Below are 57,671 nucleotides of genomic sequence, written 5' to 3' on the forward strand. Positions count from 1 at the left end.
TATATATTTTAAGATGGAAGAGCAAGAAAATTTCTCAACTTTTCTCCTTATTCGATCTCTTAAATAAATTTCTAATAAGAAATAGGAATAATGTTATAAAGAATAAAATTCCTAATATTGACGCTAGTTGGAAAATGAAATCTCCCATTTTATCACCTCCTTTTGTTACAATGAGAAGTTATATACAAGTAAATTATAGTATATATTCAAAAAAAAATCAATTTTTATAATTATCGGGTTAATCACCACAACATGTACTTGACGAGTGATACTATTTCCTGAACAAGAATATGAAAAAATCATTAATTTGCTGATTCTTCCTTACAAGCATCAGTAGAGCATGTTACAACTTACATTTCGCACCCTGAATAAAAAGTCAAAAACACAAGTGCTGATTATCCACTATTTTTAAAAAACACAGAATAATATGGCAGAAAAGCTAGGAATAGAGCAATATCAACGGGTTTTTAATTGTTAATCAACACGCCTAATGAGCCATAAATGACATCTGATTGTGCCCAGAGTATGCTATGCTTAACCGTTCTCTTATTAAAAAATGTCAACAATCAACCGGACGAAACAATGCTTTCTATTTGTTGTGATTGTTAGGAAAGCGTTTTACAATTTAAAGTGAAAGGCGCATATTATGTTTAATTTTGTCAACAAATCGTTGCTAAGGGAGGTGAACGGTGTGTATATATCGGCAAGGGAACGGAAAATATTAGACGTTTTATTGTCGCACGAGAAAGGAATTACGGTCGGGGAAATTGCCGCTATGCTCGATGTGAGCGAACGGACGATTCACCGTGATTTAAAAGGACTCGAGCGCCTTTTAGAAGACTATGAACTAGCGCTAGTGAAAAAAGCAGGAGTCGGCATTCAAATTAGCGGAGAAGAAGAGAAAAAACGCGAGCTGCAAATTCGCCTTTTTCACTTATCGCACCCGGAGTATACACCAGAAGAGCGCCAAACGATGATTTTAATTGCATTACTAGAAGCGGTAGAGCCAGTCAAATTGCTATCGCTAGCCAATGATTTAAACGTAACAGTCGCCACCATCAGCAACGATTTGGACAAAATTCAAGAAGAACTGGCAAAACAAGGCCTTTCGCTCATTCGCAAACGAGGCTATGGCGTAGAAATTGCCGGTTCAGAAGCAGCGAAGCGGAAAATGATGAGCGAATTGTTGTTCCGCCATTTTGACGAATCGCAATTTCTTTCGTTCATGAAAGAATCAATTCAAAAAAAATCGGCTGATACAATTAACACGGTGACAGAAAAACTGCTTGGGCTTGTCGATAAGAAAAAGCTATTTGTTATTGAAGCGCAAATGGAACAAATGAAGGCAGAACTTCCGTTTACGATTGCGGACAGCTCTTATATTGCGCTCGTCATTCATCTTGCGCTTGCAATTGAGCGCATTATGCAAGGAGAGCCGATCAACTTCGAGGCACAATATTTAGAAACGATTCAAACGACAAAAGAATACAAAACAGCAGAAAAAATTGCCCGGTCGTTAGAAGCAGCGTTTTCAGTTTCGATTCCAAAAGAAGAAATCGGCTATATTACGATGCATTTAATGGGCGCAAAACTGCGCGACCGACAAGGATATATGCTAGAGGAAGCAAGTCTAGAAATCGGCATGAAAACGCAAGAATTAATCCGATGTGTGAGCGACAAGCTGCATGTCGATTTGACCGATGATTATCCGCTGTATGAAGATTTAGTCGTCCATTTAAAACCAGCCCTTTATCGTATTCAACATAATATGGGCATTTCTAATCCGCTGCTTGACAAAATTAGAAAAGACTATTTCGAGCTATTTCACATCGTCGAACAAGCGATGACCTACGTTTTTTCGGAAGTTGTCATTCCGAAAGAGGAAATCGGGTATGTCGTTCTTCATTTTGCCTCGGCGTTATTGCGTGGGAAAAAAGGGCTGCATGCGCTTGTTATTTGTTCGAGCGGGTTAGGAACAGCAAAAATCTTAGCAACACGGCTGAAAAAAGAAATACCAGATATTTCCCAAATTGAGCAAAAATCGTTTTTTGACTTGCGGTACATTGAGCCTAGCCACTATGATTTAATCGTATCGACTGTGCCGATTCCGTTAGAAGAGCCGTATTTTCTCGTCAGCCCGATGCTGCAAGATGACGAAGTAGTGGCAATTCGCCGATTTATTAAAGGCAAAAAAGCGAAAGCGCGACCAGTAGAGCCAAGCGCTGCGGGAAATACGATTCAAAAAATGAATGCCATTCAAGTCGTGAGCGAAACGATTGTACAACTATTAAAGGAATTAACCGTTCAACCGCTAACTACCGATTCTGTCCACGACGCGCTTGTCGAGGCGTGCCGACAGCTACAGAAGAAAGGAACGATTCGAGACGCCAAATCGGTCGTGAATGAATTGTTACGAAGAGAACAAGCGGGAGGATTAGGGATTCCAGAAACAGCGTTAGCGTTGTACCATGCGCGAAGCCCGGATGTGTTGCGTCCTACGTTTACGGTCTATCCGCTTTCTCACCCGCAGACCGTCATGGGCATGGATCAACAGCCGATGAAGATGGAGCGCATGTTGTTGTTATTGGCGCCGAGTGAAGCGCCAGAAGCGATGCTTTCCGTGCTCAGCCATTTAAGCTCGCTCATTATTAAAGATGACGAAAGCATTTCATTGTTTACAAACGGGACAGAAGCACAGCTTCATGCTTTCTTAAGCCGGCAATTTGAAGCATTTTTTTACCATTTTATTCAACTAGGGAGTGAATAACTGTGTCAGTGTTAACAAAAGAAAACATCGTACTAGGTGCTGAAGTAGGGAACAAAGAAGAAGCGATTCGTTTAGCGGGAAAAGTATTAGTCGAACAGGGCTATGTGGATGACGTGTATATCGACAAAATGTTTGAACGAGAAGCGTTAACATCGACATACATGGGAAATTTTATCGCGATTCCGCACGGAACAGAAGAAGCGAAGGCGCTTGTGAAAAAAGCAGGGCTTTCGTTTATCCAAGTGCCAAACGGGGTTGATTTTGGCGCAGGGAATATCGTGAAAATATTGATTGGCATTGCCGGGAAAGACAACGAGCATTTAGAAATTTTATCAAAAATCGCGCTCGTTTGTTCCGAAGCAGAAAATGTGGAAAAAATGATTCAAGCGACAACGAAAGAAGAAATTCTCGAGCTTTTAAACGAGGTGAACTAATATGTTAGCCGTTCATTTTGGTGCAGGGAATATCGGCAGAGGATTTATTGGGAGCTTGCTTTCACAATCAGGCTATGAAGTCGTGTTTGTCGATGTGAATGACGAATTAGTGCAACGTCTCCAAGAACGACAAGAATACCGTGTCGTTATTGCCGGTGAATCGCGGGAAGAACAGCTCATTTGCGGCGTTTCCGCCCTTCATAGCCAAAAGCAGTACGAAGAAGTCGTTTCCCGTATTGCCGAAGCGGATTTAGTCACTACCGCCGTTGGTCCGAACGTATTGCCGCACATTGCGAAAGTAATCGCCGATGGGTTGCGGAAGCGATTGGCTACGCCAGAAAAACGAGTGAATGTCATTGCGTGTGAAAATATGATTGGCGGAAGCAGCTTTTTAAAGAAACATGTGATGGACTATTTGTCCGCAGAAGAACAAGGAGCGCTTGCGACGTTTTGCGGCTTCCCAAATAGCGCCGTTGACCGCATCGTGCCAAATCAAAAAAATGACGATCCATTAATGGTTATCGTCGAACCGTTTTTTGAATGGGTCATCGAAACGAAAGAAATGGTGGGGGCTATTCCAGCAATTGTCGGTGCGCATTTTGTCGAAGAGTTGCAACCTTACATTGAGCGGAAATTGTTTACGGTCAATACAGGCCATGCGCTTGCGGCGTATTTAGGGTATGCGAAAAAATACGCAACGATTAATGAAGCGATGGAAGACGATTCCGTACGTGCAGACGTGACGAAAGCGCTTCATGAATCAGGGCGTGTGCTTATCGAAAAATATGGGTGGAGCGCCGAAGAACACGGCGCATATATCAAAAAGATTGTTCGAAGATTCACAAATCCAGCCATTACAGATGAAGTGACACGGGTGGCGCGTTCGCCAATTCGCAAACTTGGCGCGAACGATCGGCTAGTTGGCCCAGCAACCCAATACTACAATTTGTTTGGCGAAATCCCATCCGGGCTTGTGAAAGGAATTGCCGCGCTTTTACTGTTTGACTACGAAGAAGACGCAGAAGCAGTCGAGTTGCAGAAAACAATCTACGAACGCGGAATTGAAGGAGCGTTGTCGCAATACGCACAATTGTCGGCTGATCATCCGCTTACGTTGGCAATCAAGGAACAAGTAGATGTTCTTAAGAAGTGAAGAAACCCCGCTTCCATTTAGGAGGCGGGGTTTCCATGGTGAGAAACGTGAGCTGACGAGGTTATTGTTGCTGGGATAATTTGCGGATTTTTTGTTCGTGCTGAAGCGTTTTGTGTGAAAAGAAGTCGACTGTTTCTTGCGTTTCGATCAATTCCACTCGCCAACCGTCCAATTTCGCTTCTATTCGGCTAAATTTTGTTTTCATTTCGTCTTCGAGCCGATCGATTCGTTTTTCGAATCGGTCGTTCATTTCTTGCATGCGCTCATTTACTTGTTCGAATTTTGCCTCGAATCGGTCATTCATTTCTTGCATGCGCTCGTTCATTTGTTCGAATTTTGCTTCGAATCGGTCGTTCATTTCTTGCATGCGCTCATTTACTTGTTCGAATTTTGCTTCGAATCGGTCGTTCATTTCTTGCATTTGTTCTCTCATCTCTTGCATTTGCTCGCTTAACGTTTGCACTTTTTTGTCTAACGCTGTGATCTGAGAACGAACGTCTGATGCAAACAAATCCAGTGCTTTTAAAATTTCCTTCAGCATCGTTTTCTCTTCCACGTCACTCACCTCCTCTTTCCATAGTATAACGGAATCGTGTGGACAAGAAAAGACAAAGGATGAGAAAAATGTCTACAACGCTCGATCTCGATTCGAGTTGGTATTTTTGGTAAAATAAACAACAAAAAGGTTCATCACCACAAAATGTACTTGACAAGCAATACGTTCTCCTGAACAAGGATGTGCAAAAATCATTGATTTACTGATTTTTCCTCACAAGCGTAAGTGGGGCATGTTATAAAAAAATCAAGCACAACTTTTGGTGAAGAGCCAACAAAAAGGTCTTTACTGAATTTAAGAGAAGGAGAAAGAAAAATGGATTGGATCAAGCAGTTGCGAACGAAAGGGGTCATCGTTACGGAACTTGGCAGGAAAGGCGGACGGTTGCGAAAGCAGTGGGAGCAGGCATTTGCTGATCGAATTTCATCACAAGAGAAAACATCTATTTACTTTGATCAGTTTCTCTGGCATGTGTTTAGCTATCAAAAGCTGTCCTGTTTAAAAGAAACAGAGGCGATGGAAGCATTTAATAACGAGCAGAAAGACGAGTGTCTAATTTTTTATCAAAATGACGATCGGGCATATCGACTTATCGATGCAAAATGCTTGCGAGCAGATGATTTGCAGCACGAGCATGATCTATACGTTGTCAATTCGTCATTTACATGGACGTATGTGCAGACGCACGAATGGTTTTGCGGGCCGTATTTTTATCGAAAAGGGTAGAGGCGATAGGAGGGAGGAGCCTTCATTGAACATGTTCATCCACATCGTCATCGAAGTCATTTTGCCTTTGTTTTTTTTGATCGGGACAGGTGCTTTTTTGCATCGATTGTTTCATTTTGATATGAACACGCTGTCGAAAGTGACGACGTATTTTTTGCTTCCGGCGGTTGGATTTGTGAACGTATATGAAAGCAACATGGCGAGTGGGATATTGTTTGGCGTCCTTTCATTTCTCGTATTACAAAACGGTGCGCTCATTGCAATCAGTGCAATCATGGCGAAATGGTTGAAGCTTGACCGAAGCTTAGCAGCGACGTTTCAAAATACGATTGTGTTAAACAACTCCGGCAACTTTGGTATTCCGGTGAGCCAGCTCGTATTTCGGCATGAACCGTTAGGGCTGTCAATTCAAATTGTTGTGACGATTTTTCAAAATTTTTTAACGAATACATACGGTGTGTTTAAGTTCATATCCGCAAATGAAAACGGAGGGAAAATCGCTGTTGAATTTTTGAAAAATCCGATCATTTATGCCCTTGTGCTCGGATTGGTTTTTCGCTCGCTCCACGTTCCGATTCCTTCGTTTATTTGGAATCCGCTTGAGCATATCGCTGCCGCTTTTTTGGCGATGGCTTTGTTAACGCTGGGAGCGCAAATGGCGTATATCGACTTAAAGCGCATGCCGGCGCTTTTATTTCTTACGGTGTTTGGCCGTTTGATGCTTTCGCCGATCATTGCACTCGTCATAATCTTTACCTTGCATCTTAAAGGAGTGACAGCGCAAGCGTTATTCATTGCAAGTGCCTATCCATGCTCAAGAAACACTGCGCTATATGCGCTTGAATACGGCCATCATCCCGATTATGCGGCACAGGCAGTCTTTTTGTCCACCTTGCTTAGCCCGGTCACAGTGACCGCTGTTGCCTATTTGTCGCGATTTTTGTTTTAGCAACTAAAACATAAAAAGAAGAGCGCGCAGGCTCTTCTTTTTCATGATAATTGAAATGGAAGAGTACATCAAAAGGGGTTAAAGCTGTCTGTATAGCTTGCGGAGTTTTCGTTCGTGTTGGGCGATTTTAGCAGAGTGGAAGTCAACGGTTTCTTGTGTTTCTGTAAGTTCGATGCGCAAGCTGTCAATTTTTGTTTCTAACCGGTTGAATCGTTCGTTCATTTCATCTTCCAGCCGATCGATTCTTGCTTCCAGCCGGTCGTTCATTTCTTGCATTTTCGTTTCAAATCGGTCGTTCATCTCTTGCATTCTTGTTTCAAATCGGTCGTTCATCTCTTGCATTCTTGTTTCAAATCGGTCATTCATTTCTTTCATTCTTGCTTCGAACCGCTCATTCATCTCTTTTATTTGCGCTTCGAATTTGTCGTTCATTTCGGCAATTTGTGTGCGAATCTGTGCCGAAAAAAAATCTAACGCATTTAAAATTTCTTTCACCATTGTTTCTTGCTCCATTATTTCACCTCCCTATTGTCTATTATAAAAAAATATCGGAATATCGCAAACAAAAAAGGATATCGATATCAGTCCTGATATTTTATCACTAGTGTCGCTTATAGGCTGAAATTTTTTTACTTCCAAACTGATCGCTCGCCACGCTAAATCATATCAGCTTGTATGAGATGAAAATGAAACCGAAAAATCGGAAATTCTTTATTGCAGCTTATATATCATCGGTTCTTTTTATATCCGACAACATTCGACAACATTTTTCATCCGTTTTCGCTATGATCATTTTGTCTAACGTTTCTACCTTTTCAATTGTCAATCTATTCGTAAAAGTGATACAATACTAAAAATATAAGAGACTAATGGAGGGATGAAAGTTGAAACAGTTACGAAGCAATATGATCAAAAAAGGATTTGACCGAGCGCCACATCGAAGTTTACTGCGGGCAGCGGGGGTGAAAGAAGAAGATTTTGATAAACCGTTTATTGCAGTCGTCAACTCTTATATTGACATTATTCCGGGACACGTTCATTTGCAGGAATTCGGGAAAATTGTGAAAGAAGCGATTCGCGAAGCAGGTGGCGTGCCGTTTGAAATGAATACGATCGGCGTTGATGATGGTATCGCAATGGGGCATATCGGAATGCGCTACTCGCTGCCAAGCCGCGAAATTATCGCCGATTCAGTAGAAACGGTTGTATCGGCTCATTGGTTTGATGGTATGGTCTGTATTCCGAACTGCGATAAAATCACGCCAGGAATGATGATGGCAGCGATGCGTTTGAACATTCCGACCATTTTTGTAAGCGGAGGACCGATGAAAGCTGGGGTCACGAGCGATGGACGGAAAATTTCACTCTCATCGGTGTTTGAAGGGGTTGGGGCGTATCAAGCTGGTAAAATTGACGAAAAAGCCTTGCAAGAGCTCGAACAATACGGTTGCCCAACGTGTGGGTCGTGTTCAGGCATGTTTACCGCCAACTCAATGAACTGCTTGGCTGAAGCGCTCGGCTTAGCGCTGCCTGGAAACGGAACGATTTTAGCAGTTGATCCGGCACGAAAAGAGTTTGTAAAACGTTCTGCTAAGCAGCTCATGTACTTAATCGAGCACGACATTAAACCGCGCGACATCGTTACGGAAAAAGCGATCGATAACGCGTTTGCGCTCGATATGGCGCTTGGCGGATCGACGAATACAGTGTTACATACGCTAGCTATTGCGAACGAAGCGGGCATTGATTATCCGTTAGAACGAATTAACGAAGTCGCTTCCCGTGTTCCGCATTTAGCGAAACTAGCCCCAGCTTCCGATGTGCATATCGAAGACTTGCATGAAGCAGGCGGCGTGTCTGCAGTATTGAATGAGTTAGCGAAAAAAGAAGGCACGCTCCATCTTGATGCATTGACGGTATCCGGTAAGACACTTGGCGAAAACATTGCCGGTTGCGAAGTAAAAAACTATGACGTGATTCGCCCGATCGACAATCCGTACTCCGAAACGGGCGGTCTTGCGGTGCTATTTGGAAACTTAGCGCCGGATGGTGCGATTATTAAAACAGGTGGCATTCAAGGCGGCATTACCCGTCATGAAGGTCCGGCGATCGTCTTTAATTCCCAAGAAGAAGCACTTGAAGGCATTGCAAGCGGAAAAGTGAAACCAGGTCATGTCGTCATAATTCGTTACGAAGGACCAAAAGGTGGACCAGGCATGCCAGAGATGCTGGCACCGACATCGCAAATCGTCGGAATGGGGCTTGGACCGAAAGTCGCGCTTATTACAGACGGACGTTTCTCCGGCGCTTCTCGTGGATTATCGATCGGACATGTATCGCCTGAAGCAGCGGAAGGCGGGCCGATCGCATTTGTCGAGGACGGAGATCATATCGTCATCGACATCGTGAAGCGAACGATTGATGTGCAAATTTCTGAAGAAGAATGGGAAAAACGAAAAGCGAATTGGAAAGGCTTTGAGCCGAAAGTAAAAAGCGGGTATTTAGCTCGCTACTCGAAACTCGTCACTTCCGCAAGCACAGGCGGAATTATGAAAATTTAACCTTCGCATTCTTGATCTTGCTTAGAAATTATATAACAATCAATCTAGTTGCAATAAAGAATGTCACAACTTTATTATCACTGCGATCATGTCTATATAAATATTAACATGACCGTCAAATGGGTTGGGTGTAAAACCAACCTTCAACTTATATAACAGGAAAAGGTGGGCCACTACGAATGATGCCCCCTTTTTTTGTTATTTTTAAATAGTTTTTATGTATAAAAAGATGGGATTTCTTTGTTGTAGAAATTCAGATTGGGAACATAGACATTAGGAAAACATTTCAGGCAGTTCAAATTTTTTATATATACGACGAAAAACTCATTTTAAAAAAAATATGCCATTTATGTGGCTTTTGGCACTTCTTCTAAAAAATGATTTATATATAATAAATATAAGTAAATCAATGTGCGTCGAAAAAGAGGAGGAAGCAAGGGTGGAAAGCGTCATTTCAAAGGGAAGTACGGTCGACGAGGCCATCCGTTTAGGGCTTGAAAAACTGCAGGCAACGCGAGAACAAGTATCGATTGAAGTGATTCAAGCAGAAAAAAAACGGCTGTTCGGTTTAGTTTCACAAGAAGCTGTTGTAAAAATTACGAAAATCAGTCCCGTGCAACCGGATCAACCAAAAGCAAAAGTGTGGCTGAAAAATGGGAAGTTATTTTATGAATGTTCTTCCGCAGAGCGACCTACGATTACAAAAGGAAAAGGGGTTATGCTATTTCGCAATGGGGAAGAAGTGCACGATACGATTACGATCGAAGAAGGCGATGAATTTGAAGTTTATGTCAAGGAAGATGAAAAAATCGATGCCGCATGGAGCATCACCGTAGATTCGCGGAAAATGCAAGCGATCTTAACCGTTGAACCGGCTGTTCGAAGACGGTACGTATTGAATGATCTTCCGCCGACGAAACATATGCGTTTAAATGCTCAGTTACAAACGGAAGTCGAGCACACGATTACTTACGAAGAAGTGGCAAACAAACTAAAACAACTGCGCATTGTGTATGGGGTGAACGAAGAAAAAATAAAGGAAGCGCTTCAGGCAAACGAAAAGGTAAGCGTTGTCATTGCTGAAGGAACGCCGCCGCAAGAAGGAAGAGACGGTTGGGTCGAACTAAAAGTAGGAGCAGATCAGTCGAAAAAGCCAAAGGTAAGGCAAGATGGAACTGTTGACTATCGGGAAACGGAAATCATTTCGAGCGTTCAAGAAGGTGATGTGATCGCCATCATCCATCCTCCTCAACCGGCCATTCCTGGCAGAAGAGTGACGGGTGAACTTATTCCGGTCCGAGATACATTTTCTGTCAACATTCAACTTGGAAAAGGAGTGGCGATATCTGCTGATGGAACGAGCCTTGTGGCTACACAATCGGGACGGCCGCAAATCGTAAAAAAAGGCCGCACGGTCATCGCTTCGATCATCCCGAAGCTGGTCCATCATGGTGATGTCGATCTTTCAACAGGAAATATTCGTTTTAAAGGAGATATTGAAATTACGGGAAATGTGCAAGATGGAATGGAAGTGGAAGCAGTTGGGAGCGTTGTGATTTTTCAAAACGTCAACCGCGCGAAAATTCAAGCGCAACAGTCGATTTTGATCTATCATAACCTCATCGGCGGCACGGTCGTATCTGGAGAACAAAAAATCGTGATCGCGGAGCTGATTGCATTATTGAACGATATTCGGCAACAGCTCGAAAAAATGATTTTAGCGCTTCAGCAATTAGTCATGTTTTCAAAACTAGAAGAAAAAGATATTTATATTGTCATCAAAAAACTGCTCGAAACTAAGTTTCATTCGCTTGCGGAAGCGGTGAAAAAATATGAAACAGTCTGTCGAAATAAAAAAGATGTGCTAGGCGAGTCGTGGATCGAGCTTGGTGGTCGCTTGCAATTATGCTTTATGGCAGAAAAGCCGAATAACTTCCATTATCTTGAAAACTTTGCAGATTTACTTCGCCAGATCAATGAGTTTACGAATCAATATGAACAAACGGACGTAGATTCCGTCGAGCTATCGTATGCCCTTAATAGCGTCATTCATTGCAGTGGGGATGTCATCGTATCAGGAAAAGGATGCTATAACTGCAATATTTATGCCGGCGGGAAGCTGATGATTGACGGTATTTTACGCGGGGGAGAAGTATACGCCCAAAAGGGCATTCAAGTGAAGGAGGTTGGCTCTTCTTTCGGCATTAAGACGACATTGGTAGTTCCGAAGGGAGAAACGATTCACATGGACCACGTCTGGGAAGGAACCGTCATCCAAATTGGCAAAAAAGTTTATACCTTCCTAGAAACACGAAAAGGAATTTGTGCGCGGTGGGACGAAGAAACGGATGCGATTCAGTTAGGAAGTTGCTAACAGGCTAGGTGTGTTGAGTAACGGATAAAAATATTCATCAGTCATTTTACTTCTCCTCTCCATTATGAGATCGCCTAGATTTGTCGTCAGCCGTTCTTCCTATCACCATCTAAAATGGAAACATGTATTGTAAATTCAGTAATAGTCGCTTTATAAAATAGCAACAGTTTGCATGCAAATCCCTCCCCATTCCCCCAGTTTTTGTATTATAATGGGGAAGAACTTAAAATGGTGGTGCAATACTGCCAAGTCCCATGAAAGAAACGGGGGAATCGATCAATGTTGATTGCATTAGACATGGATGGTACGTTGTTGAATTCAAACGGACAAATTAGTCAAAGAAATAAAGAAGCGATCGTGAAAGCGCAAGCAGCGGGTCATGTGGTGGCGATTGCGACGGGAAGAGCGTACAAAGACGCATATGAACCGCTGGCGAAAGCAGGGATTGTCTGCCCGGTGATCGGACTGAACGGAGCGATGATTACGCTGATGGATGGGACGGTCATAAGAGACATTCCGTTAAACAAACAGGCGCTCATTCCAATTTTGCAATGGGTGCGGGAGCAGCCGGATTTGTACTGCGAAATTTATACAAACGAAGCGGTTTATGTAGGACTGCATAATCGTGAGCATTTAGAAGCGCTTGCAAATGATGTAAGCGAACAGCATCGAGATTTAAAGCGCATTGTCGAAAAACAGTTTCAACAAGCGCGTGTAACATATGTGCAAGATATGAGCGATACATGGAACAAAGAATCACTCGTTTTTTATAAAATTCTCGTATTCTCTTTAAATCACCATCGATTAAAAGAAGCTTCATTGAAATTCGGAGCGCTTTCCGGGTTGACGGTGACCTCTTCGCATCCAAACAATATCGAAGTGAACCATCAACAGGCGACGAAAGGGAAAGCGGTCAAGGCACTCGCTTCTTACTATGGAATCGATCTCACTGATACCGTTGTCATCGGCGACAGCCATAACGACCTTTCGATGTTTGCAGTTGCCAGCTATCGTATCGCGATGGGGAATGCTTCGAATGAAATAAAAGAACAGGCGAACTTCACCACTGCGACAAACGATGAAGATGGTGTGGCGGGAGTATTAGAGGAATTAGTGAGAACAGGCTGTTTGGCCAAACGATAAAAAATTTGATTGAGCTTTTCATTGGACCATGGAGCACAGTTGCTTTTCAGTGCAAAATGGTTCATTTTTTTGTGAACAAAATATTAAATTTTCTTTCAATGGCAACAGGGAATTTGTTGTATATGTTAGAATATCTATACAGAATGTTAAATAACAATAGAGTAGGGGGGATACGGCATCATTCCTCATGTGAATAAACGAGCAAAAAATATCAAATTGGAGGTGATCATATGCTACATATCGTAGCCTGTATTAAACAAGTACCAGATACGAAGATTATTAAGATGAATCCGAAAACGAACACGATGGACCGTGCAAGTGCCCCGGCAATTTTAAACCCGTACGATGCCCATGCGGTAGAAGAAGCTGTTCGGTTAAAAAAGAAGTATGGCGGAACAGTTTCTGTATTGACGATGGGACCTCCTCCAGCCGTTAAGGCGATTAAAAAATGCATTGAGCTTGGCGCGGATGAAGGGTATATGATTTCCGACCGCGCGTTTGCCGGCGCAGATACTCTCGCGACAAGCTATGCGCTCACAAAAGCGCTTGAAAAAATCGCGAAACAACGCCCGATTGATCTTGTCATTTGCGGAAAAATGACGATTGACGGGGATACAGGCCAAGTCGGACCTGGCATTGCTCGCCGGTTGAACATTCCTCCTCTTACTGGCGTGAAAAAAGTCGTTGAAATTAATAAAGAAAAAGGATATGCGATTGTTCATCGTAAATTAGAAGATGGGTATGAAGTCGTCCAATCAACATTGCCGTGCTTGTTTACGGTCGAAAAAGACATCAACGACATCTCCTTTGCACCTTTGCCAAACATGATTAAAGCCGCACGTTATCAACCAACGATTTGGACCGCAGATGATTTAGAAAACGTTGACCGCAAACAGCTAGGACTAAAAGGATCTCCAACGATTGTTGCAAAAGTATGGGCACCGCCAAAACCTGAAGGTGGCCAATTGCTTGAAGGAAGCACCCAAGAACAGGTAGATAAACTGCTTTCCATCATTTTTGCGAAAAAAGAGTTGTTCCAATAGGGGGAGAGAGCAATGAATTTCGATGATTACCGGGGAATATGGGTGTATTTAGAAGTAAAAGACGGGAATATTGCGCCTGTCTCGCTTGAATTATTAGGGGCAGGAAGACAGCTTGCGGATAAACGAAAAACAGAATTGGCAGGCGTATTAATTGGAAGCGGCGTGAAGCAGCTTTCGTCTACGGCGTTTACGTACGGTGCAGATATCGTTTACGTATATGACGACCCGATTTTTGAATATTATCGGACAGAGCCATATATGCGCGCATTGCTCGATTGTTGCGATAAGCATAAGCCGGAAGTACTGCTATATGGGGCAACACCGACAGGAAAAGATTTAGCTAGTGCCATTGCAACGGATTTGCCGACAGGCTTAACGGCCGATACGACCATACTCGATATTGAAGAAGACACAGGACTATTATTGGCGAGCCGCCCGGCGTTTGGCGGAAACATTATGGCGACGATTTTATGTAAAAAATACCGTCCGCAAATGGCAACCGTTCGTCCGAAAGTGATGAAAGCGCTACCACCAGATTCGTCGAGAACAGGAAAAATAGTAGAAGAACACATTGAACTGCGCGAAGAAGAAATGCGGACGAAAGTATTAGAGATTGTAAGAGAGACGACGAAAAAAGCGCGAATTGATGAAGCGGATATTATTGTTGCTGGCGGAAAAGGGATGGGCAGCAAAGAAGGCTTTCAACTCATTCACCAACTAGCCGAAGTGCTTGGCGGTGCGGTTGGGGCGAGCCGTGATGTCGTAGAGGCAGGATGGATTGACCATCATCACCAAGTCGGACAAACCGGTGTAACCGTAACGCCAAAAATTTATTTTGCGATCGGTATTTCGGGTGCGATCCAGCACGTCGTTGGCATGCAAAACTCGGAGTTGATTATTGCCATCAACAAAGATCCGAACGCACCCATTTTCCAATCGTGCCATTATGGCATCGTCGGCGATGCGTTTGAAATCGTCCCACTTTTAATTGAGAGATTTAAAGAAGAAATTCCGAAGCTAAAAGCAGCTGCTCATGTGAAGGAGGGGGTTCGCCATGCCTGAAAAATTTGACTGTATCGTCGTTGGCGCAGGCCCAGCTGGAACGGCTTGTGCATATGAACTAGCAAAAGCAGGGGTAAATGTATTGTTGCTCGAGCGCGGCGAATATCCTGGCGCGAAAAACGTCATGGGCGGTGTGTTGTATCGGAAAATGATGGAAGACATCATTCCGGAATTTTATAAAGAAGCTCCGCTTGAACGGCCGATTGTCGAGCAGCGGTTTATGATGATGGATAAAGAATCTGCAGTGACGTTTAGTTACAAAGGACTAGAGTGGGGGCGTGAGCCGTATAACAATTTTACCGTATTGCGCGCTAAATTTGACCAATGGTTTGCTGAAAAAGCAGTCGAACAAGGAGCGCTTCTCGTCTGTGAGACGGTAGCGGTTGAATGTATTGTGGAAAATGGCCGCGTCGTCGGCGTTCGTACAGACCGTCCAGATGGCGACATTTATGCCGATGTCGTCGTATTGGCCGATGGTGTCAACTCCCTTTTAGCGAAACAGCTTGGATTCCATCGTGAATGGCGACCGGATGAAGTCGCTTTAGCAACGATGGAAATTTTAAAACTCGATAAAAACATCATTGAAGACCGGTTCAATCTCGAGCCGAACCAAGGCTGTACGATCGAAATTTTTGGCGATGCAACAAAAGGTATTTTAGGAACCGGATTTTTATATACGAATAAAGATACGCTCAGCATCGGTGTCGGAACGCTTTTATCAGGATTAATTAAACATAAAATTAAGCCGTATGAGTTGCTTGAGTATGTGAAAAATCATCCAATGATTCGCCCATATATTCAAGGAAGCGAACCAGTCGAATATTTAGCGCACTTAATTCCAGAAGGCGGCTATCATTCGATTCCGAAAGTCGCAGGCAACGGGGTGTTAGTCGTCGGTGATGCCGCCCAGCTTGTGAATGCGATTCATCGCGAAGGCTCGAATATGGCGATGACATCTGGTCGGTTAGCAGCAGAAACGATCATCATGGCGAAGGCGCAAAACGACTTTTCCGAAAGCATGCTTGACCAATACCGAATGAAACTCATGGAAAGCTTTATCGGTCAAGATTTGAAAAAATATAAAGACGCGACGCATCATTTTGAGACGTTCCCGCAATATTTTGAGCAGTACATCCCGATGCTCAACCGTGCAGCAAGCCAAATGTTTACGGTCGACGGCGCATCGAAATGGGAAAAACAGAAAAAGATTTGGCGCGATCTCGGCTCGACGAAACAAAAGTTTAAGCTGGCGCGCGATATGATGAAAGCATGGAAGGTGATGAAATGATGAAGGCGCAAACGATTGAAGAAAAGCAATATTTAGTCCGCTTCAACGCGGATACGAAATCGCATCTTCACGTGCTTGACCCGAATATTTGTTTAACGAAATGTCCGGATAAAATTTGTACGATTTTTTGCCCAGCGTCTGTGTATAAATGGGAAGAAGTTCGGATGCACGTCGGCTATGAAGGGTGTCATGAATGCGGGAGCTGTCGCATCGGCTGTCCGTATGAAAACATTCAATGGGAATATCCACGCGGTGGCTACGGCATCGTCTTCCGTCTGGGGTGATCGCCATGTTTCACATCGGAGACTGCGTCGTCTATACGGATGGAACGAGAGGAATTGTGTTAGAAGTGACCGATGATCGTTGCCACGTATTATGGGAAGATTATTTCGTCAGCTGGGAGAAAAAAGAGCTGTTAACCGTTGATGAGCAATTAACAAAAAAGCAAACGATTCGTGTTTCTTCTAATGTGAGCCACCCTTTATCGTAGGGTGGTTTTTTGTTTCTTTATATACAATTTATTCTAAAAAAGGGATTGACGGATAATTTTTTTTTTTTTATGATTATTTTACGAACTATACAAGTTGCCATTTTGCTTTACATCCTGTCGATCACTTGCCGTGTTGTATTTATAGTCGACTTGTATAGAGAGAACAGAGGAAACGAAAATCGGAAATTTTTATTGCAATTTCATTTGCAAAAAAGGGGGGAATTGTTGTTGTGTCTGTCACCTGTCGAAATGGTTTGTTGTCGGGAAAAACGTTCGATTGATACAGGCAGAGAATGTCCGCGGTTCTTCGTCTTTTTGTTGTAAAAAATGAAGTTTGATTAATAATTGAGGTAACAATCTTGTCACTCCAATGTTTGGGTGGTTGTGTGTGTCGTTACCTCAATCATACCGTAAACAACAAGAGTGACAAGCTTTTTTATCCAGAACAGCATAAAATCAACAAAAAATCAGGGGACGTCTTTAAAACTTTTGACAATACCAATATCAGAAGGGAAGTGTCCTTAATGAATATCTCACTAAAAAACACTGTGATCCTATTCATCATTTTACTTCCCATATTGATTTTATCACCACGGTCTATAAACGCGGAAAATGATATAGCTAATGATTCCGAATTAAAAAGAAATATAGAGTATAGAAAGAAAATGGGTTTAAATTATGATCCTGTTTATGTGAGTAATTTAATAACATCAAAGAAAGTAACACAGTCATACGAAAAACACGGAGTTTGGCTAACTGAGGACGAATTAGAGGAAATAGAAAATAGAATAAAATATCAAGAGGAAAAAATACCATTGATTTTAGAATATATTAGAAACAATATTAGTTCAAGTGATTTTGGGGGACTGTACGTCGATCAATCGAAAAAAGGTGTGGTAACAATTAGTTTTTCTAAAAATTTAAAACAAATGAATAAAGAGATAAATGACATTAGGAAAATTTTTAATAATGATTCAAAAATAAAATTTAAACAAGTACAAAGATCAGAAAAGCAGCTTGATGAAATACATTCGACAGTACTCTCGAAGAAGCGTGAATTAAAAGAACAAGGTATAAATGTTACTACTATATATTCTGATATTCAAAGGAATAAGGTTATTATCGGTATTTATCCATTTGACAGCACTGCTAGGGATTCACTTGTAAATATATTCGGTTCAGATATTGAAGTAATTGAATCTGATGGTGGTTACGAAGAGTCTAGAACTGCTTATACACGGCCATTAGAAGGTGGATTAAGGATTAGCAATATTGACACAGGTTGGGGGTGTACGGGCGGATTTTCAGCTTCTTATGGAAATTGGGTTTACTATGTCACAGCTGGTCATTGCGGAAGAAGTAGTGATAGATTTAGTCAAGGCGGTTCATACTTTGGATATGCCTACAGGCTCGTAAATAGTGGTGAACTGGATGCAATGCTGATTTCATTAGGTCAACTTTCCTATGCTAGCAATTATAATTATGGACAGCCTAACTTTACCAGTTGGCAAAGAGAATCATATGAATATGTAGGACAATACGTATGTATGAATGGTTCATATACTGGTAATGCATGTGGGGTTGTAAAAAGTACAAATTATTCAGCAAGAGAACACAATAATATGACTGCTGCTGATTATAATTCTACTAACGGTGACAGTGGTTCGCCTACATATTATGGTAGCCAGATTAGAGGTGTACATGAAGGCGTAGGCTCTAATGGGTGGAAAATGTATACTCATGTACAAAGTATAGTAGATTATTGGGGGTTATCTCCTAGAACGTGGTGAATGTTTTTGTGTATTATCTTTGTTAACATAGGGATAATTTAGAGAAATAACGTATTACCAAATAAAACGTTCATGAGTAATCTTTACTTCCCTTAGGAGCATTTTTAAAAGCCTCCTGCTCATAAAAAGGGAATAGAGAGAAGTTTAGTTTTGCGTTGTGTTGTCTTTTTCGATAAATGTAATCTTATAAAAAATTATTTTTCATACAAAGGAATGCAATTCGAATGATTAGAACTGTTGTTTTCGTCTTGGTTAGTTTACTCTTGACTGGTTGCACAGGAACAAAGTCTTTTGAAGGGACGCTTTATAGTATTGGAGAAAATTATTTTGTCGTGGACTGTTCCCATGAAGTAAAGAAAAGGAAAAATAACGTAGAGGATATAAGCTATCCTTGTACAGTCCGAATCACAAATCAAACAAAATTCAGTGATGAAGATGGCAACAAATTAAGTGTTGACGACTTTACGGCAGAAGTAACTGTGAAAGTCATTCTTGCCACTCCTCAGACTATGAGTCAAAGTAAAGAAAGCAGAGACATTGAGGCTAGGGAGATTATATTGCTTAATCGATAGAATCTGATCCTTCAAGTGAAAAAACTGCCCGTTCGGTCGCAGAAATTGATAGGTTGGTCATCTGGGTTCTGGCGCTTTTAGGGCTGTTGTTTGTAAATGTATTGGTAACATATAGAATCTGGTCTTGGATTAAAAAGGGAATACTCTAAAGCTTTATCATTTCCACCATCCCATATGGGGTGGTTTTTTGTTATACTTGTTTCATCGATACATAGAAAGGACAACGGAGATGGAACGAGGACATTTTTTATTAATTGATGGGATGGCGTTATTGTTTCGGTCGTTTTATGCGACAGCGCCGAGATGGATGATCAATCGTGACGGTGTGCCGACTAATGCGGTATGCGGGCTTGTGAAACATGTAGAAGCAGCGACTCGTTTGCTCGAACCGACGTATATCGTTTGTTGTTGGGATATGGGAAGTACGACGTTTCGCACCGAATGGTTTCCAGACTATAAAGCGAATCGAGGCGAGCCACCACATGAATTAGTTCCGCAGTTTGATTTAGCGAAAGAAGTGGTCGCGATGCTTGGTATTCCGAATATCGGCGTGCTCGGTGCGGAGGCGGACGACTGCATCGGTTCGCTCGTCAAGCAATATCGCGAACATATGCAAATTTCTATTATTACAGCAGACCGCGATTTATTTCAGCTTCTTTCGGAACATGTCACCGTCTATTTGCTGGCAAAAGGCATCGGCAACTACGAGGCGTATACGCTCGAACGCTTTATTAAAGAAAAAGGCATTGAGCCACATCAACTCATCGATGTGAAAGCGCTCATGGGCGATGCAAGTGATAATTACCCAGGCGTGCGCGGGATCGGGGAAAAACAAGCGTTTAAACTTATTCAACAATACGGATCGATTGAAGGAATCATGGAAAACTTAGCACAACTAACAAAAGCGCAGCAGCAAAAAATAACCGAACATCTCGACTTGCTTCATTTGTCGCGAAAACTTGCGGCAATTCATTATGATATTCCGATTCAATTAGAGTTGGAAGAGGCGAAATGGCATGACGAGCGCAAGCGGTTTGCGGAAGTATTAGAAGCGATTATGTAGTAAACAGCTTGTGAGAGGAAGAAGTTATTAAACATATTTTAACCAGCCCCACGTGGAGGCTGGTTTTTTATGTCCGCACTTGCCCATTCCCGTACACGAGCGTTTTTGTTGTTGTGATGGCGCGTAAGCCCATTGGGCCGCGGGCGTGCAGTTTTTGCGTACTAATGCCGATTTCAGCGCCGTACCCGAATTGTTCGCCGTCGGTAAAGCGGGTAGAGGCGTTATGGTACAATACAGCGGCATCGACGCGCGCGAAAAATTGTTCCACGTGTTCCTTGCACTCAGAAATAATCGCTTCGGAATGTTTTGTGCCGTAGCGCTCAATATGCTCCATCGCTTCATCGACTGTTTCAACGAGCTTCACCGCTAAAATCGGGGCTAAAAATTCAGTCGCCCAATCTTCTTCTGTCGCTTCACGGACGAACGGATATATAGCCGCAAGCTGTTTGTCGCCGCGCAGTTCGACCCCTTTTTCATGCAAGGTGTGAAGCAGTTCGTTTGTATATGGCCATTTGTTATGAACGATGACAGTTTCAACCGCATTGCAGACGGATGGGCGCTGCAGTTTAGCGTTTATGACAATATCAATTGCCATTTCTTTTTTGGCAGAGTCGTCAATGAAAATATGGCAATTGCCGACGCCTGTTTCTAATACCGGGATCGTTGCGTTTTCGACGACCGATTGAATAAGTCCCGCTCCGCCACGCGGGATGAGCACGTCTAAATATTCTTTTAAACGAAACATGTGTTGTGCCGTTTCTCGACTCGTATCTTCTAGTAGTTGAATCGCATCGATTGGAACGGACGACCGTTTTAACGCCTCTCGCATGACCGAAACGAGCGCCTTGTTCGAGTGAATGGCGGAGGAACTGCCGCGCAACAAGACAGCATTTCCTGTTTTTAAGCAAAGGCTAGCGGCATCGACCGTCACATTTGGTCGCGCTTCATATACCATGCCGACAACGCCAAGCGGCACGCGAATTTGTTTTAAGAGTAGTCCATTTGGTCGCGTCCATTGTTCGATCGTTTCACCGACCGGATCTGGTAGGTCGATGACTTGGCGAACGCCATCGGCGATTTGATGGATGCGTTCTTCGGTCAGTTGCAGCCGGTCAAGCAAGGAAGGGGAGAGGCCGTTTTCTTTTCCGACCGTCATATCTTTTTCGTTTTCCTGTAAAATGTACGCCATTTGCGCAATTAACGCTTCTGCAATCATCGCGAGCGCTTTGTTTTTTTCTTCTGTTGATAACATTCCTAATTGACTAGCCGCTTGCTTTAATTTTTTCGCTTTGACCATTAATTCACTCATTCGTTTTCGCTCCTTTCGTTTTTAGCAGACAGATGTCCTTTTTAAGCATACTAAGTTGTCGCGGTGAATAACTTCTGGGCGATGGTGGAAAGAATATCGTTTCGCTTCCTCGCTTGAAAGACCTTTTACTTTCGTTAAATCGTCTGCCGCATAATATACTTGTCCTCTAGCGATCACATCTCCTTTTTGATTGACGACGTTGACGACATCTAGCGCTTGAAACGAACCGAATACGTTTGTTACACCAGCAGGTAATAAACTTTTTCCTTTATGCAAAAGGGCCGTTTCTGCTCCTTCATCAATTTCAATCGTTCCTGCTATTTTCGAGTGATAGGCAATCCATTGTTTGCGCATTTGCATGTGTTCTTGAAAAGGTGTGCCGATATACGTTCCGTCACCTTTTCCTTCTAAAATATGTTTTAGCTTTTCTTTCCCTTTTCCTGTACCGATAAAGACGCTGACGCCGAAGGAAAGCGCCTTTTGCGCGGCAAGTAGCTTTGATTTCATTCCTCCTGTTCCAACGGTTGATCCGCTTCCACCTGCTTGGGCAATGAGTTCGTCGGTAATTTCCGCAAGAAAATGATACTTTTTCGCTTCAGGACGTTTCGGGTTTTGGTCGTATAGCCCGTTAATGTCCGTTAAAATGATGAGCGCATCGGCATGTAAAAAACCGCTCACAAGCGCGGATAATAAATCGTTATCACCAAACGTTAACTCTTCGACTGCAATCGAGTCGTTTTCGTTAATGATCGGAAGCACGCCACGTTCTAACAATGTGGAAATTGTCGCAAATAAGTTGCGAAATCGGTCGCGATCGTAAAAATCTGCGCGCGTTAACAACAATTGCCCGGTGACGATACCAAACGAACGAAAGGCAGAAATGTAGCTTTGCATAAGCACCCCTTGGCCGACTGAGGCAGCTGCTTGTTTTCCTGCGATCGTTTTCGGTCGCGAACGATACCCAAGCAAGCCGAAACCGGCCGCTACTGCCCCTGATGAAATGAGAATGACATCGTGCCCAAGCTGTTTGACATAAGCAAGTGCTTCGACATGTTCACGAAGCTTTTGTTCCGAGAGCGTGCCGTTTGTTTCTGTTAAAGAGCTACTGCCAATTTTGACGACGATTCGCTTCTTTTTCACCATCCCACTCCTTTCCAAAAAATAAAAAACGCTTTTTCGTCCTTGTAGAAAAGGACGGAAAAGCGTCGTTTCCGCGGTACCACCTTTTTTGGCGTTAAGCGCCCACCTCTTGCCCCGTAACGTGGGGAGACGGCTTATGTTTGCATAAGCGGCCATATAGGGCAGGTTCAATCGACTTTCCGTGAGGAACCTTCCAGCCTGCGAGTCCCACTCTCTTGCACGTTCCATCGATTTACTAGTCCCGTACCGTTTCCGATATAAACGATTTTTTCAGAATTATCTATGGAAAATACGATTTTGTCAAGCTAAAATTTTACACCTACCCATAGAGCTTGCGGAGTTTTCGCTCATGCTGAATCGTTTTCGATGAGAGAAAATCAACCGTTTCTTGCGTTTCGGTTAGCTCAATGCGCAAGCTAGCGATTTTCGTGTCAAGTCGATCAAACCGCTCATTCACTTCCGCACGAAATTCTTGCATTTCCGCGCGGAGCTGATCGCCCATTTCATGCATTTCTGCACGGAGCTGATTGCCCATTTCATGCATTTCTGCACGGAGTTGATCGCCCAATTCTTGCATTTCATGGTGAATTTTTTCCGAAAATAATTCGAGCGCTTTTACAATTTCCTGTAACAATACATTTTGTTCCATTATTTTCTCCTTCCCCGTGTAAAATAGTGATAAACGATCCGTTGCGAACGTGAGGGACTACGATTGGCGATAAAGACTGCGAAGTTTTCGTTCATGCTGGAGCGTTTTGGAAGAAAGCAAATCAACGGTTTCTTGCGTGTCGGTTAACTCGTCGCGTAGTTCATCGATTTTTTCGTTTAGTTGCTCGAACCGTTCATTCATCTCTTGGCGGAGAGTATCAATTTTTGTTTCTAGTCTGCTTTCCACGTCACGAATTTCCGTGCGAAGTTGCTGCCCCATTTCATGCATTTCTGTGCGAAGCTGTTGTCCCATCTCTCGCATTTCGTGATGAATTTTGTCTGAGAATAACTCGAGCGCTTTGACAATTTCTTTTACAATCGTTTCTTTTTCCATTCCTATTTCACCTCCTTTCCCTATTATAAAAGAAGAAAATGCGAGAGAAAAGAGAAAGAAAAGCCCCTCGTCTTGCAAATCAATGAGGGGCTTTTCTTATTCGGCTTCGTCGTTAAATTTATCTAGCATCGAGATCGTGTCGATCAAATGGTTGTTAAAAATTTGCCGGGCGATGGCCAGCAGTTCTTTAATCATCGGATCGCGTAAAGAATAGACGACGCGGTTTCCGTCCTTCGTTCCGTATACAATGTTTTTGCTTCGCAAGATCGCCAGTTGTTGCGAAACAGCCGATCCTTCACTGCCAATTAACGTTTGCAGTTCGTTGACGTTTTTATCGCCTTCACACAATAATTCTAAAATGCGAATTCGTAACGGATGAGCGAGGGCTTTAAAAAAATCCGCTTTAAATTGCTGAAGTTCTAAATTCAATGCCTATTCTCTCCTTTATTTCTTGATAACTCTTCATATCTATTTCTTGATAACTCTTCATATCGATCGAGCGCCAATAAAATTCCTTCGATAATCGCTTCTGGTCGAGGAGGACAACCAGGGACATAAACATAGACAGGAACGATATGACCAACCCCACCGTAATTAGCATAAGTACGTCCGAAAATCCCACCGCTGCACGCACAAGCTCCAATAGCGACAACCATTTTTGGCTCGGAAGCAGCGTTATACGTTTTTATTAGCGCCTCTTCTAAATGTCTTGTCACGCCGCCAGTTACCATTAACATATCCGCATGGCGAGGGGAGGCGACAAAATCGACGCCAAACCGTTGAATATCGTAAATCGGATTAGTTAATGTATTCATTTCAAAATCACAACCATTACAAGAACCAGAATCGACATGGCGAATATGCAGCGAACGTCCGAGCACTTCTTTCATTCTTTTTTGCAGCGTCCATCGCAAATCAGTTGTTTGCTCTTTTCCGCTTTTCATTGTATCACACTTCCTTCCTTGCTGTTAAAAGTTTCGCTAATGTTGCTTGCTGGCTCACTGTTAGCTCGTTTTTATTTTTTGTCGCTAGCCGATACTCGTTTGTGATCTCGATGATGTTCGTTTCGCATACCTCTGCACAAATGCCGCAAAAAATACAAGTAGTATAAGATAAAGAAACGGTAATGGTATCATCGTTTTGCTGAAGCGTGATCGCCCCAGCAGGGCATGACGTTGTGCACGCTTGGCAGCCAGTGCATTCGTTTGAGGTGAAAATCGGTTTGCCGCGGAAGCGTTCCGGTGCTTCTGTAAATAGCTCCGTTTTCGTGACCGTTTTTGTTCGCCATATTTTTCGAATAAGATCAAACATCGCTATCCCTCCCTTGCCTTTATCGGTCGCAACAAGCGTAGCACAGCTCGAAACTTTTATTAATGAGCGGAAAATCAGGGACGATATTTCCTTTCACGGCAAGCGGAACGGCCGGCCAGTTGCTGTAAGTAGCTGAGCGAATTCGATATCGGTAAATCGTTTGATCCGGACCAACCATAAGCCAATGCACCGTTTCTCCGCGAGGCGACTCGCACCATCCCATTGCCGAACGATACGGCGGTAGTGGTGGGAGAGAAGTGAACGTATCGCCGCTAGGAAGGGAGTGCAATAGTTGTTCAATCATCGCGATTGATTCGAACACTTCGTCAACGCGAATGCGCACCCTAGCAAGAACGTCGCCAGCCTCGTAAACGGGAACGTGAAATGGAACTTGATCATAAGCGGCGTACGGCTGATCGCGCCGAATATCGACCGAGCGTCCCGAAGCTCTTGCCGCTACACCAACGACTTCCAAATCGTTCGCATGTTCTAGGCGAAGTACGCCAGTCGTCGCCATTCGATTCATTGCAATATCATGAGAAAACAGCAAGTCAACAAGTTCTTGAAACTCCTTTTTGACATACGCCAATGTTCGCACAATATCTTCTTTCTCTCGTTCGGTTATATCGATTCTTACCCCACCAAGACGAACGACGCCGCGTAAGTAACGATGACCAGCAACGTGTTCATTTAATTGTTGCATTATTTCTTTTAAGCGTGCTCCTTGGCTAATTCCGACTGCAAACCCAAATCCAGCGCATACGTTCCCGACATCGCCGATATGGTTATACAACCGTTCCAACTCTAAAAACAGCGTACGTAAGTAAGCGGCACGCGGCGGAATTGTTACTTCCCCTATACGTTCTACCGCTTGGGCGAACGCCACACTATGCGAAAGTGCGCAAACACCACATACTCGTTCCGCTAAAAACAATGCTTTCGCAAGCGGCATTCCTTCACTTGCTTTTTCTAAGCCGCGATGTGTAAAAAATAACCGGGCATCTAAATGTAAAATCGTATCGCCAACTGCTCCGAAACGGAAATGACCTGGTTCAATAATACCGGCATGAATCGGTCCGACCGGTATTTCCGTCACGTCTTCGCTGTCGTACGGCATAAACGCTTCTCGACTCTGAACGCGCGGAGCGTGACGGTCGAGCGGAAAATCTTTTCGCAGCGGATGGAGATCTTCCGGCCAATCTCCGTGCAAAATGAGCGGGCGTGGGTCGGGATGCCCTTGTGGCCTGAGCCCTAGCAAATCTTTAACTTCCCGTTCATACCAATTCGCAGCGGGCAACTGTACCGCAACGGAAGGAAACGTTGGATCGAGCGGGTCGATTAACGTTTTCACGGTGATGAAATGACGGAAAGAATCGAAAGAAAATACATAATATAAGGCGAAAAAGCCGTGAATATCCCGCTCATCATTTCCGACCATCGTAAATAACCGCCCTTTTTTCTCATGCCAAAGAAAATAACAGACGTCTGGTAGTTCTGTTTTTTCTACGAGCATAACCGTTTCTTGTGCGCCGTTTTGTTCCATCGACCGCACTTTATTTCCAAGCTGTTGTTTCATTCGTGAAAGCCACTGCTTTATCGTTTTTTCCATTATGATTTGCCCCCTTGCAACACAAACGCCACTTGTTGAATGATTTCTTGAAAGAACGGTGGAACGTATAACCCGAAAACGATAACGGCTATTAATGGAAGAAAGAGCGCCACTGTCGACCAACGACTCATTTCTTTCTTTTCTACTTTCGCCGGTGCTTCTCCGAACGCCATTCGTACGACATAATACATCATCCCAGAAAAAATAAGGACAACGAATAAAAGGAAGAGAACGGTCGCTACTAAATGCCCACTCTGAAAGCCAGCACGCATAATCGTAAATTCACTGATAAAAATGTTAAACGGTGGTGTTCCAGTAATCGCAAACGCCGCAATTAAAAAAATGCTTCCGGTCATCGGCATTGTTTTTAATACACCAGAAATGCGTTCCATTCGTTTCGAATGATATTTTTGCGTGATATTTCCCGCTGCAAAAAACAATAGCGATTTTGCCATGGAATGATGAAACATATGAAGGACAGCGCCGTAAAGACCGAGCGCGCCACCAATGCCAACGCCAAGTGTAATAATGCCGATATGTTCGACGCTAGAGTAGGCAAGCATACGTTTTAAATCATGTTGAACGAGCATAAACGGAACAGTGATTGCAATCGAAAGCAACCCAAAAAAGATGAGATACGATGCTGCTTTTCCGTCTAGCGTCGTATTGACAATCGTGTATATGCGAAAAATGCCATAAAGCGCTGTATTCAACAATACCCCGGATAATACCGCACTGATTGGGGAAGGGGCTTGGCTGTGCGCATCCGGCAGCCAAAAATGCATCGGCGCCAATCCGGCTTTTGTGCCAAACCCGACTAACACAAAAATAAAGGCGATCAGCGTCCATTGCGGATTTAACTGTCCGGCGGCACGATGTAAAACCGTCCAATTTAACGACTCAGCACTTTCGCCGAACAAATCGACGCCGGATAAATAAAGAAAAATAATGCCGAGCAGGGCAAACGCAATGCCGACACTTCCCATAATTAAATATTTCCATGCTGCTTCCAACGATGTTCCTTTTCGATAAAAAGCGACTAAAAGAGCCGATACTAATGTCGTTAACTCGATGCCAACCCAGAGCAAACCGATATTGTTCACGACGCTCACCACTAGCATCGTCCCGATAAAGAGGTGGAACCATAAATAATAATGGCGCACTTTTTCTTCGCTGATAATCCGTTCCGCTACTTCGTGCCGCATATATCCGACCGAATAAAGGGAAGCAATGAATCCGATAAGCACAATCAGCATGACGTTAAAAGCACTTAAAGCATCGATATAGATTAGGTGATGCCAACCTGTAACCGGCGCAACGAAAAACGCGTTCCGTGCAATGGAAAGACCGATGAATACGTTCAATAACGCACCGGCTACTTGCAGCTTCTCACCGATAGGATGGTTTTTTATTTGCCAACATAGCACCGCTGTCATCACGGGAATGATGAGCAGCAATGAAACTTCTCCCATTTTGAATCATCCCTTCAAATTGCTCATTTTTTCTATATTCAAACTTTCAAAAGTAGAATGAATACGGAATGATAAAATCCCGATGATCACGACCGTTACGAGCATATCAAAGAAAACGCCTAATTCGACCATCATCGGCATGCCGTAGCTAATGGACTGTGCCACTAAAAACAAACCGTTTTCAATCGTAATGAGCCCGATTCCTTGCATGAGCGCCTTTTTATGGTCGATCATAATAAACGTTCCGAGAAACATGAGCGTAATCGATACTGGAAGATACGGCGCTCCGAATTTTGTACTTGGAAGATGAAGGCGGGAGGTGACATAAAATCCCGCCACTGACAGAATAATGGCGATCAATAATGAAGTATATTTCGACGTAACGCGCTCTACCCGACGATGGACGTCAATTTTTTTAATCGTGTAATGCAAAATTGCCGGAATGATGATCGCTTTGACAATCAATGTCAACAACGCGGCAACAAACAGATGCGAGAGTTTCGTTTCGTACCACATCGCACCTGCCATCAGCGCAAGTACAAACGATTGAAACGCTAAAATTGGCACAGAATCACTTATTTTCCGGATTTGCAATAACCAAATGGCGCTAATCAGTAGTAGCATAGCAATCCATTGTTCCATTCATGATCCCCCTTTATTCAAACACCCGAAGTAAAATGGCCATTAAAGACAAAATCATCGATGAACCGAGCAGTTTCGGCACTTTAAACAGCCGAATTTTGGCATACATCGTTTCAATGAACGCAAGAAGCACCCCAAGTGCGATTAATTTCGCTACGTACAACAGAAACGATACGAACATATGCCCACCCAAAGAAGCGATCCCCCACGGGAAAAATAAATTGATGAAAAGGCTTAAAAGCAATAGCTGTTTTATTTGCGCTGCCCACATCATTAATCCTAAATATCGGCCGGAATATTCAAGCAACATTCCTTCATGAACCATCGTTAACTCTAAGTGGGTATCCGGATTGTCCACTGGAATGCGTCCTGTTTCGGCAATTAATACGATGAGCATGGCGAAAAAAGCAAGCCCGTAAGACGGTGAAAACCAACTCCATCCATCGCTTGTTAAGGATGCGATGAAATCTGGCAGCTTCGTTGTCCCGCTTGATAAAAGGACGGCAAACACCGACAGCAATAAAGCGGGTTCTGTAATCGCGGATAACGCCATTTCCCGGCTTGATCCCATGCCGCCAAAAGAACCGCCGGCATCGAGGGCGCTAAGCGCTGTGAAAAAGCGGGCGACGGCAAACAAATAAACAATAAGGATAATATCCCCCATAAAGCTCAAACCGTTGTTTGTTATGTAGGTCGGGATGAAAAGGCCGGCCGTCACAATCGAAACAAACACGATATACGGGGTAGCGACCGACAGCCATGACGAATGCACGGAAAGGACGGCATCTTTTTTCATAAACTTCATTAAATCATAATACGGCTGCCAAACGGTTGGCCCGATGCGGTTTTGCATGCGTGCTTTCGTTTTTTTAATCACCCCTTGAATAAACGGGGCAAGCAAAACGATCATTACTGCTTGTAAAAACATTGAAAAAGTCCAGCCCATGTATGTTGCGAAGATAGCCGCCAGTAGCTTGCGGCTTCTTCCTTCCTCCTTCCGTTATCGAATCCATAACAGTAACACGATCAATGTGATAATCATATAGGCTAAATAACTTTGTAAATTTCCGTTTTGAATGGCTCGCAGCCGCTGTGACAACCATACAGTACCGCGAATGAGCGGACGGTATAGCTTTGTTTCGATAATTGCTTCTATTTTTAGCCGATGGCGAATCCGTTTCGGATAATACGCGTATTCTCCTTGTACATCTATCTTTCGCTCGATTCCATAGAGCCTTTTGAAAATCATTAGCACAGGGTGCGAATAGGATGTCCCGGTATATTCCATCGTCGGAACAAGCGGTGTTCCACAGTTCCACGTTTCATCGTAGTGATTGTTACTTTTTCCAACCGATACGCGAAGCAGCGCAATTAGTAAAAGAAGTATCGCTAAGAAAATAATCGTCATCCATCCGAGCGAAATCGACTCGACCGAACGGTGGAACGGAACATACAACATCGCGTGACCAGTTAGTGACTGATGGAAGTAGTTCTCGACGATTTGGTTCGTCATGCGTAAAACCAATCCTGGCCATACGCCAAAAACGACGGTCCCGCCGGCAAGCACAACCATCCCAAACCGCATTGCAAGCGGTACTTCGTTTGCTTTCGCAGCGTGCGATGTACGCGGCAAGGCGAGAAATGCAGTACCGAAATGTTTCACGACACTTCCCGCGACAAACGCTCCCGTCAAGCCGAGCGTTGCAGCTGCAAGGCCGCCAACGGTCTTCCAAATAGGGGAATGAAGCGAAAACGAAAGGTGAAGCAACGATTGAAACGTCGCCCATTCACTCATAAAACCATTGAGCGGCGGAAAAGCAGCGAGCGACATGCCACCGATGAGAAAGAGTACAGCGGTCCACGGCATGCGACGAATAAGCCCACCTAATTCGTTAATGTTTTTCGTATGCGTCGCATACAGAACAGAACCTGCTCCCATAAACAACAATCCTTTAAAGATGGCATGGTTTAATACATGATATAAAAGTGCAGTCAACGCTAACGCCCCTAAGAGCGGCTCGTGATACGAACGGAACAAAAGGGAAGCTCCTAGCCCCATAAAGATGATTCCGATATTTTCAGCACTGCTAAACGCAAGGAAACGCTTCATATCATTTTCCGCTACTCCGAATAAAATGCCCAATACAGCAGAGAGGACGCCAATCCCAAGTACGACTGCCCCCCACCATGTCGCCCCGCCTTTTAAAAAGTCATAGTTCACCCGAAGTAACCCATAAATCGCCGTTTTAATCATAACGGCAGACATTAAAGCGGATATATGGCTTGGTGCGGCCGGGTGCGCCCGAGGTAACCACACATGTAGCGGAATCATTCCCGCTTTCGTCCCAAATCCGATCAACGACGTGAGAAAAATAATGTTTTTGACGGAAGCAGGCAAATCGGACGCGGCTTGTGTGAATGACTGAAAATCAAGGCGATTCGTAAAGAAAAAGAGCGTTAAAAACGAAAGAATAATAAAAACCGTTCCAAAATGTGTCATGACGACATATACATATCCCGCTTTCCGTGTTTCCGGTTTTTCGTGCTCGAACATCACTAAGAAAAAGGAAAGGAGAGACATGAATTCCCATGCGATTAAAAAAGAAACGCTATGATCGACGGTAATCACCGCTACCATTGACAGCAAGAAAAGGTTCAGTCCGCCGCCAAGCCAGCCGATCGGTTTTTTGCCGTAATATTCTGTGACGTACCCAATCGAATAAACCGACACAGCGACAGCTAGCACCGAAATGACGAATAGAAAATAGGCAGAAAGCGTATCAACCTTGAATCGCAATGTAACGTCGGACACGATTGTCCATGCGGTTACAGAAATTGGTTGTTTCGTCGCTAAGACGAGCGATGCCGCTACCGTCCCGAGAAGTCCGCCGACAAGAGCGCTACTATGCGCGAAAATATTTGCCCATTTATCACGTCGGCTAAAACAGAGGGCGCTGAATGTGCCAAAGACAAAAAACAATAGCGATAGCACAAACAGACGCGTTTCGAAGTCTGCCATATCATCACCTCTAAATAAATTTATAATAGAATATTCAATAATTCAAATATACTAATTAACATAAACAGATACAAGGGGAATTTCTTTAGTGAAACGATTCCACAAAAAAGAAAACGCTTACAAAAAATAAGTTGTGTCGTATACTAAAAGCGTAGGGGGTTATTCACAACATAGGGGGATTTCTATGAAAACAGACAAACGATTTGACACGCTCGTCATTCATCACGGGTACGATACGAAAGACCATCTCGGTAGCTTGTCCGTGCCAATTTTTCAGACGTCAACATTTACATTTGTAACGGCAGAACAAGGAGAGGCGCGTTTTGCTGGCCAAGAAGAAGGGTATATTTATTCGCGGCTTGCCAATCCGACAGTAAGGGCACTTGAGGAAAAAATGGCATGTTTAGAAGGAGGAGAAGCGGCGCTTGCATTTAGCTCAGGGATGGCAGCAGTATCCGCGGTATTAATGTCGCTTACAAAAGCGAACGACCATATTATTTGTTCGCAAGGGGTGTACGGTTGTACGTTCGGGCTGTTGCAGCTGTTGAAAAACAAATATCACATTTCTCATGATTTTTGCGCGATGGAAACAGAAGAAGAACTTCGCCAACTCATTCGCCCAGAAACGGTGTGCATTTATGTCGAAACACCGATTAATCCGACGATGAAGCTAGTGGATTTACAAATGGTCGCTAACGTGGCGAAAGAATATGGCATTGCTGTTGTCGTGGACAATACGTTTTGTTCACCGTATTTGCAGCAACCGTTATCACTCGGTTGTGATATCGTCATCCATAGCGCAACGAAATATATTGGAGGGCATGGGGATGTCATCGCTGGCATTGCGGTCGGCACAAAAGAAACAATGACGGAAATCGCAAAAACGACACAAAAAGATGTCGGTGGCGTTCTCTCTCCATTTGATGCGTGGTTGTTGTTGCGAGGAGTAAAGACGCTTGCGGTACGAATGGAACGCCATTGCGATAACGCCGAAAAAATTGTCGAGCAACTAAAGCGCCATCCGCGCGTAGCGAACGTCTATTACCCAGCCGACGTTGACCATCGCGATTATTCGATTTATCAAAAACAAATGAAGCGCGGAGGGGGGCTAATCTCGTTTGAAGTAAACGGAACAAAAGCAGCCGCTCAGCGGCTTTTAAACCATTTACGCCTCATTCATATCGCCGTCAGCTTAGGCGATACCGAGACACTTATCCAACACCCAGCGACGATGACACACGCCGTCGTCCCAGAAGAAGTACGGAAAAAAATGGGCATCAGCGACTCACTTCTCCGCCTATCCGTCGGACTAGAAGCGTGGGAAGACATTTGGGAAGATTTAGAGCAAGCGTTAAACCAGCTATAACGAATCGAGGGCAGCTTTTATATAGTTCGCTGCCCTTTTTTATGGTTTATTTCATTCCAATATCATCTGCCACTTTTCGTCCGTCATAAAACACCCTTTCCTCGTTTAGCGGCTTTTCCTTTGCGGTTATCGTGTGCGGAGTAATTTTCAAAACGACGGTTCGGCTGCCCATCGAAGAGCGGTATGTCTCGACGTGATGTTTGGAAAGCGGCGCGGAAAAATAGCCAGGGACGTATTTATGTAAAAGTTGTTGCATCGCTTCTGTTGCTTCGTCTAAGTCCGTCACGATTTTTGCCGTGCCAAATAACATGACGCTCATATACCCTGTATCCGTTTTTGCCGGGACGGGATGAACCATCGTCCCGAAATGTTCGCTTACGGTAAAACAGACGCGCGCGTTTCGCTTCAGCACCTCCATTTTCCGTCCTTCTTCCGCGCCATGAACGTATACGGCGCCGTTCCACCAGACAAAGTTCAACGGAACGACGTACGGCTCTAGCCCATCCGCTAGCCCTAAATACCCTGTCATCGCCGTCGACAAAAACGCAGAAATTTTCGCCTCATCGGTACACGCTAACATCGGTCTTCTCATTTCGTACATATTTTTTCCTCCTGTTTCCTTTGTTATAATTAGTATAAAAGGCTTCTGGTATGACCGATAGTGACAGTTTTGAACATTTTTTTAGGGTCAGGAGGATACGATGATCGAGTTAACTCCGCATTTAGATGCTACAAAACGTATTCCGCTTTACGAACAACTGTATGAATATATGAAACGGGAGATGTTGCAAGGCCATATTCGAAAGGGGACACGGTTGCCTTCGATTCGTGCCCTTTCGCGCCATTTAAGCATTAGCCGCAATACGGTGGAAGCTGCTTATGCACAGCTCGTGGCAGAAGGATACATTGAGAGTATGCCGAGACAAGGATTTGTGGTGCAAGAATTTACCGAAGAGTGCGGGGCAAACGGATCACTACAGAAGACATACGAACATTCGCCCCCAACCGATGCGATAAAACCAATATACGACTTTCGTTATGGCAACATTGATATAACCCATTTTCCTCACAAAGTATGGCGGGCGTGTATGAATGAGGCGATGGATGCACCGTTAGACGAATTGTTATGGTATGGCGAGCGACAAGGAGATAGGAAGTTGCGCCAAGAAATAGTTCGTTATTTATTTCAGGCGCGCGGGATTCACTGCTCTTGCGAACAAGTCGTGATTGGTGCTGGCATTCACCAAATGACTGGGCTTCTTTGCCAACTCTTCTCGTCGGAAACCGATCTGATCGCAATGGAAAATCCGTCATATGATGGAATTCGCGCGGTATTTACTAATCATCGTTATCGTATTGTTCCTATTTCGCTAGAAAAGGACGGTTTAAACATCACGGAATTGGAACAACGTGAAGCGAACATCGTTTATGTCACTCCTTCCCATCAACTTCCGCTCGGAATGGTGTTGCCGATTGGAAAGCGGCAAAGGCTATTAAAGTGGGCCGAAAAAATAGATGGCTTCATTATTGAAGACGATTATGACAGCGAATTTCGTTATGAGGGGAAACCGATTCCAGCCTTAAAAGCGCTTGATACACAAGAACGGGTCATCTATATCGGGACGTTTTCGAAAGTATTAACGCCCGCTATCCGCGTTTGTTACATGGTGCTTCCCGTCCGTTTGCTCGAAACGTTCCGAAAGAAGTTTTCTTGTTACAATCAACCGGTCGCAACCATCGTCCAAAAAGCGTTAGCCTTGTTTATGGAAAGAGGGCATTTAGAGCGGCATATCCGTAAAATGCGCAATGTGTATGCAAAAAAGCGGCAAGCGCTGATTGCGGCGATTGACGAAAATTTTGGTCCAAATGCCATAATTATAGGGGAAAAAGCTGGATTGCATTTGCTTGTTCGCTTTCCACATGTGACCGATGTCAGCGGTTTTGTCGAGCGTGCGAAACATGAAGGAATCAGCATCTACTCCGCTGCGAAATATTGGTTTGACCCGACCACCTCGCCTCTTCCTTACATTTTGTTAGGATTTGGCGGAATGAGCGAGCATGAGATAAAAGAAGGGGTAAGGTTGCTTCGAGGATTGTTTGATGCGGAAACGCTTTTCTAAAAAAGAATGAGAGACTGTCTTGTTATGATAGTTTTTATCAGATGAACACAGAAACGCCCGAAGAAGCTAACAGTCTAAGTGCAATAGACAGATAGCTTCTTTTCATGTTCTTCGCATACAAATCGATAAAAATCGTCAACAACAAAACGAGCTCAAGCAAGTGATTTTAACGAGTTCCTCTTCTGATCACGGATTGGGATGTATCTCATCATGGACCACACCGATCATTCAGGAATATGTGCGCAACACGTATGATGATGAGTTGCACAAGTATTTGCGCATGCTTTGGCGATTGTGTTTAAGATATACTCGTCCCACTTATGTATTGGTAAAGCTGATTCGAAAAAACACCAGGCGTTTAAACAGGAAATCGACCTTATTAAACAAACTTCTGAATCAAGATATGGTGCCCTTGTATCAAGATGAGACACATGTTCGTGCGTATCGGAGCCTTCATGCCACATGGTCAGAAGTGGGCAAACAGAAACAAGTGTCAACGTATGGGCATCATGCCAGCGTTACCTTATTTGGTGCTTTGAACGCGATGACAGGAGAAGTCCGTGCATCAAACCTCCTCTTCTTGCAAACGGGAGGATTTTTTGTCGTTTCTTCAGTTAGTGGCGAATCATTACAACGACCAAGTCATTGCCATGGTCGTTGACAATGCCAAAATCCATCGTTCTCCACTCATCCAAGATTTTCTTTCCAAGAACGAACGGATCCTGTTGATTTATCTACCGCCTTATTCGCCGGATTTGAATCCCATTGAACGGTTATGGAAATGGCTAAAAGAGACGGTCATTGCCAATCAGTTTCATCCAACACGTTCTTCCATTGAAGAAGCAATGAATTTGTTTTTAGATGAAATTTCTAAAAGCCCAGACAATGTATTGTGTCGAGTGGGTCTCGCCTAAGTTCCATGTCGAAAAGTTAAATCAGTTTTATATATACAAAGAGTGAGAATGAAAAATAAACAGGAGGAAAAGAGATATTGTTGAATATTCTAAATATTACACCGAATATACGGAAGGGAGATACATATAATGAAAGAAGTCGTCATTGTCGATGCGGTGCGGACGCCGATCGGAAAGTATAAAGGGGCGCTCAAAGACGTTCGCCCCGATGATTTAGGAGCGGTTGTCATTCGCGCGCTCGTTGAACGCAATCCGTCACTTCCGGTAGATCAAATTGAAGAAGTTGTTCTTGGAAATGCGAACCAAGCGGGCGAAGATAATCGAAACGTTGCACGAATGTCGGCGCTATTGGCTGGCTTGCCGGTGGAAGTAGCGGGAACAACGGTGAACCGCTTGTGCGGCTCTGGCTTGGATGCAGTCAACTACGCAGCACGGGCGATTATAACAGGAGAGGCAGGTATTGTCATCGCCGGAGGAACGGAAAGTATGACGCGGGCGCCTTTTGTCATGGCCAAGCCGGATCAAGACTTTCCGCGCGGCAACTTAGAAATGTTTGATACGACGATCGGTTGGCGGTTTATTAATCCAAAGCTTCACGAAATGTATGGAACGGACAGCATGCCGCAAACGGCGGAAAACGTAGCTAAGCGGTACGGTATTTCTCGGGAAGCGCAAGACGAATTTGCTTACGAAAGTCAAATGAAGGCGAAAAGGGCGCTGGCGGCGAATTTATTTGCCGAGGAGCTAGTTCCTGTCGTGTATCGTGACCGAAAAGGAACAGAGGTTGTTGTTGATAAAGATGAACATCCGCGTCCAGATACGACGCTTGAGAAACTGGCGAAATTACGTCCGTTATTTGAAAACGGCACGGTCACGGCTGGAAACGCTTCCGGCGTCAATGACGGGGCAGCAGCGCTGCTTTTAATGAGCGCAGAAAAAGCGAAAGAGCTTGGGATGACGCCGCTTGTGAAATATACGGTATCAGCCGTTGCGGGATTGGAGCCAGCGGTGATGGGGCTTGGTCCGATTTATGCGACGAGAAAGGCGTTGAAACGTGCGGGGTTAACGATAGATGAGATCGGTTTAGTAGAAATAAATGAAGCGTTCGCTTCTCAAGCATTAGAATGCATAAGGCAGCTTGAGCTCGATAAAGAAAAAGTCAACGTAAACGGTGGAGCGATTGCGTTCGGCCATCCGCTCGGGGCAAGCGGAGCGAGAATTTTAACGACGTTAATTTATGAAATGAAACGAAGAGGCGTCAAATACGGTCTGGCCACGATGTGTATTGGTGTCGGTCAAGGAATTGCGACGATTGTCGAAAATGTCGATGCATAATGAAAGGAAGACGGACGAGTGCACAATATTTTATGGGAAAAACGTGACGATATCGGCTATGTGACGATTCATCGCCCGGATGCGATGAATTGCTTCGATTTATGTGACACTAGTGGAATTAGGAGAAATGGTGGAAGCGCTTCACTTTGATCGCGACGTTCGGGGCAAGGAAAAGTGGCGGCGGAAACGATGGCAGGGAAAAAATCGGAAGTCGATTGGACATTTTTGCCGACGGTTGTTTACTCGACTCCGCCGATCGCTTGCGTCGGATTAACAGAAGAGGAAGCGAAACAACAATATGGGGAGATTCGCACCGGGCAGTTTCCGCTGACAGGAAACGGCTATGCTAGCATTCTTGGTCAAAAAGAAGGTCTTGTGAAAGTGATTAGCGACGCCAAGACCGAAGTGGTACTTGGTGTTCATATCATCGGGGCGGGTGCTGTTGAGTTAATTTCAAGCGGAGTGATCGGTCTGGAAATGGGAGGGCGCGACGAAGATTTTACATTTCCGTTATACCCGCACCCAAGCATGAATGAAAGTTTGCTTGAAGCGGTGGAGGCGTTAACAGGTGAAGCGATTCATTTGTCGCCAGCGAAACAAAAAGAAGCGGTCTCAGCTTGAAACCGCTTCGGCAAAAATGTCGTAATGGTTTTCGAAGATGGTTTGTTGCAACTCATCTAGTGATGGAACTTCTTCAAACGTATATGAGCCGAGACGTACGAGCGAGTATTCGCTGCCTGGGTCGAAAACAACCTCCACAATTTCTTCCGTTCCGCAATCAATTTCTTGTACGCAATCAGCGCTTGCGATCACATCTACTGTTTTGTATTTCCCTAATAACACGTGATATCCTTCTTTTAGTTCTTCCGTAAAAATGGACTCCATGCTCATTAATTCATGAACAATCATTTTGACACTCCCTCGATTCTCCAAAAAATATTTCTATACAAACTATACTATAATGTACGAAAAAATGTATACTTTTTCACACATGTTCAAAAAATCGCCATAAACATTTGAACGTTAGTTGATTATTTGCTATTCAAAGGATGTATTTCCTAATTTTAAAAAAATAATCATGAATATTCTACCAAAAGAAGAATAAATAGGTTCATCACCACAACATGTACTTGACAAGCGATACGTTCTCCTGAACAAGGATGTGCAAAAATCATTGATTTACTGATTTTTCCTCACAAGCGTAAGTGGGGCATGTTATGAAAAAATCAAGCACAACTTTTGGTGAAGAGCCAATAAATAGTGGTATAATAAAAGAATCAATACGTTTGTTTTGTTAGGGAATGAGGAATGCGATAATGAAAATTAGACAATGGGATCGGAATTTGAAAATTCGCCTGTTCGGAGAAGCGTTGTTTAATATTACGTTTTGGATGTTTTTCCCATTTATGGCGATTTATTTTACAGAGGCGTTTGGGAAAGAAAAAACAGGACTGTTATTGATTGTTTCGCAGCTATTTTCTGTTGTTGCGAGTTTAATTGGCGGATATTTGGCGGATCAATTTGGACGGAAGCGGATGATGGTGCTTGCGGCATATAGCCAAGGGGTCGTCTTTTTTTTGTTTGCGCTCGCCAGCTCCCCATGGTGGACATCGCCGGTTGCCGGCTTTTTTTGTTTTACGCTCGCTAGTATTTGCAGCTCTCTATATTGGCCGGCTAGCCAAGCGATGGTGGTGGATGTGGTGCCGGAAGAACACCGCAGCAGCGTGTTCGCTCTGTTTTATACGTCAATCAATATTGCAGTCGTCGTCGGACCGATTATTGGTGGGATGTTTTATGAACATCATCTGTTTGCGTTGTTGCTTGCCGCGTCTTTTTCCTGCTTATTGTTAGCAATTGTTTTAACGAAAGCGCTCCGCGAAACGGTTCCGGCACAGCTTATTCAGCAGCAAAACAAGAAGTGGTACGAATTTATTAGAGAACAAATTCAACAATATGGCATTATTATGCGGGATCGGACGTTTCTTTTGTTTGTAGTTGCCGGTATTTTAGTAGCGCAAACGTTTATGCAGCTCGATTTGCTCATTCCGGTATATACGAAAGATGTGGTCGATCAACAGACGCTTTTTTCGTTCAGCGACTGGTCGGTGACGTTAAGCGGGGAAAAATTGTTTGGGATGCTCGTTTCAGAAAACGGTTTGTTAGTGGCATTGTTCACCGTTATCGTCACAAGGTGGATGGAACGTTATCGAGACCGCACCGTCTTTATTGGGTCATCCGTGCTGTATGGCCTTTCGATTCTTTTTATTGGTCAGACGACAAGCGTGTGGGGGATGATATGTTCCGTAGCGCTGTTCACGTTCGCTGAGCTGATGACAGCTGGTATTCAACAGACGTTTATTTCTAAGCTTGCTCCAGAAGAAATGCGCGGTCAATATTTTGCGGCAGCGAGTTTGCGCTGGACGATCGGGCGGGCGCTGGCGCCTTTTTCGATTGCCGCTACGATTTGGTTCGGGTATCAATGGACGTTTTTGCTCCTTGGAGTTCTGGCGTTCATGAGCGCCGCCCTATATTTTGTGATGTTCCGTATATTTGAAAAAGAGCGGCACGTCCAAGCAAAAAGTGCGTGAACGGGGGAGGATGGATGGAAATTATTTTGATTCGACATGGAAAGTCAGCATGGCAAAAAAGCGGGTGGATAACTCCGGCTCAGTTTGCTCAGTGGATCGCAGCATATGATGCCCATGGTATCTCTGTTGATGATCCGATTCCAGAGCTGACGGTACAAAAAATGAAGCAAGCAAATGTAGTGATTACAAGCCCGCTGCCGCGTGCGCTCCATTCTGTGCAACGGCTTTTGCCGGCGTGTCTTGTCGAGGAAAATGAACTGTTTCGTGAAGTAGATACACCTATTCCGTTTTTGCACCTTCATTTTCTGCGGTTGCCAGTACAACTATGGCTTATTTTTGCGCGACTCTGCTGGTTTTTAGGATACGTACGCGGTGTAGAATCGTATGCACAGGCCGTCACCCGCGCCCAAAAAGCTTGCGATTTACTCATGGAGTATTCCGAAAAATACGGAACGGTTGCAGTTGTCGGACACGGCTGGTTTCACCGGTTCGTCGGAAAGCAATTAGAAAAAAAGGGATGGAAACGAACTGTTTCCAAGCGAGCGACGCATTGGTACGCATGTTCGTATACATTAGATTGAAGTGCGCGACGCTCAGCCTGTCCGGCCGTTAATGAATTCACATATTTTCCCTTCTTTTGTCATAAACATGAATGAGGAATAGCGAACGGGAGAGGGGAAGATTGGTGAAAGAAAATGATATAATTCGGACAGATAGCGAAAATGAAGAACAACCGCTGCCGACGCGCTTGGATCAGCGCAGGCAAGCAGCGCAACAACGAAGCATCAAGCGGTTTAGCTGGACAGCCTTTGTGTTGCTCGTCCTTTTTGTGATCAGCATTACCGTCATCAAAGGCTATGGGATGCTGAAAAACGAAATGGGGAAAGAAATGGCCATCCGCCAATTGGAGCAGGCGCTAAAAGAAAAAGATTGGGACGTGTTAAAAACATCAATTCGCAGTAATGTACCGGTCAACGAAAAAACGTTAGCTCCACTACTATTATATTTAGACAAACAACCGAAAGGCTATGATGTGCTCCAGCGTGATTTAGAAAAGCAAAAAGAAGTAAAGCACGTATACATAAAAGGATTAACATCCGTTCCGCCGATTTTTACAATGACGGTGTATGAAACGCAATTTTTCCTACTTGATCAATACGTATTTGAACCAACACTTTATTCATTTGTCGTGCGTGCCGAGGATGATGCGACCGTCCTTGTGAATGAAAAAAAAGTAGAGGGGGAAGCAACAAAAGACCCGTTTGTAAAAAAATATGGCCCATACCTCCCAGGGATGTACGAAGTAACGGTCATTACTAAACAAACGAAAAAAACGAAAACGATTGTTTTATTCGGCGGAGAGCGGGTGCGAGAAGTGAAGTTTTAAAAAGGTGTCCTCATATGGGACACCTTTTCATGTTAACTCGCTTAATAAACAAACAGAGCGTGTACCATTGCGGTAATGCCGACTTCTTGCGACTGGATCGGCGGTGCCGCTCCCTCTGCGAGCACCATCGGACGCGGTGGAGGAGGGAAAGGATGGCTTTGTTCTTTTATTTCTACCGGAACATCGTGTAACGGCAGCTGAAGGGTACGGGCAAGAACGCGCGCTTTTTCTTGGGCGTTTTTTACTGCCATGGCGAGCGCCTGTTGGTAATGCGGCTGCTCGTTAGCGAGTTTAAATTGAAGCTGGCGGGCGATGTTCGCTCCGTTGACTACTGCCGTTTCATAAATGGCCCCAACATTTTTTACATCTTTGACAGTAATGTCAAACATATGCTCAACCTCATATCCAACGAGGATGACTGTTTGATTTGTGTACGTATATTTCGGATAAATGGAAAATGAGGAAGTGTCGATGTCTTCGTGGCGAATGCCGATCGTTTGCAGCGCTTGTATCATCGCATTCGCTCGTTTCGCGTTTTCCGTAAGCGCCTCTAAGGCACTTGTATGCTCGGTACGAATTCCGATCGTTACGATGACAGTATCCGGTTTAACATACAGTGTGCCCTGGCCAGTGACGGCAATGGTTCTAGTGGGCGGAGAAACGCTAGAATGTTGCGGATAATAAGAATGACCCCAAACATCATGCATACAAACACTTTCTTTCAAGCTGCTTTATTTCGGTTATTTTCCGTGACATACCAGTAATACACGCGCGGGAGGCGGAAATAGCACCAATATTCTTGCAATAATGTGATCCCGACAAATATGACCATTTGCCAATCGATCTGTTTCATGATTTTCATCTCCTTTTTTATACCAACATATTCTTTTGTCAAGTTGTCTCATTCACTTTGCGAAATGAAACAAAAGACGCTGCTCGTTCGTATGAAAAAGAGGGACATGCTATAATGTAGATAAAACTTTCGCAAGGAAGGGATTAACAATGAAACGTTGGTTCATGATGTTATGGCGGTGGTTCGTTTCATGGAATGTCGGTTTTGTAACAGCGATCATCGCCTTCTTTTTGTTTGATTATCAATTTTTCCTTTCGTTTGTATCAGGAACAGCGGCGATGCTTGCTACATCTGTTTACATGAAGCGAAAAGCGCATCGAATTGTCGCAAACGGCCTTTTAAAAGAAGAAAAAGACTATATACGCACGCAGCTTGCCGAAGCATGGAAAAAATGGAAGCGGATGCGGCGGGCGCGCTTGAAAGTTCGTTCGCTTGTGATGTGGCAGAAAATCTCACATATAAGTGCAACGGTCGAAAAAATGATTCGTGCCGTCGAACAACACCCGCGGAAATTCCGAATCGCTCAGTCGTTTTTTATTCATGAATTAGATTCTGCAGTAACGATGATTGAAAAATACGTTTATCTGATTCATCAACCGGTTCGCAACAACGAAATGAAAGAAGCGCTGCGGAAAACGGAGCAGCTGTTGGATGAACTGGTGGTTGTCGCAGAAAAACGGTTGTTGGAAATTCTTTCTGATGATGTGTTTGATTTGCAGGTAGAAACGAAATTGCTTGAGCAATCGCTCGAACAACAAAAACCGTTAGAGAGCAGTGAATGGAGAAAGGAGAGGGACTATGAAACCGTTCGATAACGAAGAGTGGACAAGCTCGCTTGATTCGCTGTTGGAAAACCCGTTTTCTTTACCGGCGGAACAAAAAGAGATGGCGGTGGAGGAGCGCCGTCCGGTGAAGCTGATTGATACGTTAAAGCAAGAACATCGCGAAAAAGCGCTCCAGCTTTCGAAACAAATTGATCCAAGCAATCAGCAGGCGATCATTCAATACGGGGTGGCGGCGCAGGCGGAACTGTCGAAGTTTTCGCACGCGATTTTAAATCACGTTCAAACAAAAGACGCTGGACCTGTTGGTGAGGTCATTAGCGAATTGATGAGCAAAATTAAAGAAGTGAATCCGGACGATTTATTGCCGGCGAAAAAAGGATTTTTATCGCGATTATTCGGATCTGTATCGAAGTCGCTGCAAGGAATGGTTGCCAAATATCAAAAAATCGGTGTCGAAATCGATAAAATTGCCGATCAATTAGAAAAGCACCGTCAGCTATTGTTTCGCGACATTATGATGTTAGAAACGTTGTACGAAAAAAATAAAGAGTATTTTGATGCGCTCAATATTTATATTGCCGCGGCAGAGTTAAAACTCGAAGAATTGCGGACGAAGCTCATTCCGGAAAAGCGGGCACAGGCGGAAAAGTCAGGAAATCAAATGGAGATGCAGGAAGTGAATGATTTGTTGCAATTTGCAGACCGTTTGGAAAAGCGCATTCACGATTTAAAATTAAGCCGGCAAGTGACGATTCAAACAGCGCCGCAAATTCGCATGATTCAGCATATGAACCAAACGTTAGTGGAGCGCATTCAATCGTCGATTTTAACTGCCATTCCGCTTTGGAAAAATCAAGTCGTCATCGCTTTGACGTTATTCCGTCAGCAAAGGGCGGTGGAAGCGCAAAAACAAGTAACCGAAACGACGAACGATTTGCTGCTACGCAATTCGGAAATGTTGAAAATCAATAGCATTGAAGTGGCAAAAGAAAACGAGCGTGGACTGATTGATATTGAAACGTTAAAGAAAACGCAAGAAAACTTAGTGGCTACATTAGAAGAAACACTAAAAATTCAGCAAGAAGGCCGCCTCAAACGCCAGCAAGTAGAACGGGAGCTAGTCAACATGGAAGAACAATTGAAACAGACGCTTGCCTCAATGAAGCGATAAGAAAAGCAATTAGACAGTGATTCAGAATGTGAAAAAGGCTGACATTTGCTCAGCCTTTTTATTTTAATCCGCTGGACGATTTGGTCCTTCTAACTTTTTGTCCCCATACCCTAGTGGTTGTTTGTTCGTTTCTTGCTGCAACTGTTTGTTGTTAGCCTCTGTTTGCGTGTCTGTTTTTTTCATTACGTACTCATCCTTTCTTTATTTATTGCTCGTTACGTAGTGTGGCGCTTTTTTTGCTTTTTATCCAAAAATATTTGTAAGATTTTTTAACAAACTTTTTTCGTTTGTAACCGTTTACTTTCGAAAAAAAGAGTTGATTAACACTTTTTTATGTAATATATTATAACAAAAGATGTTAAAACAAATGACGGAAAGGGAGATGGAAATGAGTCCGAAAGAAATTTCGTTGGCACTTGATTCGTTATGGGTGATGATCAGCGCCGTATTGGTCATCGGCATGCAAGCGGGCTTTGCTTTGCTGGAAGCTGGATCGACGCGAATGAAAAACTCAGGTCACGTCGCGGGAAAACAAATTTTAAGCTTCGCAATCGCTTCCCTTGCATTTTGGGCGTTTGGCTTTGCGATTACGTTTGGCGCAGGAAACAGTTTCATCGGCACGGAAGGATGGTTTTTAAAAGAAGGAAAAGGGACGTTTGATTCGCTCTCGTGGGCGAACGTACCGCTGTCGCTTAAATTTTTGTTCCAGCTCGGCTTTGCGGGAGTTTCCTTGGCGATTGCATGGGGAGGTTTTGCAGAACGTGCGAAATTATCTGTTTATTTTATATTCGGAACGATTTTTACAATCGCCATTTATCCAGTCATCGGCCACTGGGTATGGGGCGGCGGCTGGCTTGGAACGATGGGAATGCAAGATTTCGCCGGCTCTACAGTCGTTCATTTGCAAGGGGCGATTGCAGCGTTAGTGGCAACGATTTTGCTTGGGCCGCGCATCGGAAAATTTAATAAAGATAAGACGCCAAATGTTATTCCAGGCCATAACCAAGTCTATACGGTCATTGGCGGCTTCATTTTATGGGTCGGCTGGTTTGGATTTAATGCCGGAAGTACGATGGCCGTAGGGGATGGATTTTTCGGTTATGTGGCACTAACGACGAACTTGGCAGCGGCAGCGGGAGCGATTGCGGCGATTATTACCGCAAAAATCATGGTTGGAAAAGCGGATATTCCAGCGATGGTCAACGGTGTGTTAGCAGCGCTTGTTGCGATTACGGCCGCATGCGCGTTCGTCGAGCCGTGGGCAGCCGTTGTAATTGGAGCGGTAGCCGGTTCATTCACGTTCTGGACGTCTGTTTACTTTGAACGAAAAGGCATTGACGATCCGATTTATGCGTTCTCTGTTCATGGGATTGCTGGAGCGATCGGCACAATTTCGACAGGGTTTTTTGCTTCTCCTCGTTTAGTAGAGATTACAGGAATCGGAAAAGCAGGGCTCGTGTACGGCGGCGGATTCCATCAGTTGATTGTGCAAACGGTTGGGGTGTTAGGAGCGGCGGCTTATGTTGCGGTTGTGTCCTTTGTGATCTTGTTTGCCTTGAAGAAAACGATCGGACTCCGTGTGACAGCCGAACAAGAAATTTCTGGTTTGGATATTAGCGAACACGGTTCGTACGGTTATCCAGAACAATTGGATCCTGCATTTGTGAACCATTCGAAAACAGTGGTTCAATAAGAAAAAAACCGGATTGGCATGTCCATCCGGTTTTTTTAGAAAAGGAAGATCAAGATGGAATCGTTATACGAGCTCATTCAACAAATTGATCAAGCCAAAACGGTAAACGAGCTAAACGTTTATCATCGCGAATTAGCTTATCGGCTACGAAATGTGATTGAAAGAGACGAGATTGCTTCTCTTTCCCATGCCTTAAGCGATGTTCATGACACGCTTGTCAAAAAAGCGGTCATGTTGGCGGAAGGAGAAACGATTCAGGCAGCAGTCGGAACTCCTCCTGAAAAATGGTGCTGGTATGTAATGGGAAGCATGGGGAGAGGCGAGCCGACGGTATGGACCGATCAAGATAACGGTATTTTGTTTGAATGCCCGCCGGAGCAAGAAGAGGAGTGTTATGCGTTTATTCGTCATTTGGCGAAAGTGGGAACAAGTTTTTTGCACGATATCGGCTATCCTTATTGCACAGGTAACGTCATGGCAACGAATCGCCGTTGGAGTCAGTCGGTTCGGGCATGGGAACAGCAAATGGCGATGTATATCGATCATCACTTTCCGGATGATATTCGTTTTTTGTTGATTGCGATGGATATGCGGCCAATTTACGGAGCGAGTGAATTAGTTCAAGACTGTAAAAAATCGCTCGTTGGACAGATGAGCCGTCACCCGCTATTGTTGAAACGAATGGGGGAGCATGTTATTTTTCCGCGCGTGCCACTCGGTTGGTTTGGGAACTTTCACATTGAGCGATGGGGCCGTTATAGCGGCTGTCTTCATTTAAAGCATAGCGGTTATGTGCAGCTGGTAAACTCGTTAAAATTTTTATCGTGTGTAGGAAACATTTCCGCTATGACGACGTGGGAAAGGTTAGAGCACATCCGCGATCAATCGCTGTTGCCTGCTTCACTTGCTCAAAAAGTGCATGAAGCATTTTTAACGTGCGTCTATTTTCGATTAAAATATTCATTAGAATCAGCCGATCGTGATTACGTTCCGTTGCATGTTCTTGATCCGCACGAACGCGCTCTCTTAAAAAAGGCGATGAAAGTTGCCCAAATGTTACAGCGTACGGTTATGCGGCAAGTGAGGGGATGGCGCGATGAATGAGCAACACCGTTTTTGGCAGCGGGCGCTGCGCATGCTGTCGCTTGGGGTGCCGAGTGAAAAAGTATCATCGGTATCCGAAAATGAACGCCATACATTTCAGCAGGAAGTATGGGTTCGTACGTTATTAAAGGAGCAGCAAAAGAAGCATATTGATATGAATACCCATCTTGAACACATTCCATTTATCATTATCGATACGGAAACGACCGGCTTTTCGCCGCAGCACGGGGATGAAATTTTTTCGATCGCTGCTGCTAAAACGCGCAACGGCCAGCTGAACGATTTTTATTTTCGCCTGATTCGTCCAGAAAAAGAGATTCCGGAGCATATTTCGCAGTTAACCGGAATCCGTATGGAAGATGTGCAATCGGCCCCCCGGTTAAAAGAGGAAATGAAACATTTTTTATCGTTTATTAGCGACGGACTGATCATCGGTTATCATATCGGTCATGATTTATCGTTTATGAATCATTTTCTTTGGACGAACTATCGAACGAAATGGACAGGGCGTTTTTTAGAAATGCAACAAGTGATGGAAATGATCCACCGTCCCGTGTTATTTCCAACATTGGATGAGGCGCTCCATCATTACGATATTCCGTGTGAAAAACGACATACCGCTGATGGGGATGTTCGGGCGATGGTAGAATTGTGGAAAAGGATGTTAGAAGATTTGAAGCAGAAACAAATCGAAACACTATATGATTTATATACGGCGTTAAGTGTGATGCCAAGGTGAAGGGCTATCTCTTCTTTTAGTTTAGGAGATAGCCCTTCGTCTTATAGCGGCTTTGTCGGCGTCGGTTCGGCGTAGCCTTCCTTATATTTCTCATCAATTGTTTGTCGAATTTCTTTCATCGATTTGCCTTGTTCGTATTCGGTGATCGATTCGGCGGCAATTTCTAAGCAAACGCCGCATTTGGTTGCGTGATCATCCCAAACGACTGAGCCATCTTTTTTATTTTCATACACAAAACAGTCATAGTTGTTTTGATGACCGGCAGACTCGCCGCAGCCGCAATAGCACGGAATGCTTTCGAGCAGCTTTTGATGTTTCGCTGCCTGTTGATAAAGAACGGCCATATTTTCGTCATACTGGCTTAAAAAAGCAGGGAGGTGGTCAACAGATTTGGTTGTTTCCCGTACATCGCCAGAGTTTGTTGTATAGGAATGATTTTTATGTTCTTTCGTTTCATTCGACGAGCAGGCGCTCACCAGCAAACTAAGAGACAGCATACACACCGCCACCGCTGTAGGACGCTTCATTTATTTTTTCACCCTTCCTATCGTTTTTACGTACTTCTAATCTAGCATAAGTGAAAAGAAACAGCAAGTTTTTGAAAAGGTGTGTTGCGAACGCGGAAAAGAAATTCGTTTCGATTTTTGAAAAAATTTTATCCATTTTGTTGATTTTTGCCGATAGATTAGTAAAAATGAGAGTATAAGGGCTAGATTAGAAGAGTAAGAGAGCAGTTTTTTGTTGGTGATAGTAAAAAATATACTGGAGAGGTAATTACTGATATGGTGGACAACTGTGTTGCTTTTTTTCAACATTTTGTAGATGCCATTGCGTTCATTGATTCGAATGGGCGTATCATACATATCAATCCAGCGTTTAAAACATTGTTAGGATGGGACGAGTGTGACGTTGAAACGCTCGGTTTTTCGTTAAATGATTTTGAACGAATTAAGTACGGCCATGTCGTACACTATGCCGAATTGGACGTAAAAAAAGTAGACGGGAGCTACGTTCCGGTCAGCGTGTCGTTTATTCCAATTAAACTAGAAAATGTTTACACCGTTTTATGCGTATTACGCGATCGAACAGAACAAAAGCAGATGGAAGCGGCGCTGCAAGAAAGCGAAAAATGGTTTCGGATCATCGATGAACATTCATCTGACTACATTTTAATTCTTTCAAATGAAGGAAAAGTAACATATGTTTCTCCTTCATTTGAGAACGCGTTCGGCGTCGTTCGCGAAGAATGTGTAAAGTATGATTTGTTTCGTTACGTACATCCGGAAGATGTGTTGTTTTTGCAAGAGAAATTACAAATGTTATATGAAACGAACGAGCAACAAACCGTAGAATTTCGTAGACTCAACCAACAAGGCGAATGGGTATGGATGGAAGCTCATGGAAAAGCGATTTTAAATGAGGACGATCAGCTTGATTACATTGTTGTTACGGCGAAAAATATTAGTGAGCGCAAAAAATATGAAGAAAAGTTACATCAGCTCGCTTATTTTGATTCGTTAACTGGCATTGCCAATCGCAGTTATTTTGAAAAATATATACGTCAGCTTGTTGAAGCGCAGACGACGTTTGCCTTATGCTATTTGGATTTTGATAAATTCAAATGGATTAACGATCATTTTTCGCATCAGGCGGGAGATTATTTTTTAAAAGAAGCGGTGAAGCGGGTTCAAGCGGTGTTGCGTGCTGATGATTTTTTTGCGCGAATTGGCGGAGATGAATTTGTGCTATTGTTGACGAATGCAACAAAAGAAAAAGTGTCCGAGTTAGCGGAGCGGTTGATTCAGGCGTTTCACCAGCCGTTCCGTTACGAAAAACAAATGATTCAATCGACGCTTTCGATCGGCATTGCGTTTTTTCCTAGCGATGCGGACGACCAAGAACAACTGATGAAATATGCCGATCAAGCACTTTACTATGTGAAAGATCGCGGAAAAAACGGCTATTATTTTTACCAGCCAGTTCAAAACCAGACGGCGGTGATTAAGCGTGATCTTCCGTTTGCAATTATGCGTGAACAATTTTATTTATGTTATCAACCGAAAATCGAATTAGGAAGCGGCTCTGCGATGGGGGTAGAAACGTTGCTTCGCTGGCGGCATCCGAAACTTGGAGAAATTCCGCCGCTTGAATTTATTCCACTTGCAGAAAAAAGCGGATTTATTTTTGAAATTACTTTGTGGGTATTAGAACAGGCATGCCGGCAAGTAAAGGAGTGGCAAGCCCATTTTCCGCAGTTAAAATTAGCGGTAAATTTATCTCCATTTTTGTTGAATCGAAAAGAACTGGTCGGTCATGTCATTTACATATTGAACGAATCCGGTTTTGCGCCGGAGCATTTAATTTTAGAAGTGACAGAAAGCGGATTGATGGAAAATATCGAAACAGGCAGGCATATTTTAACGGAGTTGAAAAACATCGGTGTGCAAGTGGCGATCGATGACTTCGGCACAGGCTTTTCATCGCTTGCCTATATCCGTAATTTGCCGGTGTCGATGTTAAAAATTGACCGCAGCTTCATTCAAGGTATTGCTGAAAATTCCAAAGATGCAACGATCGTCGATACGATCATTCATTTAGCGAAAAGCCTTGATATTCAAGTACTTGCAGAAGGAGTCGAAACAAATCACCAATTATCGCTCCTTCAACAAATGCACTGTGATTTCGCCCAAGGCTTTTATTTCAGCAAATCGCTCGAAGCGGAAAAATTAAAGCAATGGCTTGAACAATATAATCAATCCAACACTCCCTCTAACATGTGATTGTTAGGGGGCATTTTATGAGGGGGAAAGGGAATGCTTACGTTATATTTGACAAGACACGGGGAAACAGAATGGAATATAGAAAAACGTATGCAAGGTTGGCAAGATTCGCCGCTGACGGAAAAAGGCAAGGAAGATGCGCGCCGACTTTGGAAAAGGTTAGAGGAAGTTGATTTGACAGCGATTTATGCGAGCACAAGCAGACGGGCGCTTGATACAGCAAAGATCATCCGCGGGGAACGGTTGATCCCGATTTATCAAGAGGAAAGATTGCGGGAAATCCATCTCGGGGATTGGGAAGGAAAAACGCATGACGAAATTCAGCGGTTCGACCCCATTTTGTTTCACCATTTTTGGAATGAGCCGCACTTGTACGTCCCGAGGCGCGGGGAACGATTTATTGACGTACAAAATCGGGCGTTTGCTGCATTAACTGACATCATCAATGAGTACCGTTCCGGCAATATTGTAATTGTAACGCACGGAGTTGTCTTAAAAACGATCGTGACTCGTCTGAAACAAGCCCCGCTGGAAGAACTTTGGGCTCGGCCGTTTATGCATGGTGCGAGTCTTACAACCGTTCGAGTGAAAGACGGGCGATTGGAGTTGCTTGTAGAAGCAGATGTGTCGCATTTAGAGGAAGTGAAAGAAGTGTAACAAAACATCCCGCTTCCTTGTATAAAAGGAGAGCGGGATGTGCGTTAAATGAGCCCTAACCATTGTGCGATATGAGCCGTTGTAAAGGTGACGGCAATCGCAATACCGGTTGGAAGTGCGAACGCCACAAACGTCCATTTTTTGCTTTTCGTTTCTTTATAAATATTGATGAGTGTTGTCCCGCACGGATAGTGAAGCAACGAAAACAGCATCATATTTAACGCCGTCAGCCATGTCCAGCCGTGGTCGAGGAAAATTTGTTTCAGAGAATGAAGCCCATCAACTTCGGTTAACGCTCCTGTCGATAAATACCCCATCAATAAAATCGGAAGCACAATTTCATTGGCAGGGAGCCCTAAAATGAACGCCATCAAAATGTAGCCGTCGAGTCCTAACTGGCGGGCAAACGGATCAAGCAAATGGGCGACATGAGCAAGGACTGTTGTATCACCGATATGAATGTTAGCTAACACCCATGTCAACACGCCAGCTGGAGCAGCGACTGTTACAGCCCGCTTTAAGACGTAAATGGATTTATCCAATGTGGAGCGAACAATCGTATCCCATATTTTTGGCCGCCGGTATGGCGGAAGTTCGAGCGTATAATGGGTCGGCATGCCGCGTAACGCGGTTTTGGATAACACCCAGGAAACGGTGAGGGTGACGACGATTCCAAATACGACCATCGCGACGACCACACTTGCTGTCATCAACGTCTTCCAGCCACCTGTATAGCCAGCTGCCATAAATAATGAAGCAAGCAAAATTAACGTCGGCCATCTGCCGTTGCAAGGGACAAAGTTGTTCGTTAAAATGGCCAGCATTCGTTCACGTGGCGACTCGATAATTCTTGTGGACATGATCGCCGCAGCGTTGCAGCCGAACCCCATCGCCATCGTCAGCGACTGCTTTCCGTGCGCTCCTGACTTTTTAAATAACCGGTCCATGTTAAAAGCAACGCGTGGAAGATATCCGTAGTTTTCGAGCAAAGCAAAAATCGGGAAGAAAATCGCCATCGGCGGCAACATGACGCTCACGACCCACGTTGTGCCACGGTACAATCCTAGCACGAGAATTCCGTGCAGCCACTCTGGGGCATGCATTTTCTCAAAAGCAAGCGTTATATATCCTTCAAACCATCCGAAAAATTCAGCGAGCAGCGAAGAAGGAACGTTTGCGCCAGCGATTGTGATATAAATAACGACGGCAAGCATGGCGAGCATAATAGGGAATCCCCAGATTTTTGAAGTAAAAATACGATCGAGCTTTTCGGTTTCATGCAGCTTTTCACGTTTTGTGTACGTAATAGTTTCTTTGCAAATGTCTCTTGATGTTTGGAAAATAGCGGAAACAATTTGTTCCCTTGTATCGCCGTCCGATAAACTTTTCGCATAATCCATCAATTCATCAAATGGATTTGGCGGAACAGTGGCACGCATAGTTCGGCACCCCCTTTAACAAATGATGCGGCTGATGCTGCAAGGCGTGAAGCAATGACGTATCTCCGTCTAATAAACGAAGCGCAACCCAGCGCGCCGGATATTCCTCCCCGACAATTTCTTTAACAAGCGGGAGAAGTTTGGTGATCTTTTCTTCGATCGCGCGACTGTATGAAACAACGATCGGTTTTGTTTTGATTTCCCCGTGAACCATCCGGACGATTGTTTCGAGCAATTCCTCGATGCCTTCTTTATTACGCGCCGCAAGCGGTACAACCGGAACGCCTAGTTTTTTGGAAAGTTTAGCGATATCAATGACAATTCCTTTCTTTTTCGCTTCGTCCATTAAGTTGAGGCAGACGATGACACGGTCGGTCATTTCTAATACTTGCAACGCTAAATTCAAATTTCGCTCCAGCGCCGTTGCATCCAACACGACGAGCGTAACATCAGGCTTGGCAAAAATGATAAAATCCCGCGCCACTTCTTCGTCCACGGAGTTAGAGTATAACGAATACGTTCCGGGAAGATCGATGATTCGATATTGTTCATCTTTATAGGTGAAAAAGCCTTCGGCGTGAACGACCGTTTTCCCCGGCCAGTTTCCTGTATGTTGCCGCAAGCCCGTTAACACGTTAAATAACGTACTTTTTCCTGTATTTGGATTTCCTGCGAGTGCAATCGTATATTCACGATTATTCATTGCCGATCCTCTCCCCGTAAATATTAGAACTTTCTTCCTTTCTTAAAGCAATGGTCGTATGGCTGACACGATAAGCCGTTGGGTCACCTAACGGACTTTTTTGCAAGACTGTTACTTCACAGCCGGGCACAAACCCTAAATCAAGCAGTCTCCGCTTCATTGTTCCTTCTATATTAATCTTTGTGATACGAAAACGTTCTCCTGGTTGAGCATCACATAAACGTTCGAGTTTTGCTTGAGTCATAACAGTTTCCCTCCTGTTAACAATTTGTACAGAGGTTATAATTTTTCCCTAAACCAACTTTTAATCTTATCTTATTCAGCGAATGTCATTTTGTCAACGATTTTGCTTGTTTTTTGGCGAAAAGAGCATATTCCTTGTACGAAAAAAAGATGTTATGATAAAAATAGTTCGAATTTTTTGTAGTTTTTTAGAAGCGAAGGGGAAAGGTGGAGGAAAGAATGAAAGCGGTTACGGATGGGGGAATTTTATGGACACCAACGAAGGAGCAAATGGAGCACTCGAGCATTCAACGGTATATGAATTGGCTAAAAGAAAAAAAGGGGCTTGGGTTTGCGTCGCACGCAGCGCTATGGACATGGTCTGTTGAAGAACTGGAGTCATTTTGGGAAACGGTGTGGGAATATGGTGATGTAAAGTCGTCCGCTCCGTATACGTGTGTGCTTGAGGAGCGAAAAATGCCGCGGGCAAACTGGTTTCCGGGGGCACGGTTAAACTATGCAGAACATATTTTTCGCAACATGCAGGAGAAGCCAGCGCTTTTGTTCCGTTCCGAGCGCGTTTCGCTGCGTGAAGTGACGTGGGCAGAGTTAAAACAACAAACGGCGGCGGTCGCTTCGGCACTGAAAAAACTTGGCGTGAAACAAGGCGATCGTGTCGTCGCTTACATGCCAAACATTCCGGAAACGGTCGTAGCGTTTTTGGCGTGTGCGAGCATCGGGGCAATTTGGTCAAGCTGCTCTCCGGATTTTGGCGCCAACAGCGTCATCGATCGCTTCCAACAAATTGAGCCGACGATTTTGTTTGCGGTTGACGGTTGTCAATATAACGGAAAAACGTTTGATAAAGTGCCTGTTGTCAAAGAGTTGCAAGAAAAGCTTCCATCGTTAAACAAGACGATTGTCGTTCCGTATTTGCGTGACGATGTAAGTGCGTGGGACGATTCTGTTTTATTATGGACGGACATTTTGCAAGCAGAAGGCGAACTTGTGTATGAACAAGTGCCGTTTGATCATCCGCTATGGATTTTATATTCATCGGGAACGACCGGATTGCCAAAGCCGATCGTGCAAGGGCATGGCGGTATTTTATTAGAGCATTTAAAAATTTTATCGATTGAATGCAATATTACACATGATAGCACGTTTTTCTGGTTTACGACGACCGGATGGATGATGTGGAACTTTTTAATCGGCGGACTGTTAGTCGGGGCAACAGTCGTGCTTTACGACGGCAGTCCGACGTTTCCGGATGCGAACGTATTATGGGAGCTCGCGGAAGCAACGAACATGACGCATTTCGGCACAAGCGCGGCGTTTATTAACGTTTGTATGAAACAAGGGATTCAGCCGAAAGACAAGTACGACCTTTCTCGTTTGGAAGCCGTTCTTTCGACAGGGTCGCCGCTGACGACGGAGGGGTTTGTTTGGGTGTATGAGCACGTGAAAGAAGACGTTTGGCTCGTATCGTGCAGCGGCGGGACAGATGTGTGCACCGCGTTTGTCGGCGGATCTCCGCTGTTGCCTGTTCGTGCCGGCATGCTGCAATGCCGCTCGCTTGGGGCAAACGTGCAAGCGTTTGATGAAAATGGAAATTCGCTCATTAACGAAGTCGGGGAGTTAGTCATTACAGCGCCGATGCCGTCCATGCCGCTCTTTTTCTGGAATGACGAAAACGATCGCCGCTATAAAGAAAGCTATTTTGATACGTATCCAGGCGTGTGGAAACATGGGGATTGGATTAAAATTGATGACCAAGGAAGCTGCGTCATTTACGGTCGTTCGGATTCGACGATTAACCGCGCGGGCGTCCGTATGGGCACAAGCGAAATTTACCGAGCAGTCGAAACGGTGGATGGCATTCTAGATAGTTTAATCATTGACTTAGAAGTGATGGGGCGGCAATCGTTTATGCCGTTGTTCGTTGTTTTGCAGCCGGGCGCCTCTCTTGATGACGACTTGAAAAAACGGATTAAAGAAGCGATTAAAACAAAAGTGTCGCCGCGCTTTATTCCAGACGACATTTATCAAGTCGAACAAATTCCAAAAACGTTAAACGGAAAGAAAATGGAAATCCCAATTCGGAAAATTTTATTAGGCTTCCCGCTCGAAAAAGCGGTGAACGTTGGCTCGATGGCGAACCCTGAATCGCTTTCCTTCTTTATTGAGCTGGCGAAACAATGGGAACATCGCATCTCGAACGTATAAATGCGCGAGGTTGTTGCCGTTTGGCAACAACCTTGATGTATGATGTACAATAAAGTGGAAGGAGGGAGGAAAGTTGTATCAGGGAAAAGTTGTTGTTATTACAGGGGCAGCTGGGGGAATCGGCCGAGCGTTAGCGAAAGCGTATGCCGAACAAGGAGCGACCATTATCGTAACGGATAAAACGGATGAAGCGCAGCTTGTTGCTAAACGGCTGCAAACAGAAGGGTATGATGTGCATTCGTACATATGTGATTTAACTGTACCAACGGAGATTGAGAACATGTTTCGAGAAATTGACAACATGTTTAGAAGAGTCGATGTGCTCATTAATAACGCTGGATTTGGCATTTTTGTGTCGCCTTATGACTTGACGGTCGAACAATGGGATGACGTCATCAACACGAATTTGCGCGGCGCGTTTCTTTGCGCAAGAGAAGCGGCGAAAATCATGAAAACGCACGGTGGCGGAGCGATTGTCAATATTGCATCGACGCGCGCGTTGATGTCGGAACCAAACTCCGAAGCGTATGCTGCTTCTAAAGGTGGAATGTTGGCGCTCACCCATGCGCTAGCGATGTCGTTTAGTGCTGACCGCATTCGCGTAAACGCGATTTGTCCAGGCTGGATTGAAACGAAAGCATATGAAACGCTTCGGCCAAAAGACCATGCCCAGCATCCCGCAGGACGCGTTGGCAAACCAGAAGATGTGGCGCGCGCCTGCCTTTATTTCACCGATCCGAACAACGATTTTGTCACCGGCACTCATCTTGTCGTCGACGGCGGCATGACAAGAAAAATGATTTACGAAGAATAAGAGGCGGCGTGCGCCTCTTTTTCATTGCGAGAGAAAAATATTGTCTGAATGAATGGAAAAATGACCAAATAGCTGAACAGGAATAGTGTCTTCCTTAAAATACGTACCGTAAAGTTGAAACGCTCCGTCTTTTAACACATGCACTTCCACATACTCATGAATCGGATCGACAATCCAATATTGCCGCACTCCTGCTTGTTCGTAACGTTTATATTTAATTAAACGATCTTTTTTAGCGGTAGACGGTGATAGAACTTCGACAATGACATCAGGTGCCCCGATAATGCGTTCGTCGCTAATTTTGTTTGGATCACAGACGATCACAATGTCTGGCTGAACCCATTCGTCATTAGAAAAGCAAACATCAATTGGGGAAACGAACACGCGGCATGTTTTCCCGCGTAAATGCATCACAAATTCCGCGCTGAGTAACGTGACGACTTGTTGATGTTTCGGAGTGAGAGCCGGTGCCATATTGTAAAGCTGCCCATCAATCATTTCGTAACGATCGGAGTCGCTAAGTTGCAAATACTCTGTATACGTAAACGGTTTCCGTTCTTGCGGAAAAGCCATATCGTCATCCTACCTTTCCGAACATTGTTTTTACCATTAAATGTATTTCCAACATGAAAAAACCCTTTTTCATTGACTTTTACGTAAACGTAAATTAAAATAAAATTCAGAAAATTAAAAACAACAAAGGTGAACACGATGAACTATTATACGATCTCCCAACTTGCTGAGCAGTTTGACATTAGCACACGAACGATTCGCTATTACGAAGAGCGCGGGCTGATTTCACCGATCCGCACCGAGTCTGGCCAGCGGTTGTATACGAAAAAAGACCGAGCCGTCTTAAAGCTCATTTTGCGCGGCAAACGGTTCGGTTTTTCATTGGAAGAAATTCATGAAATGATTAGCTTGTTTGACAAAGACCGCACCGGAAGAAAACAGCTTGAAAAAACGATCAAATACGGCGAACAAAAGCTAAAGGAGGTGACGGAGCGGATTGACGATTTGCTGCAGCTGAAACATGAAATGGAAACGATTTTACAAGATTTTAAAACGAGATTGCGAGAAATGGAGGATAGCGAATGAACATTTCTGAACTGTTGGCGCGAAACGGGCGCAAATTTCCGGAAAAAACCGCGATCATCGATGGAGACACGATTCTTTCGTACAAGCAAGTCGATGAGACGGTCAACCGCCTCGCTTCGTCGCTTCAAAGGCTCGGGTTGAAGCGAGGAGATAAAGTCGTTT

Annotated in this window: 59 protein-coding genes (1 of these 59 running past the window's edge); 36 read left to right on the forward strand and 23 right to left on the reverse strand. The window is 44.1% G+C overall.

Features of this window, described 5'->3' with window-relative positions:
• Positions 1 to 691: 691 nt before the first annotated feature.
• Genes M4I42_RS05195 through M4I42_RS05205 form a run of 3 tightly spaced genes read left to right on the forward strand, consistent with a single transcriptional unit; the run spans position 692 to position 4,354 of the window.
• Entirely contained in the window at positions 692 to 2,767 is a 2,076-nt protein-coding gene (locus M4I42_RS05195) for a BglG family transcription antiterminator (protein ID WP_268851177.1), read from the forward strand.
• Entirely contained in the window at positions 2,764 to 3,201 is a 438-nt protein-coding gene (locus M4I42_RS05200; protein WP_268851230.1) for a PTS sugar transporter subunit IIA, read from the forward strand. Before M4I42_RS05195 ends, M4I42_RS05200 begins: the two co-directional genes overlap by 4 nt.
• A 1-nt stretch (position 3,202) precedes the next feature.
• Positions 3,203 to 4,354 carry a mannitol-1-phosphate 5-dehydrogenase gene (locus M4I42_RS05205; RefSeq protein WP_268851178.1) on the forward strand — a complete coding sequence of 384 codons (1,152 nt, stop codon included), beginning with the start codon at positions 3,203 to 3,205 and terminating at the stop codon, positions 4,352 to 4,354.
• A 61-nt stretch (positions 4,355 to 4,415) separates the two neighbouring features.
• Here the strand turns inward: M4I42_RS05205 and M4I42_RS05210 are convergent, their stop codons facing one another.
• Positions 4,416 to 4,910, reverse strand: coding sequence for a Synaptonemal complex 1 (locus M4I42_RS05210; RefSeq protein ID WP_268851179.1), 495 nt, complete (start codon positions 4,908 to 4,910; stop codon positions 4,416 to 4,418).
• Between the two features lie 315 nt (positions 4,911 to 5,225).
• Here M4I42_RS05210 and M4I42_RS05215 point away from each other — a divergent pair, with 315 nt between their 5' ends.
• Entirely contained in the window at positions 5,226 to 5,636 is a 411-nt protein-coding gene (locus M4I42_RS05215) for a DUF4275 family protein (RefSeq protein ID WP_268851180.1), read from the forward strand.
• 25 nt (positions 5,637 to 5,661) lie between these two features.
• Positions 5,662 to 6,585: an AEC family transporter gene (locus M4I42_RS05220; RefSeq protein WP_268851181.1), complete on the forward strand. Its 924-nt coding sequence runs from the start codon at positions 5,662 to 5,664 to the stop codon at positions 6,583 to 6,585.
• Positions 6,586 to 6,663: 78 nt separating this feature from the next.
• Here M4I42_RS05220 and M4I42_RS05225 read toward each other — a convergent pair whose 3' ends face one another.
• Positions 6,664 to 7,098 carry a hypothetical protein gene (locus M4I42_RS05225; protein WP_268851182.1) on the reverse strand — a complete coding sequence of 145 codons (435 nt, stop codon included), beginning with the start codon at positions 7,096 to 7,098 and terminating at the stop codon, positions 6,664 to 6,666.
• 371 nt (positions 7,099 to 7,469) lie between these two features.
• Here M4I42_RS05225 and ilvD point away from each other — a divergent pair, with 371 nt between their 5' ends.
• From ilvD to M4I42_RS05280, 11 genes are all read left to right on the forward strand, one after another.
• Positions 7,470 to 9,146 (forward strand): dihydroxy-acid dehydratase, encoded by a 1,677-nt coding sequence (gene ilvD, locus M4I42_RS05230; protein WP_268851183.1) that lies wholly within the window; start codon positions 7,470 to 7,472, stop codon positions 9,144 to 9,146.
• A gap of 439 nt (positions 9,147 to 9,585) precedes the next feature.
• Positions 9,586 to 11,520, forward strand: a complete 1,935-nt coding sequence (locus tag M4I42_RS05235) for a FapA family protein (RefSeq protein ID WP_268851184.1) — start codon at positions 9,586 to 9,588, stop codon at positions 11,518 to 11,520.
• A 279-nt stretch (positions 11,521 to 11,799) separates the two neighbouring features.
• Positions 11,800 to 12,663: a Cof-type HAD-IIB family hydrolase gene (locus M4I42_RS05240; protein ID WP_268851185.1), complete on the forward strand. Its 864-nt coding sequence runs from the start codon at positions 11,800 to 11,802 to the stop codon at positions 12,661 to 12,663.
• A gap of 230 nt (positions 12,664 to 12,893) precedes the next feature.
• Positions 12,894 to 13,706, forward strand: a complete 813-nt coding sequence (locus M4I42_RS05245; RefSeq protein WP_268851186.1) for an electron transfer flavoprotein subunit beta/FixA family protein — start codon at positions 12,894 to 12,896, stop codon at positions 13,704 to 13,706.
• A gap of 12 nt (positions 13,707 to 13,718) precedes the next feature.
• Positions 13,719 to 14,768, forward strand: coding sequence for an electron transfer flavoprotein subunit alpha/FixB family protein (locus M4I42_RS05250; protein ID WP_268851187.1), 1,050 nt, complete (start codon positions 13,719 to 13,721; stop codon positions 14,766 to 14,768).
• Positions 14,761 to 16,056, forward strand: a complete 1,296-nt coding sequence (locus tag M4I42_RS05255) for an FAD-dependent oxidoreductase (RefSeq protein WP_268851188.1) — start codon at positions 14,761 to 14,763, stop codon at positions 16,054 to 16,056. Before M4I42_RS05250 ends, M4I42_RS05255 begins: the two co-directional genes overlap by 8 nt.
• On the forward strand, positions 16,038 to 16,340 hold the full coding sequence (locus M4I42_RS05260) for a ferredoxin family protein (protein ID WP_025948820.1): 303 nt from the start codon (positions 16,038 to 16,040) through the stop codon (positions 16,338 to 16,340). Before M4I42_RS05255 ends, M4I42_RS05260 begins: the two co-directional genes overlap by 19 nt.
• A gap of 5 nt (positions 16,341 to 16,345) precedes the next feature.
• Positions 16,346 to 16,546 carry a hypothetical protein gene (locus M4I42_RS05265; protein WP_268851189.1) on the forward strand — a complete coding sequence of 67 codons (201 nt, stop codon included), beginning with the start codon at positions 16,346 to 16,348 and terminating at the stop codon, positions 16,544 to 16,546.
• 524 nt (positions 16,547 to 17,070) lie between these two features.
• Entirely contained in the window at positions 17,071 to 18,336 is a 1,266-nt protein-coding gene (locus M4I42_RS05270) for a hypothetical protein (RefSeq protein ID WP_268851190.1), read from the forward strand.
• A gap of 224 nt (positions 18,337 to 18,560) precedes the next feature.
• Entirely contained in the window at positions 18,561 to 18,908 is a 348-nt protein-coding gene (locus M4I42_RS05275) for a hypothetical protein (protein ID WP_183242272.1), read from the forward strand.
• A 229-nt stretch (positions 18,909 to 19,137) separates the two neighbouring features.
• Positions 19,138 to 19,971 (forward strand): 5'-3' exonuclease, encoded by an 834-nt coding sequence (locus M4I42_RS05280; RefSeq protein ID WP_268851191.1) that lies wholly within the window; start codon positions 19,138 to 19,140, stop codon positions 19,969 to 19,971.
• 67 nt (positions 19,972 to 20,038) lie between these two features.
• Here the strand turns inward: M4I42_RS05280 and M4I42_RS05285 are convergent, their stop codons facing one another.
• From M4I42_RS05285 to hyfB, 12 genes are all read right to left on the reverse strand, one after another.
• Positions 20,039 to 21,280 carry a glutamate-5-semialdehyde dehydrogenase gene (locus M4I42_RS05285; protein WP_268851192.1) on the reverse strand — a complete coding sequence of 414 codons (1,242 nt, stop codon included), beginning with the start codon at positions 21,278 to 21,280 and terminating at the stop codon, positions 20,039 to 20,041.
• A gap of 21 nt (positions 21,281 to 21,301) precedes the next feature.
• Positions 21,302 to 22,420, reverse strand: coding sequence for a glutamate 5-kinase (gene proB / locus M4I42_RS05290; protein WP_268851193.1), 1,119 nt, complete (start codon positions 22,418 to 22,420; stop codon positions 21,302 to 21,304).
• Positions 22,421 to 22,739: 319 nt separating this feature from the next.
• The gene (locus tag M4I42_RS05295) at positions 22,740 to 23,069 is read right to left on the reverse strand and encodes a hypothetical protein (protein ID WP_268851194.1); all 330 of its coding nucleotides are present in this window, start codon (positions 23,067 to 23,069) and stop codon (positions 22,740 to 22,742) included.
• 57 nt (positions 23,070 to 23,126) lie between these two features.
• Positions 23,127 to 23,462, reverse strand: a complete 336-nt coding sequence (locus M4I42_RS05300) for a hypothetical protein (protein ID WP_268851195.1) — start codon at positions 23,460 to 23,462, stop codon at positions 23,127 to 23,129.
• 96 nt (positions 23,463 to 23,558) lie between these two features.
• On the reverse strand, positions 23,559 to 23,891 hold the full coding sequence (locus tag M4I42_RS05305; RefSeq protein ID WP_066324312.1) for an ArsR/SmtB family transcription factor: 333 nt from the start codon (positions 23,889 to 23,891) through the stop codon (positions 23,559 to 23,561).
• Entirely contained in the window at positions 23,888 to 24,406 is a 519-nt protein-coding gene (locus tag M4I42_RS05310) for an NADH-quinone oxidoreductase subunit B family protein (protein WP_268851196.1), read from the reverse strand. Before M4I42_RS05310 ends, M4I42_RS05305 begins: the two co-directional genes overlap by 4 nt.
• 4 nt (positions 24,407 to 24,410) lie before the next feature.
• Positions 24,411 to 24,773: a 4Fe-4S binding protein gene (locus M4I42_RS05315; protein ID WP_268851197.1), complete on the reverse strand. Its 363-nt coding sequence runs from the start codon at positions 24,771 to 24,773 to the stop codon at positions 24,411 to 24,413.
• 19 nt (positions 24,774 to 24,792) lie between these two features.
• On the reverse strand, positions 24,793 to 26,382 hold the full coding sequence (locus M4I42_RS05320) for a hydrogenase large subunit (RefSeq protein WP_268851198.1): 1,590 nt from the start codon (positions 26,380 to 26,382) through the stop codon (positions 24,793 to 24,795).
• The gene (locus M4I42_RS05325) at positions 26,382 to 27,854 is read right to left on the reverse strand and encodes a hydrogenase 4 subunit F (protein WP_268851199.1); all 1,473 of its coding nucleotides are present in this window, start codon (positions 27,852 to 27,854) and stop codon (positions 26,382 to 26,384) included. The genes M4I42_RS05320 and M4I42_RS05325 overlap by 1 nt, the downstream gene beginning before the upstream one ends.
• A gap of 6 nt (positions 27,855 to 27,860) precedes the next feature.
• The gene (locus M4I42_RS05330; protein ID WP_268851200.1) at positions 27,861 to 28,496 is read right to left on the reverse strand and encodes a hydrogenase; all 636 of its coding nucleotides are present in this window, start codon (positions 28,494 to 28,496) and stop codon (positions 27,861 to 27,863) included.
• Between the two features lie 13 nt (positions 28,497 to 28,509).
• Positions 28,510 to 29,424, reverse strand: coding sequence for a respiratory chain complex I subunit 1 family protein (locus tag M4I42_RS05335; RefSeq protein ID WP_268851201.1), 915 nt, complete (start codon positions 29,422 to 29,424; stop codon positions 28,510 to 28,512).
• A gap of 72 nt (positions 29,425 to 29,496) precedes the next feature.
• Positions 29,497 to 31,515, reverse strand: a complete 2,019-nt coding sequence (gene hyfB / locus M4I42_RS05340) for a hydrogenase 4 subunit B (RefSeq protein WP_268851202.1) — start codon at positions 31,513 to 31,515, stop codon at positions 29,497 to 29,499.
• Between the two features lie 184 nt (positions 31,516 to 31,699).
• Here hyfB and megL point away from each other — a divergent pair, with 184 nt between their 5' ends.
• On the forward strand, positions 31,700 to 32,881 hold the full coding sequence (megL, locus tag M4I42_RS05345) for a methionine gamma-lyase (protein ID WP_268851203.1): 1,182 nt from the start codon (positions 31,700 to 31,702) through the stop codon (positions 32,879 to 32,881).
• 46 nt (positions 32,882 to 32,927) lie between these two features.
• Here the strand turns inward: megL and M4I42_RS05350 are convergent, their stop codons facing one another.
• A complete protein-coding gene (locus M4I42_RS05350) occupies positions 32,928 to 33,482 on the reverse strand; it encodes a pyridoxamine 5'-phosphate oxidase family protein (protein WP_442864075.1) in 555 nt (184 codons plus the stop codon).
• A 100-nt stretch (positions 33,483 to 33,582) separates the two neighbouring features.
• On the opposite strand from M4I42_RS05350, the gene pdxR reads away from it, so the two are divergent.
• From pdxR to M4I42_RS05375, 5 genes are all read left to right on the forward strand, one after another.
• Positions 33,583 to 35,001: a MocR-like pyridoxine biosynthesis transcription factor PdxR gene (gene pdxR, locus M4I42_RS05355; RefSeq protein WP_268851204.1), complete on the forward strand. Its 1,419-nt coding sequence runs from the start codon at positions 33,583 to 33,585 to the stop codon at positions 34,999 to 35,001.
• A 599-nt stretch (positions 35,002 to 35,600) separates the two neighbouring features.
• A complete protein-coding gene (locus M4I42_RS05360) occupies positions 35,601 to 35,915 on the forward strand; it encodes a transposase (protein ID WP_268851205.1) in 315 nt (104 codons plus the stop codon).
• Between the two features lie 129 nt (positions 35,916 to 36,044).
• On the forward strand, positions 36,045 to 37,250 hold the full coding sequence (locus M4I42_RS05365) for a thiolase family protein (protein WP_268851206.1): 1,206 nt from the start codon (positions 36,045 to 36,047) through the stop codon (positions 37,248 to 37,250).
• Positions 37,251 to 37,268: 18 nt separating this feature from the next.
• A complete protein-coding gene (locus M4I42_RS05370; protein ID WP_268851207.1) occupies positions 37,269 to 37,400 on the forward strand; it encodes a hypothetical protein in 132 nt (43 codons plus the stop codon).
• 24 nt (positions 37,401 to 37,424) lie between these two features.
• Complete coding sequence (locus M4I42_RS05375) at positions 37,425 to 37,871, forward strand: hypothetical protein (protein ID WP_268851208.1); 447 nt, start codon at positions 37,425 to 37,427, stop codon at positions 37,869 to 37,871.
• Here the strand turns inward: M4I42_RS05375 and M4I42_RS05380 are convergent.
• Positions 37,863 to 38,159: a hypothetical protein gene (locus M4I42_RS05380; RefSeq protein WP_268851209.1), complete on the reverse strand. Its 297-nt coding sequence runs from the start codon at positions 38,157 to 38,159 to the stop codon at positions 37,863 to 37,865. The genes M4I42_RS05375 and M4I42_RS05380 overlap by 9 nt on opposite strands.
• A 407-nt stretch (positions 38,160 to 38,566) precedes the next feature.
• Here M4I42_RS05380 and M4I42_RS05385 point away from each other — a divergent pair, with 407 nt between their 5' ends.
• The 3 genes from M4I42_RS05385 (at position 38,567) to M4I42_RS05395 (ending at position 41,225) form a co-directional block, all read left to right on the forward strand.
• Complete coding sequence (locus tag M4I42_RS05385) at positions 38,567 to 39,838, forward strand: MDR family MFS transporter (protein WP_268851210.1); 1,272 nt, start codon at positions 38,567 to 38,569, stop codon at positions 39,836 to 39,838.
• Between the two features lie 14 nt (positions 39,839 to 39,852).
• On the forward strand, positions 39,853 to 40,419 hold the full coding sequence (locus M4I42_RS05390) for a histidine phosphatase family protein (RefSeq protein ID WP_268851211.1): 567 nt from the start codon (positions 39,853 to 39,855) through the stop codon (positions 40,417 to 40,419).
• Positions 40,420 to 40,523: 104 nt separating this feature from the next.
• Positions 40,524 to 41,225 (forward strand): hypothetical protein, encoded by a 702-nt coding sequence (locus M4I42_RS05395; protein WP_268851212.1) that lies wholly within the window; start codon positions 40,524 to 40,526, stop codon positions 41,223 to 41,225.
• Between the two features lie 41 nt (positions 41,226 to 41,266).
• Here M4I42_RS05395 and M4I42_RS05400 read toward each other — a convergent pair whose 3' ends face one another.
• Positions 41,267 to 41,932, reverse strand: coding sequence for an SIMPL domain-containing protein (locus M4I42_RS05400; RefSeq protein WP_268851213.1), 666 nt, complete (start codon positions 41,930 to 41,932; stop codon positions 41,267 to 41,269).
• Between the two features lie 14 nt (positions 41,933 to 41,946).
• Positions 41,947 to 42,078 (reverse strand): hypothetical protein, encoded by a 132-nt coding sequence (locus M4I42_RS05405; RefSeq protein WP_268851214.1) that lies wholly within the window; start codon positions 42,076 to 42,078, stop codon positions 41,947 to 41,949.
• 149 nt (positions 42,079 to 42,227) lie between these two features.
• On the opposite strand from M4I42_RS05405, the gene M4I42_RS05410 reads away from it, so the two are divergent.
• The 5 genes from M4I42_RS05410 to M4I42_RS05430 all read left to right on the forward strand — a co-directional run bounded on the left by M4I42_RS05410 (position 42,228) and on the right by M4I42_RS05430 (position 47,570).
• Positions 42,228 to 42,893, forward strand: coding sequence for a 5-bromo-4-chloroindolyl phosphate hydrolysis family protein (locus tag M4I42_RS05410; RefSeq protein ID WP_268851215.1), 666 nt, complete (start codon positions 42,228 to 42,230; stop codon positions 42,891 to 42,893).
• Positions 42,877 to 44,034: a toxic anion resistance protein gene (locus M4I42_RS05415; RefSeq protein WP_183250895.1), complete on the forward strand. Its 1,158-nt coding sequence runs from the start codon at positions 42,877 to 42,879 to the stop codon at positions 44,032 to 44,034. The genes M4I42_RS05410 and M4I42_RS05415 overlap by 17 nt, the downstream gene beginning before the upstream one ends.
• A gap of 388 nt (positions 44,035 to 44,422) precedes the next feature.
• On the forward strand, positions 44,423 to 45,727 hold the full coding sequence (locus tag M4I42_RS05420; protein ID WP_268851216.1) for an ammonium transporter: 1,305 nt from the start codon (positions 44,423 to 44,425) through the stop codon (positions 45,725 to 45,727).
• A gap of 54 nt (positions 45,728 to 45,781) precedes the next feature.
• Positions 45,782 to 46,831, forward strand: a complete 1,050-nt coding sequence (locus M4I42_RS05425) for a DUF294 nucleotidyltransferase-like domain-containing protein (RefSeq protein ID WP_268851217.1) — start codon at positions 45,782 to 45,784, stop codon at positions 46,829 to 46,831.
• A complete protein-coding gene (locus M4I42_RS05430; RefSeq protein WP_268851218.1) occupies positions 46,824 to 47,570 on the forward strand; it encodes an exonuclease domain-containing protein in 747 nt (248 codons plus the stop codon). Before M4I42_RS05425 ends, M4I42_RS05430 begins: the two co-directional genes overlap by 8 nt.
• A 41-nt stretch (positions 47,571 to 47,611) precedes the next feature.
• On the opposite strand, the gene M4I42_RS05435 is transcribed toward M4I42_RS05430, so the two are convergent.
• Positions 47,612 to 48,097 (reverse strand): PCYCGC motif-containing (lipo)protein, encoded by a 486-nt coding sequence (locus tag M4I42_RS05435; protein ID WP_268851219.1) that lies wholly within the window; start codon positions 48,095 to 48,097, stop codon positions 47,612 to 47,614.
• 255 nt (positions 48,098 to 48,352) lie between these two features.
• Between M4I42_RS05435 and M4I42_RS05440 the strand changes: the two genes are divergently transcribed.
• The gene (locus M4I42_RS05440; RefSeq protein ID WP_268851220.1) at positions 48,353 to 50,350 is read left to right on the forward strand and encodes a sensor domain-containing protein; all 1,998 of its coding nucleotides are present in this window, start codon (positions 48,353 to 48,355) and stop codon (positions 50,348 to 50,350) included.
• A 33-nt stretch (positions 50,351 to 50,383) separates the two neighbouring features.
• On the forward strand, positions 50,384 to 51,007 hold the full coding sequence (locus tag M4I42_RS05445; protein ID WP_268851221.1) for a histidine phosphatase family protein: 624 nt from the start codon (positions 50,384 to 50,386) through the stop codon (positions 51,005 to 51,007).
• 44 nt (positions 51,008 to 51,051) lie between these two features.
• On the opposite strand, the gene M4I42_RS05450 is transcribed toward M4I42_RS05445, so the two are convergent.
• From M4I42_RS05450 to M4I42_RS05460, 3 genes are read right to left on the reverse strand one after another with little or no spacing between them, the layout of a single operon-like run.
• Positions 51,052 to 52,446 (reverse strand): nucleoside recognition domain-containing protein, encoded by a 1,395-nt coding sequence (locus M4I42_RS05450; protein ID WP_268851222.1) that lies wholly within the window; start codon positions 52,444 to 52,446, stop codon positions 51,052 to 51,054.
• Positions 52,415 to 53,149 (reverse strand): FeoB small GTPase domain-containing protein, encoded by a 735-nt coding sequence (locus M4I42_RS05455; protein WP_004891658.1) that lies wholly within the window; start codon positions 53,147 to 53,149, stop codon positions 52,415 to 52,417. The genes M4I42_RS05450 and M4I42_RS05455 overlap by 32 nt, the downstream gene beginning before the upstream one ends.
• On the reverse strand, positions 53,142 to 53,393 hold the full coding sequence (locus tag M4I42_RS05460; RefSeq protein WP_004891660.1) for a FeoA family protein: 252 nt from the start codon (positions 53,391 to 53,393) through the stop codon (positions 53,142 to 53,144). Before M4I42_RS05460 ends, M4I42_RS05455 begins: the two co-directional genes overlap by 8 nt.
• 218 nt (positions 53,394 to 53,611) lie before the next feature.
• Between M4I42_RS05460 and M4I42_RS05465 the strand changes: the two genes are divergently transcribed.
• The gene (locus tag M4I42_RS05465; protein WP_268851223.1) at positions 53,612 to 55,597 is read left to right on the forward strand and encodes an acetoacetate--CoA ligase; all 1,986 of its coding nucleotides are present in this window, start codon (positions 53,612 to 53,614) and stop codon (positions 55,595 to 55,597) included.
• 73 nt (positions 55,598 to 55,670) lie between these two features.
• Positions 55,671 to 56,411, forward strand: coding sequence for an SDR family NAD(P)-dependent oxidoreductase (locus M4I42_RS05470; protein WP_268851224.1), 741 nt, complete (start codon positions 55,671 to 55,673; stop codon positions 56,409 to 56,411).
• Positions 56,412 to 56,432: 21 nt separating this feature from the next.
• Here the strand turns inward: M4I42_RS05470 and M4I42_RS05475 are convergent, their stop codons facing one another.
• Positions 56,433 to 56,984 (reverse strand): Uma2 family endonuclease, encoded by a 552-nt coding sequence (locus M4I42_RS05475; protein WP_268851225.1) that lies wholly within the window; start codon positions 56,982 to 56,984, stop codon positions 56,433 to 56,435.
• A 138-nt stretch (positions 56,985 to 57,122) separates the two neighbouring features.
• On the opposite strand from M4I42_RS05475, the gene M4I42_RS05480 reads away from it, so the two are divergent.
• Positions 57,123 to 57,509 (forward strand): MerR family transcriptional regulator, encoded by a 387-nt coding sequence (locus M4I42_RS05480; RefSeq protein WP_268851226.1) that lies wholly within the window; start codon positions 57,123 to 57,125, stop codon positions 57,507 to 57,509.
• On the forward strand, positions 57,506 to 57,671 hold the 5' portion of the coding sequence (locus M4I42_RS05485; RefSeq protein ID WP_268851227.1) for a class I adenylate-forming enzyme family protein. The gene runs 1,364 nt beyond the window's last position; 166 of the gene's 1,530 nt are visible here — the first part of the coding sequence; its start codon is at positions 57,506 to 57,508; the stop codon falls past the right edge of the window. Before M4I42_RS05480 ends, M4I42_RS05485 begins: the two co-directional genes overlap by 4 nt.

The sequence above is a fragment of the Anoxybacillus sp. J5B_2022 genome, assembly GCF_026847645.1.
Lineage (GTDB): Bacteria > Bacillota > Bacilli > Bacillales > Anoxybacillaceae > Anoxybacteroides.

Excerpts from the sequence above, each read along its gene's own strand:
- M4I42_RS05460 (WP_004891660.1), bottom strand. The coding sequence starts at position 53,393 with ATGACTCAAGCAAAACTCGAACGTTTATGTGATGCTCAACCAGGAGAA.
- M4I42_RS05215 (WP_268851180.1), top strand. The coding sequence starts at position 5,226 with ATGGATTGGATCAAGCAGTTGCGAACGAAAGGGGTCATCGTTACGGAA.
- pdxR (WP_268851204.1), top strand. The coding sequence starts at position 33,583 with ATGATCGAGTTAACTCCGCATTTAGATGCTACAAAACGTATTCCGCTT.
- M4I42_RS05385 (WP_268851210.1), top strand. The coding sequence starts at position 38,567 with ATGAAAATTAGACAATGGGATCGGAATTTGAAAATTCGCCTGTTCGGA.
- M4I42_RS05480 (WP_268851226.1), top strand. The coding sequence starts at position 57,123 with ATGAACTATTATACGATCTCCCAACTTGCTGAGCAGTTTGACATTAGC.
- M4I42_RS05430 (WP_268851218.1), top strand. The coding sequence starts at position 46,824 with ATGAATGAGCAACACCGTTTTTGGCAGCGGGCGCTGCGCATGCTGTCG.
- M4I42_RS05400 (WP_268851213.1), bottom strand. The coding sequence starts at position 41,932 with ATGCATGATGTTTGGGGTCATTCTTATTATCCGCAACATTCTAGCGTT.
- M4I42_RS05285 (WP_268851192.1), bottom strand. The coding sequence starts at position 21,280 with ATGAGTGAATTAATGGTCAAAGCGAAAAAATTAAAGCAAGCGGCTAGT.
- M4I42_RS05255 (WP_268851188.1), top strand. The coding sequence starts at position 14,761 with ATGCCTGAAAAATTTGACTGTATCGTCGTTGGCGCAGGCCCAGCTGGA.
- M4I42_RS05335 (WP_268851201.1), bottom strand. The coding sequence starts at position 29,424 with ATGTTTTTACAAGCAGTAATGATCGTTTTGCTTGCCCCGTTTATTCAA.
- M4I42_RS05475 (WP_268851225.1), bottom strand. The coding sequence starts at position 56,984 with ATGGCTTTTCCGCAAGAACGGAAACCGTTTACGTATACAGAGTATTTG.
- M4I42_RS05440 (WP_268851220.1), top strand. The coding sequence starts at position 48,353 with ATGGTGGACAACTGTGTTGCTTTTTTTCAACATTTTGTAGATGCCATT.
- M4I42_RS05445 (WP_268851221.1), top strand. The coding sequence starts at position 50,384 with ATGCTTACGTTATATTTGACAAGACACGGGGAAACAGAATGGAATATA.
- M4I42_RS05265 (WP_268851189.1), top strand. The coding sequence starts at position 16,346 with ATGTTTCACATCGGAGACTGCGTCGTCTATACGGATGGAACGAGAGGA.
- M4I42_RS05365 (WP_268851206.1), top strand. The coding sequence starts at position 36,045 with ATGAAAGAAGTCGTCATTGTCGATGCGGTGCGGACGCCGATCGGAAAG.
- M4I42_RS05280 (WP_268851191.1), top strand. The coding sequence starts at position 19,138 with ATGGAACGAGGACATTTTTTATTAATTGATGGGATGGCGTTATTGTTT.
- M4I42_RS05270 (WP_268851190.1), top strand. The coding sequence starts at position 17,071 with ATGAATATCTCACTAAAAAACACTGTGATCCTATTCATCATTTTACTT.
- M4I42_RS05320 (WP_268851198.1), bottom strand. The coding sequence starts at position 26,382 with ATGGAAAAAACGATAAAGCAGTGGCTTTCACGAATGAAACAACAGCTT.
- M4I42_RS05240 (WP_268851185.1), top strand. The coding sequence starts at position 11,800 with ATGTTGATTGCATTAGACATGGATGGTACGTTGTTGAATTCAAACGGA.
- M4I42_RS05465 (WP_268851223.1), top strand. The coding sequence starts at position 53,612 with ATGAAAGCGGTTACGGATGGGGGAATTTTATGGACACCAACGAAGGAG.
- M4I42_RS05275 (WP_183242272.1), top strand. The coding sequence starts at position 18,561 with ATGATTAGAACTGTTGTTTTCGTCTTGGTTAGTTTACTCTTGACTGGT.
- hyfB (WP_268851202.1), bottom strand. The coding sequence starts at position 31,515 with ATGGCAGACTTCGAAACGCGTCTGTTTGTGCTATCGCTATTGTTTTTT.
- M4I42_RS05315 (WP_268851197.1), bottom strand. The coding sequence starts at position 24,773 with ATGTTTGATCTTATTCGAAAAATATGGCGAACAAAAACGGTCACGAAA.
- M4I42_RS05250 (WP_268851187.1), top strand. The coding sequence starts at position 13,719 with ATGAATTTCGATGATTACCGGGGAATATGGGTGTATTTAGAAGTAAAA.
- M4I42_RS05380 (WP_268851209.1), bottom strand. The coding sequence starts at position 38,159 with ATGATTGTTCATGAATTAATGAGCATGGAGTCCATTTTTACGGAAGAA.
- M4I42_RS05260 (WP_025948820.1), top strand. The coding sequence starts at position 16,038 with ATGGAAGGTGATGAAATGATGAAGGCGCAAACGATTGAAGAAAAGCAA.
- M4I42_RS05450 (WP_268851222.1), bottom strand. The coding sequence starts at position 52,446 with ATGCGTGCCACTGTTCCGCCAAATCCATTTGATGAATTGATGGATTAT.
- M4I42_RS05425 (WP_268851217.1), top strand. The coding sequence starts at position 45,782 with ATGGAATCGTTATACGAGCTCATTCAACAAATTGATCAAGCCAAAACG.
- M4I42_RS05390 (WP_268851211.1), top strand. The coding sequence starts at position 39,853 with ATGGAAATTATTTTGATTCGACATGGAAAGTCAGCATGGCAAAAAAGC.
- M4I42_RS05295 (WP_268851194.1), bottom strand. The coding sequence starts at position 23,069 with ATGGAACAAAATGTATTGTTACAGGAAATTGTAAAAGCGCTCGAATTA.
- M4I42_RS05405 (WP_268851214.1), bottom strand. The coding sequence starts at position 42,078 with ATGAAACAGATCGATTGGCAAATGGTCATATTTGTCGGGATCACATTA.
- M4I42_RS05245 (WP_268851186.1), top strand. The coding sequence starts at position 12,894 with ATGCTACATATCGTAGCCTGTATTAAACAAGTACCAGATACGAAGATT.
- M4I42_RS05205 (WP_268851178.1), top strand. The coding sequence starts at position 3,203 with ATGTTAGCCGTTCATTTTGGTGCAGGGAATATCGGCAGAGGATTTATT.
- M4I42_RS05350 (WP_442864075.1), bottom strand. The coding sequence starts at position 33,482 with ATGTACGAAATGAGAAGACCGATGTTAGCGTGTACCGATGAGGCGAAA.
- M4I42_RS05410 (WP_268851215.1), top strand. The coding sequence starts at position 42,228 with ATGAAACGTTGGTTCATGATGTTATGGCGGTGGTTCGTTTCATGGAAT.
- M4I42_RS05455 (WP_004891658.1), bottom strand. The coding sequence starts at position 53,149 with ATGAATAATCGTGAATATACGATTGCACTCGCAGGAAATCCAAATACA.
- M4I42_RS05225 (WP_268851182.1), bottom strand. The coding sequence starts at position 7,098 with ATGGAGCAAGAAACAATGGTGAAAGAAATTTTAAATGCGTTAGATTTT.
- megL (WP_268851203.1), top strand. The coding sequence starts at position 31,700 with ATGAAAACAGACAAACGATTTGACACGCTCGTCATTCATCACGGGTAC.
- M4I42_RS05300 (WP_268851195.1), bottom strand. The coding sequence starts at position 23,462 with ATGGAAAAAGAAACGATTGTAAAAGAAATTGTCAAAGCGCTCGAGTTA.
- M4I42_RS05420 (WP_268851216.1), top strand. The coding sequence starts at position 44,423 with ATGAGTCCGAAAGAAATTTCGTTGGCACTTGATTCGTTATGGGTGATG.
- M4I42_RS05435 (WP_268851219.1), bottom strand. The coding sequence starts at position 48,097 with ATGAAGCGTCCTACAGCGGTGGCGGTGTGTATGCTGTCTCTTAGTTTG.
- M4I42_RS05415 (WP_183250895.1), top strand. The coding sequence starts at position 42,877 with ATGAAACCGTTCGATAACGAAGAGTGGACAAGCTCGCTTGATTCGCTG.
- M4I42_RS05330 (WP_268851200.1), bottom strand. The coding sequence starts at position 28,496 with ATGGAACAATGGATTGCTATGCTACTACTGATTAGCGCCATTTGGTTA.
- M4I42_RS05325 (WP_268851199.1), bottom strand. The coding sequence starts at position 27,854 with ATGGGAGAAGTTTCATTGCTGCTCATCATTCCCGTGATGACAGCGGTG.
- M4I42_RS05310 (WP_268851196.1), bottom strand. The coding sequence starts at position 24,406 with ATGAAAAGCGGAAAAGAGCAAACAACTGATTTGCGATGGACGCTGCAA.